A 54,011-nucleotide genomic window follows, 5' to 3' on the forward strand; every position below is an offset into this window, starting at 1 on the left:
CCGGTGTGCGCCCTGGCGCTTCGTCGGATCGAGCGGCTCGCGACACGTCAGGGACCCATGCCGCCGCCCGCTCCGTAACTGTCAGCCCGGGCTCAGTCGCCGGAGCAGGCCCTGACGAGGACCGCCTCGAAGTTGGTTGCTGCGGGGGTGGTGAATTTCCCGTTGACCAGGGCGAGGGTATCGCCGAACAGGGCCGCCGTCGTCGGGATGTCGAAGTCCTTGCTGGTGATGACCTCCTCCACCTCGCCCTTGGCCAGCGACCCGTTCAGGTCGATCCTGCTGACCTGGTTCAGGAAGTTCTGCACGGCCCAGAGGGTGTCGTCACGGATGACGATCCCGTCGGCGTTCGCCACGGTGACCGGGGCGCCGGAGGAGTCAGTGACCTTGATCAATTTGTTCGACCCGTCGTCCGGGTCCACGGTGTAAAGGGCCCCGCGTCCGGAGTGGGCGACGACCAGCGTGTCCCCGTCGTCGGCGGCGGCGATCCCGTTGAGGTTGAACCCCTCGTCCACGGTGCCGGCAGGGGCGTCGAGGGCCAGAGTCCGGGCGTCTCCGGGTTTCCCGTCGCGGCCGACCGGGATCCGGTAGAGTTCACCGGCGCGGGAGTTGGTGAACCACGCGCCGTCGCGGGTCAGGGTGACGTCGTTGATGAAGCTGGCACCGGCCGGAGCCAGCTCGTAGACCTTCACGGTTTCCTTCGTCTCCAGGTCATAGACGTAGGCCTGGCCGGTGGCCCCGCCGGCGACGAAGAGAAGGTCGTTGTCCCGGTCGACCTTCATGCCCAGGGCTGCCCGGCCTTCGGGCGCCGTGATGAACAGTCTTGCCGTGCCTTTGTCGATATCTCCCCGGAAGATGTTGCCGTTGAGCCGGTCGCCGGCGAAAAACGTACTTCCCTCCCCTGCGGCGATGCCTTCGGCACCGGTGGCGCCGGGGAGCCTGATGACCGAGGACCGGTCATCGCTGTCCGCGCCGGAGGCGGTGGCCGGCGGCGCCGGCACGAGGAACGCCGCGCCGGCGAGAATGCATACGGCGAGCCGGCGGATTGATTTTCCTGCCTGGATGTTGCGCATGATGTGCTCCGAGATCGGGCTTTCCGCGCGGGCTGACCAGTACGGGAGCTCCGCACGATGGTCCTTCCAGTTTAAGCAGGCGGGCCGGTGCGTGCCAGAGCCGGCCGGCGGCCCTCGGGCTGTCATTTGCGGGCCGGTTCCGCGGCCGGGGCGGCAGCCGGGAACGCAACGCGATACATTGGCAGGCATGAGCGAAGCCACCCCCGACGGCGCCCGCCGCGGCACCATCCTGGTCCTTAACGGACCCAACCTGAACCTGCTCGGCACCCGCGAACCCGAGAAATACGGCACCGCCACCCTGGCCGACGTCGAACAGCTCGCCAAGGACACCGGCGCGGCGCACGGACTCGACGTCGAGTGCTTCCAGTCCAACCACGAGGGGGCCCTCGTGGACGCCATCCACGCCGCCCGCGGCAAGGCCCTCGGCATCGTCATCAACGCCGGCGCGTACACGCACACCTCGGTCGCCATCCGGGACGCCATCTCCGCGGTGCAGCTGCCCGCCGTCGAGGTCCACATCACCAATGTCCATGCCCGCGAGGAGTTCCGGCACCATTCGTACCTCTCGGACATCAGCAAGGCCGTGATTGCCGGCGCGGGGATCCTGGGCTACCGGTTCGCCGTCGAGTATCTTGCCGGGCTGCAGGCCCGCCGGGACTGAGCATGTCCTCCGATGCTCCCGGCGGGGGCGGTCCCGGTGAGCCCGGTCCCGGCGGCGGCGAATCGGCCACCGCCGAGTGGTACCGGCACTTCGGCACCGTGGACGCGCCGGGAAATTCCGCGTGTTACGCGCAATGGTCGGTCGGTATCGCGGATGACCCGGAACTGATCCGGCGGATCACCGAGTGGCCGTACAACAAACGCCAGCCCCTGCTGATGCTCGCGGCCGCCCGCTTCCTTGGCGCGCGGATCAGCTCCTACCCGGCCTTCCGGGGGTTCCTGGACTCCCGCTGGGAGGACATCTCGCGGATCGTGCTCACCCGCGCCACCCAGACCAACGAAGCCGGGCGCTGCGCCACGCTGCTGCCGTCCCTGGCGCAGATCGCAGCCGCCGGCGGGCGCCCGCTGGCGCTCCTGGAGGTGGGGGCCTCAGCCGGGCTCGCCCTTTTCCCGGACCGCTACGGCTATGAGTACGGCGCCGGAGCCGGGGTCACGCGGCTGGCCCCGGCCGGCGCCGCCCCCGGCACTTACCCTGTCCTGGGCTGCACCGTCACCGGCCCGGTTCCGTTCCCGGCGGAACTCCCGCAGGTGGTGTGGCGGGCGGGGATCGACCTTAACCCGCTCGATGTCCGGAACCCCGACGACGTCGCCTGGCTCGAAGCGCTCATCTGGCCGGAGCAGGAGTTCCGCCGAGAGCGGCTGCGCCGGGCGATCGCGATTGCCCGCGACGACCCGCCGCTCCTGGTGGCCGGGGACCTCAACGACCGGCTCCCCGCCCTGGCCGCGCAGGCGCCGGCCGAGGCCACGCTGGTGGTCTTCCACAGCGCGGTCATGGCCTATCTCGATGCCGCGGCCCGGGACCGGTTCCGCGGCACCATGTCGCGGCTCGCCGCCGAACGCGGCTGCCACTGGCTTTCCAACGAAGGGCACACGGTGATCATCCAGGCGGATGGCTCCAGCGTGGTCCCCGAAATGGACGAGTCCCGGCTCCGCGGCCGTTTCCTGCTGCTGCACAATGGCCGGCCCGCCGCGATCGCCGGCCCGCACGGCCAGAGCCTGGAATGGCTCTAGCGGGCGCTTCTGCTGTGCCGGAGGGGCCGGGGCGGTTCCGCAGGCGCTGCTATTTCTGGATGCACTGGCCCGGGGAGACCGCGCTGCCGAGGCCCGGCGCCTGGGCGGCCACCGGTCCCAGATCGGTCATGGTGATGGCGTAACCCAGGGAGGATTCTTCGGTGGCCTTGGCGAAGATCACTCCGGCGACCCGGCCGTCGGTGGTCAGCAGCGGGCCGCCCGAGTTGCCCGGCTGGACGTCCCCGGCGATCCGGTACACGTCCTCCGGCTCGGGGTTGTTGCCGTAGATGTCCGGGACCAGCACCGTCGTAATGTCCTGCACGGTGGCGGGTTTGGACTGGAACGGGCCGCCGTGCGGGTAGCCGGCAAACGCGGCCGGGCTGCCGGCGGGCAGTTCGGCGCTGAGCGGCAGCGGCGCGGAGCGGAGACCGTCCACGGCCACGACGGCGAGGTCATGCTGGCTGTCGAAATACACCACGCGCCCGGGCAGGGCGCCGCCGCCGGGGATCTCCACGACCGGTTCGGGCACGCCGGCGACCACGTGGGCGTTCGTCACGACCCGGCCGGGCGAAACCACGAATCCGGTTCCGGTCTGGTTCTGTCCGCACTGGTAGGCGGTGCCGGCGATCTTCAGGACCGAAGCCGCGGCGGTGTTCAGGGCGGGGGTGTCGGTGCTGGCATCCGGGACGGTCACCGGAGGGGCCTCTCCGATTCCCTCGAACAGGGTGGGGATGCCCTCGCCGATCACGGCGGACCGCAGCTGGGCCATCGATGATTTCAGCGGTACGGGGGTCACCCCGTCGATGAAGCGGATCACCTTGGACTCGGCGAGCGGCTGGGAGACGAAGGGAACGCCGAGTGCACCGATGCTGAAGGACAGCATCGACATCACCAGGGCGGCCACGACCACGTTGACGCCCCCGCCGGCCAGGCGGTCCACGGACCGGAGCGGCCTGATCCTGACGACGCTGCGGATCCTGTGTCCGATTGCGGTGCCCAGCCCGTGCCCCAGGACCATCAGCAGCACTGCGGTGGCGATGATCGCCGTGAGGCGCCAGCCGCTGTCCTCCACCAGGCCGCTGACAATGGGGACGGACACAAAGGCGGCCACGGCGCCTGCCGCGAACCCGGCGATGCCGCCGACGGTGACCAGGAAGCCGTTGCGCAGGCCATGGAGCAGGTAGGACAGCAGGGTCAGAATCAACACAAGGTCCAAGATCGTCAAGCCGAACACCAATGCTCCTTATAGGCAGGTAAGCCCCAATTCTACCGGCGCCCGCTGACAGTTTCCCGAGCGCGGCCGGCGGCCGGAGGCAGGGCGCATCCTCGCCCGGGCACGACGTTTGGGGCGTTTCGGTGCCAAGTACGTCACAGAAGCTCCAAAATTCTGAAACAATGGCTGAAGCGCCCCAGCCGACACAGTTTAGACAGGAGATTTCATGGATATCGAGGTATTGCGCCGCGCCCCCCTTTTTGCCACGCTCGACGACGAGGCGTTCCGTCTGCTGACGGACGAACTCACCGAGGTGGACCTCTCACGCGGAGCCTCGGTATTCCGGGAAGGCGACCAGGGCGACCAGCTCTACTTCATCGTCTCCGGCAAGGTTAAGCTCGGACGCACGTCCCCGGACGGCCGGGAGTCACTGCTCGCCATCCTCGGCCCGGGCGAGCTGTTCGGCGAAATGGCGCTGTTCGATCCGAGCCCGCGTACCGCCACGGCAACGGCCGTCTCGGAAACGCGTCTGGCCGGGCTGAAGAACGAGAGCCTCAACGCCCTGCTGCGCACCCGCCCGGAGGTTTCGGCGCAGCTGCTGCAGGCCCTGGCCCGCCGCCTGCGCCGCACCAACGATTCCCTCTCCGACCTAGTCTTCTCCGATGTCCCGGGCCGAGTGGCCAAGGCGCTGCTGGACCTGGCGGACCGCTTCGGCCGTCCCGCGACCGACGGCGTCCTGGTGGCCCACGAGCTCACCCAGGAAGAACTGGCCCAGCTGGTCGGAGCATCCCGCGAAACCGTCAACAAGGCCCTCGCCGAATTCGTGCAGCGCGGCTGGCTGCGCCTGGAGGCCCGCGCCGTCGTCATCCTCGACATGCAGCGCCTCCGGCAGCGCTCGCGCTAGACCCGTCTGCCAGCAAACCGAAGGCCGGCCCGTGGAAACGGTGCCGGCCCTCGGTGTTTAAGCCTCCCGGTCTCCCCTGCCCCTGGGACATGTCCAGTCCCCGCGTCCACGGGCGGGCACAATGCCAGCATGTCCACTGGCCCGGGCCAGCACGGAACATGTCCAGCCATAAGAGCGGGGTAAGCACGGGACATGTCCGGTCCCCGCGTCCACGGGCGGGCACAATGCCAGCATGTCCACTGGCCCGGGCCAGCACGGAACATGTCCAGCCATAAGAGCGGGGTGAGCACGGGACATGTCCAGTCGTGGAGCGTGGTCCAGGCATACACGCCCCGGCGTGTCAGCGTTCGCGCTGGGGTTCACCGGCGACGGTCTTGGCCGCCTCGACCTCGAGCATCAGCTGGCCGTCTTCCTCGACAAGCGTCGGCTGGTAGACGTGGGCCTTGCGCTTGTAGCTCAGGTAGGCGATGCAGCCGTTGGCCGCGGCCATCTTCTCGAGCATGATCTCCGAACCGGGAACCAGGAGCTGGCCCAGCGTGCGCCCGAGCGTGTTTTCCTGGCCCACCTCGTCGCCGAGCGCGGTGGTGTTCCGCTCCTCGATGACCTTGCGGGCACAGACCCAGCGGCCCCATACTCCCTTGCTGGCCAGCAAGGAGGGCTGCTGGTTCATCGGCACGGTGGCCGCGAAGTAGCGGGTGTTGAAGCGGCGGTGCGCGAAGTCCGGGCTGAGCCAGTTGACCAGGGGCTTGAGCAGGTCGGTCCGCACCGAGAGCCCGCGCTTGGCGAGCACATCGGTGAAGGACTTCTCCTGCTCCGCCACGGCCACCCGGGCCCGCATCCATTCCGCCGAGGAAGTCCCCTCCACGGTGGTGGACAGGTCCGGCCCGGCCAGGAGGATGCCGGTTTCCTCGAACAGTTCACGGATGGCACCCACCACATGGCGGCGCGCCAGTCCGACGTCGGGGGTCCCCATGTGCTCGGCCCAGTACTGCGGCGAGGGGCCCAGCCAGCCGACGGCGTCGTCGTCGGACGCCTCCAGCGAGCCGCCCGGAAAGGCGAGAACGCCCAGCGGTGACGAGCCGGGCCGGTATCCCAGCCAGGTCTCCAGGCCCGTGGGCGAGTCACGCAGCAGCACCACCGAGGACGCGAAGCGGGGCGCGCGGGGCGTCCGCTCGCCGTGTTCCATCCAGCTGCGCGCCGCCCCCCCAAGATCCGGGGGAAGGGCAAACAGGCGACGGGCTAACTGAGGCAAGGAGCTGACCGGCCCTTCTAGGCGAATTCGGCGATCAGTTCGACTTCAACTGGGGAGTCGAGCGGAAGCACCGCAACGCCGACGGCGGAGCGTGCGTGCTGGCCGGCGTCGCCGAGCACCTTGCCGAGCAGTTCGGACGCGCCGTTGATGACACCGGGCTGGCCGGTGAAGGACGGGTCGGAGGAGACGAAGCCGACAACCTTGACGATCCGCGTGATGCGGTCAAGGTCACCGATAACGCTTTTCACGGCGGCCAGGGCGTTGACGGCGCAGACGGCGGCGTACTGCTTGGCCGCTTCCGGCGAGACGGTGGCCTCGTCCGAGGCGCCCTCGGTGCCGGAGGACACCTTGCCCGTCGCTTCGAGCTTGCCGTTGATGAACGGCAGCTGGCCGGAGGTGTAGACGTGGTTTCCGGAGATCACGGCAGGGACGTAGGCGGCAACCGGGATGGCAACCTCCGGCAGGGTCAGGCCAAGCTCGGCGAGGCGCTGTTCGACGGCGGACGACGCGCCCGTTCCGGCGCTGCTGTGGGCCGGCGCTCCGGACACCGCGGAGGCGCCCGGAACGGCCGATGCTGGGGTGCTCATGGCTACTGCTTCTCCCGCTTCAGGTAGGCAACCAGGCCGTTTCCTTCGGGCCCGGGGACAACCTGGACAAGCTCCCAGCCGTCGTCACCCCACTGGTCCAAAATCTGCTTTGTGGCGTGGATAATGAGCGGAATCGTGGCGTACTCCCATTTGGTCATGAGCTAAAGCCTAGTCCTTGCCGGTAAAGTGGAAAACATGGCGACTGGTAAGAACCCTTTATTTGACACGGCCACCACCCTCGGAAAGATTCTTCTTTTCCTGGGCGTGAGCGCCATTTGCGGCGTCCTGGTGGCGGGACTGCTGGTCCCTGCGGCCGCCGTCACCGGCAGCTCGGCCAGCGGCTCGATCAAGTTCTTCGAGACCCTCCCGGCTGAACTGCAGGTGGACCCGCCGAGCCAGTCGACGTCGATCCTGGCCTCCGACGGCAGTGTGATCGCCAACCTCTTCGCGGAGAACCGCACCCGGGTTCCGCTCGAACAGATGTCGCCGTTCGTCAAGGACGCCGTCATCGCCATTGAGGACAGCCGCTTCTACGAGCACGGCGGCGTGGACACCACCGGCATCATGCGTGCCCTCGTCAGCACGGCCCGCGGCAACAGGCAGGGTGCCTCGACCATCACCCAGCAGTACGTGAACAACGTCATCAACTCCTCCCTCGAGGCCGAGGGCAAGGGCGACGAGGTCCTCCTGAACGGCGTGAACAAGGGCGTCGGGGACAAGCTGCGGGAAATGAAACTCGCCATCGCCCTGGAGAAGAAATTCACCAAGGAACAGATCCTCGAGGGCTACCTCAACATCGTGTTCTTCAACCGTGACGCCTACGGCATCGAGGCCGCCTCCAAGTTCTTCTTCAGCACCACCGCCAAGGACCTGACGCTGCCGCAGGCCGCGCTGCTGGCCGGCCTGGTCAACAGCCCGTCCTACTTCGACCCGATCAACAATCCGGAGAATGCAAAGGTCCGCCGCGACCTGGTGCTCCAGTCCATGCTGACCCAGGGCAAGATCCAGCAGGCCGCCTACGACGCCGCCGTGGCCACCCCGGTGGAAACCAAGGTCACGCCGGCCCGCCAGGGATGCGCCTATTCGGCGTCGGCCCCGTACTTCTGCGACTACGTGCTGCACCTGCTGCTCAACAACCCGTCCTACGGCGCCGACGCGAAGGAACGCGAGCGCAAGGTGTTCCGCGGCGGCCTGACCATCAAGACCACGCTGGACCCGAAGGCCCAGGCCGTGGCCCAGGCCCAGGTGGAGGCCTCCGCCGGGGAGAACCCGGATAAGTGGGGCGCCTCGCTGGTCTCCGTGCAGCCGGGCTCGGGCAAGATCGTCTCGATGGCCCAGAACACCCAGTTCCTGGAGGCCGAAGGAAAGTTCAACAACGTCATCAACTTCAACGTCGACATGAAGGATTCCCAGGGCAACGACCTCGGCGGGCTCGGCGGCTTCCAGCCCGGCTCCACGATGAAGCCGTTCACCTTCGCCGCATGGCTCAACGAGGGCAAGTCCATGAACACCGTCCTCAACGGTTCCGTGCGCCGGTACCCGCTGAATTTCAAGTGGAAGAACACCTGCCCCACCCCGGTGGACGGCGCCTACAACACGGCGGAAAAGCGGCTCGGCGCGGCCGATGACCTGCAGAACGCCGAAGAGGGCTATTACAAGAACATGAGCGTCGTCGACGGCCTGGCGAACTCCATCAACACCATGACATTCGCCACGGCGGCGGGGGTGGACCTGTGCGGTATCCAGAAGATCGTCGACGCCGCGGGAATCCACGCGGGCCAGACCAACGACCCCGTTCCCATGACGCGCCTGTCCAACCTGATCGGCGCGACCCAGACCTCGCCGCTGACCACGGCCAGCGCGTTCGCCACCTTCGCGAACGACGGCAAGTACTGCGAGCCGATTGCCATTGAGTCCGTGACTGACGCGAGCGGGGCCCAGCTGCCGGCCCAGGCCACGAGCTGCCGCGATGCGATCAAACCCGAAGTTGCCCGCGGCGTGAGCTTCGCGCTGCAGGAAGTCCTCAACCGAGGCTCCGGCTCGCTGATCAAGCCGCGGATCTCCACCCGGACCAGCTTCCCGATCGCGGCCAAGACCGGCACCAACGACCCCAACAACTCCACCTGGGTGGTCGGCTACACCAGCGGCCTGGCAACGGCGTCCTGGTTTGGCGACGCGCTGGGCGGCCAGGACCGGCCGGGACGCAACCTGACGCTCAACGGCCAGTTCTACAAGGCCATTGACGGCTACATGATCGCGGGCCCGCAGTTCTCCAACTACATGACCCAGGTGGCCCCGGGCTACGGCACCAACCCGTTCACGGCCCCGCCATCGAACCTGGTGACCGGTCCGGCCCCCTCGCCGGCACCCAAGCCGTCGACGCAGTCGACGCCGGCTCCGTCCAGTCCGGCACCCATTGATCCGGCACCGGCTCCGTCGGAAACCAAGCCCGGCAACGGCGACAAGCCCAGCCCGTGACCGGGCTTGACTCGCTGGCAGGCCGCGCCCGGAGCATCGGGCGCGGCCTCGCCGTAACCGCCGCCGCCGGTGCCGTGGCGGGTGCCGCCGCCACCGGATACGGTCTGTGGGAGAAGAACCAGTTCGTCCTGCGCGAAGAGACCCTGCCGATCCTCCCGCCCGGCTTCGGCCCGATCCGGGTGCTGCACCTGAGCGACATCCACTTCGTGCCCGGCCAGCAGCGGAAGGCCGCCTGGCTGTCCTCGCTCGCGGAACTGGAACCGGACCTGGTGGTCAACACCGGCGACAACCTCAGCCACGTCAAAGCCGTGGAACCCCTGCTGGAGTCGCTGCGCCCGCTGATGAAGTTCCCCGGCGTCTTCGTCCCCGGCTCGAACGACTACTTCGCCCCGCGGCTGAAGAATCCGGCGTCGTACTTCCTGGGGCCGTCCGGCAAGCCCAAGGACCCTGCCCCGCTGGACTGGCCGCGACTCCGCGCCGCCTTCGGCATGGGCGGCTGGGTGGACCTGACCAACCGCTGCCAGTCGCTGATCATCAGGGGCCTGCGCGTGGACTTCTCCGGCGTCGACGATCCGCACCTGGGCCTCGAACGGTACGCCGGCTGGCCCCGGGGCACCAAGGGCCAGGACAGCAGGCCGCACCTCCGCGTCGCCGTTATCCATGCCCCGTACCAGCGCGTCCTGGACCATTTCACCGAGGACGACGCCGACCTGCTGCTCGCCGGGCACACCCACGGCGGCCAGATCTGCGTCCCGGGCTTCGGTGCCCTGGTGGCCAACTGCGACCTGCCGACCTGGCGCGCCAAGGGCCTGCACGACTGGGACAGCAAGGGACACACGACGCCGGTCAACGTCTCCGGGGGCATTGGCACCTCGCGCTTCGCCCCGGTCCGGATCGCCTGCAAGCCCGAGGCCGTGCTGCTCACGCTCACTGCGCGTTCCTGATCCCGCTGCCCGCCCCGCTGGACATGCCCTCCCCCGGGCTCCGCGGGTGGGCATATCGGGCTTATGTCCGCTCGCCGCGCCCGGGAATGGGCATGTCCCGCGCGCCGGCGATGGCCTAGGGTAGTTGCTACAGGAAACTACATCCAGTTGCGTTAGATATTCGCACGTGCCTTTGAAGAAGCAGACATGGCCCAGCAGACCTCATTTTTTTCCTCCATCAGCCGTCTCTATCCCCACATCAAGCCGATCATTCCGCGGCTTGTCCTGGGCCTGCTCTGCGCCCTGTTCGCCAGCGTCGTGGCCCTGGCCATCCCCCAGGTGCTGCGGGTGCTGGTGAACGAGTCACTCCAGCCCGGCGGCAGCACGGACGCGGTCTGGATCGCCTCCCTGCTCATCCTGGGCCTCGGCATCACCGAAGCCGGCCTCGTGGCGCTGCGCCGGCAGTTCGTGATCAACCCCGCCACCACGGTCGAGACCCGGATGCGGGTTTCCCTGTACGGCCATCTGCAGGATCTGACGGTCTCCTTCCACGACCGCTGGGGCTCCGGGCAGCTGCTCTCCCGCGCCATGACGGATCTGAACTTCCTGCGCCGCTGGATGGCCTTCGGCGCCATCATGCTCGTGGTCACCACCCTGACCGTGGTGATCGGCGTCGTGGTCATGTTCTCCATGAGCTGGCAGCTGGCGCTGATCTTCCTGGCCGCCGCGGTGCCCATCATGATCTATGGCTTCCGCTTCCGCACCCGCTTCAGCAAGGTGGCCCGCCGCAGCCAGGACCAGGCCGGTGACCTTGCCACCACGGTCGAGGAATCCGTGCACGGGATCCGGGTGCTCAAGGCGTTCGGCCGCAGCCGCGAGGCGCTGGAGAACTTCAATGAACAGGCCGAGGAGCTCCGCCGGACGGAGATCGCCAAGGCCAAGCACCTGGCCACCTTCAGCCTGGTTGTTACCCTGCTGCCCGAGCTGGCCCTCGGTGCCGGACTTGTCGTCGGCATCCTGCTGGCCTCCGCCGGCGAGCTGAGCATCGGCGCCCTCGTGGCCTTCTTCGCCACCGCCGCCGTGATCGCCACCCCGGTCGAGTTCTCCGGCATGCTCCTGGCCATGGCCCTCACCGCGAAGTCCGCTGTCGACCGGCACTTCGAGGTGATGGACTCGGCGAACACCATCACCAGCCCGGAGCATCCCCGCCGCCCTGCCGAACTGAAAGGCGCCCTCAGCTTCAAGGACGCCACGTTCGCCTACGAGGACGCCCCGGACAACCCGATCCTCAAGGACATCAGCCTGGACATCAGACCCGGCGAGACCATGGCCCTGGTGGGAATCACCGGCAGCGGCAAGAGCGCGCTGCTGCAGCTGGTTCCCAGGCTCTACGAGGTCACCGGCGGTGCCATCACCATCGACGGGGTGGACCTGCGCGAGTTCAGCGTTGAGGAGCTCCGCACGGTCGTCGCCGTCGCGTTTGAGGACACCACCTTGTTCTCCAGCTCGGTCCGCGACAACGTCATGCTCGGCGCCCCTTCCAGCCTGCCGGCCGGGCGCTTCGAGGAGGCGCTGGAGGAGGCGCTCGACGTCGCCCAGGCCCACTTCGCCTACTCCCTGCCGGAGGGCCTGGACACCCTGATCGGAGACGAGGGGCTCAGCCTTTCCGGCGGCCAGCGGCAGCGCATCGCCCTGGCCCGCGCCATCGCCGCCCGGCCCAGGGTCCTGGTCCTGGACGATCCGCTTTCCGCCCTTGACGTCCACACCGAGGAACTGGTCGAGACCCGGCTGCGGGAGGTGCTCTCCGACACCACGACGCTGATTGTGGCCCACCGGCCGTCCACCGTGGCGATGGCGGACCGGGTGGCCCTGCTGGAGGACGGCCGGATCACCGCCGTCGGGACGCACACCGAACTGCTCGCGGAGAACCGCCATTACCGCCACGTGATCGCCAGCCTCGACCCGGAACCGCGGGACCTGGACTCCGATCTGCTCGACTCCGAACTGTCCGGCCTCGGCGCCGAGGAGATTTCCCGATGAGCAGCGCAACCTTCGGCACCGCGAACGAGGACAACGCGCACCTGTCCAAGAGCGAGAGCAAGACCGTCAGGCGCCGCTCGCTGTCCCTGCTCGGTTCGCTCATCCGCCCGGTCCGCCGGCGGTTCTGGCTGACCATCGCCGCGGTCGTGCTGTCCCAGGCGGCACGCGTCGCCGGGCCCGCGCTGATCGCGTTCGGCATCGACCGGGCCCTGCCGGCCCTGCGCGCGGGCGACAACCTCCCGCTGCTGCTCACCGGCGCCGCCTACCTCGCCGCGGCCGTCGCGACGGCCTGCCTGACCGCCCTGTACGTGACCTCGACGGCGAGGCTGAGCCAGGCGATGCTGCTGGACCTGCGCGTCCGGGTCTTCCGGCACACCCAGCGGCTCAGCCTGGAATTCCACGAAAAGTACACCTCGGGGCGCATCATTGCCCGGCAGACCTCGGACCTGGAGGCGCTGCGCGAACTCCTGGACTCAGGGATCAGCTCGCTGGCCTCGGGGATGCTGTTTATGGTGTTCACGGCCGCGACGGTGTTTGCCCTGGACTGGCGCAGCGGGCTCCTGGTGCTGGCCGCCGGCGTGCCGATGTTCTTCCTGGCCCGCTGGTACCAGAAGCACTCCCAGATCGCGTTCCGCGAATCGCGCGTCGTCTCGGCCCGGCTGATCGTGCACTTTGTGGAAACCATGACCGGCATCCGCGCGGTCAAGGCGTTCCGGAAGGAACGCGAAAACGCCGCACGCTACGCCGAACTCTCCGAGGACTACCGCAAGGTCACGGTCCGCTCCATCAACCTCAACGGCATCTTCCAGCCCGGGCTGGTGCTGATCGGCAACGTCTGCGTCGCCGTCGTCCTGCTCTTCGGCGGCTTCCGGGTGCTCGACGGCGAGCTCGCCGTCGGTGTGCTGCTGGCCCTGATCCTGTCCACCAAGCGTTTCTTCCAGCCGGTGGACCAGATGGCCATGTTCTACAACTCCTTCCAAAGCGCCCAGGCGGCGCTGGAGAAGGTTTCCGGCCTGCTGGAGGAGGTCCCCACCGTCCGGCCGCCCAAGAACCCGGTGGCCCTGCTCGATGCCAGGGGGACCATCGACTTCAAGGGAGTGGAATTCCGCTACGGCGACGGCCCCGTCATCATCCCCACGATGGACCTGCACATCCCCGCCGGCCAGACCGTGGCGCTGGTGGGCCAGACCGGCGCCGGCAAATCCACCTTCGCCAAGCTGATCGCCCGCTTCTACGACGTTTCCGCCGGCTCCCTGACGCTCGACGGCGTGGACCTGCGGGAGCTTGCGACGGCGGATCTGCGCCGGAACGTCGTGATGGTCACCCAGGAGGCCTTCCTGTTCAGCGGCTCCGTGGCGGACAACATCGCCCTGGGTCGGCCCGAGGCGCCCCGGGAGGAGATCGAGGCGGCCGCCAGGGCCGTGGGCGCGGACGATTTCATCCGGCAGCTCCCGGAAGGCTACGACACCGACGTCAACAAACGCGGCGGCCGCGTCTCCGCGGGGCAGCGCCAGCTGATCAGCTTCGCCCGGGCCTTCCTGGCCCGGCCCGCCGTGCTGATCCTGGACGAGGCCACGTCCTCGCTGGACATCCCGTCCGAGCGGCTCGTGCAGGCCGGCCTCGCCGGGCTGCTGCAGGGGACCGGCACCGCCACCGGCCGGACCGCCCTCATCATCGCGCACCGCCTTTCAACGGTGGAGACTGCCGACCGGGTCCTCGTGATCCTCGACGGGCGGGTCGTCGAGGACGGCACCCCGGAGCAGCTGATCGGCGGCGGCGGCCGCTTCGCGCAGCTGCACGGGGCCTGGCAGGATTCGCTGGTCTGAGCCCTCGTTGGGCCGTGCGGTTCGGTGCCGGAGGCTCCCCGGGGTCCGGTGAGGGTTTGTGTTGCGGGGACTCCGTCAGCCCGATTTCGCATCCGGGCCCCCGATCGGATACTCTTGTGAAGTTGCTTTTGAAGCAACGGATCGGGATGTGGCGCAGCTTGGTAGCGCGCGTCGTTCGGGACGACGAGGTCGCAGGTTCAAATCCTGTCATCCCGACCAACCAAGAAGAGGGTCTTCCATCTGGAAGGCCCTCTTCTTTGCGTGACGGGACTTTTCCGCGTTCGGGCCGATGACCCGGTCATCCGGGCGGCCTTCGCCGCGGTCAACAAAAAACAGCCCCGGGACACGGTTCGAACCGTGTCCCGAGGCTGTGAAGCCAGGCTTCTCTTCGTTACATCGGATCGGGCCAGTTGCCGACATTGGTTGAGTAAGTCATCGGGTCGGGCCAGTTACCCACGGCCTGAGGCGCATTCATGGGATCCGGCCAGTTGCCAACAGCGGTGAATCCGGCCTCGTTAACGATGGAACTAGCGGACAGAACGGCCGGGGCCGCAGCTGCAAATGCGAGTGCGCCCGCCAGGACGGCGCCGGCTGCAATCTTCTTCAACATAGAGTTCCTCAATATGAGTCGGGGTCCTTACCAAGTCAGCACTACCCTTGTTGACACACATTGTAAAATGTTTTCCACAGGTACTGTCAAGCATTTAGTATAAATAATGTCCGGAATTAGGAGGCATCCGTGGGGAACGGATTCGGGGAAAAACTCCGAGCGGAACGGCTGGAACGCGGCCTGACGCAGGCGGAGCTGGGCCGGGATCTGTACTCCCCCAGCTACATCTCCCTGCTGGAGACCGGACGCCGGGAACCGACCGCGGATGTGATCGAAGAGCTGGCCCGGCGGCTGGAACTGGCCCCCAAGGCGCTGGAAGCCTGGAGCCAGCCGGTGTCGGTCAGCGACGCCGAATACGTCCTTGCCGGCCTGTACGCCCGCCAGGCCTGGGACCTGCGCGACTACCCGCTGGCCGCGACGCACGCCGCGGCGGCTGCGCAAATCGCCCTCGAGGCCAAAAACACCAGCGCCTGGTGGAACATGAGCTACATGCAGGCAGAATGCCTGATCAAACAGGGCCTGTGGCAGGAGTGCAAGGACATCGTCCAGCGTCTCCTGGACCACCCGATGGCCGCCGAGTCGGCCGGCCTTGGGGTCAGGGCGCGGCAGATGCTCGCCGCAGCCTCACAGGGACAAGGGCAGCTGACCGCCGCCGTCGAACACGCGCAGGAAGCGGTGCGGCTCTGCGCCGAGCTGCCCAAGGGCTCCACCCTGATTATTGGCGCGCTGCGCGCCCTGATCGGCGCGCTGGCCGAAAGCGGCCGGCTGGATGAGGCCTGGGAGTACTGCCAGGCCATGAACGAGCACATGGATGACCATTCCATGACCCAGCTCGCCGGCGAGGTCGCCTGGGTGATCGGCAACGTGGCTTTCATGCGCCATGACTACCAGGAGGGCATCAAGTACCACGAGCGGGCGTCGCAACTGCTCTCCCCCGCGAACGACATTGACCTCTGGGCGCGGTTCAACAAAGCCTCCGCCGCCGTCCGCCTGTCTTCCGGGATCGTCGAGCCGGAGACACTTACCTCGATCGAACGCGCCGAACTGGCGCTCTCCATCGTCGGCGGCAACAAGACGGATCAGCTCGAAGTGGCGTTCATCCGAGCCCGCTGGCTCTACCTCACCGGGGACATTGTGGCCGCGGTCCAGAAGCTGCGCGAGATCCACGCCGACAAGGACGTACTGGCCAAGCACACTGCCGGAGAGGTTTCGCTGCTGCTCGGCAAGGCGCTCAAGGCCGCCGGCGAATCCGACGAGGCCCTCGTCTACCTCGAGGAGGCCCAGAAGGAATTCAGCGCGGCCGGCGCCTCGGACCGGGTCCAGCAAGCGATGGACGCCGTGCTGGAAATCCGGCTGGCGCAGCGCCGCGCCCAGGCCGCGGCCTCATCCGGGACCTAGGCGGGCTGCCTGCGAAAGCCTAGGCGAACGTGCGGCCGGTGAGCTTTTCGTAGGCCTCGACGTAGCGGCTGCGGGTGCGGGCGACGACGTCGGCCGGCAGCGCCGGCGGCGGCACGTCCGCGGCCTTGTCCCAGCCGGATTCGGCCGAGGTCAGCCAGTCACGGACGTACTGCTTGTCATAGGAGGGCTGTGCCCTGCCCGGCTCGTACTGGGCCGCATCCCAGAACCGTGAGGAGTCCGGGGTGAGCACCTCGTCGCCGAGCGTGATGATGCCGGTGGCGGCGTCGAAGCCGAACTCCACCTTGGTGTCAGCGAGGATGATGCCGCGGCCCCGGGCGATCTCCTCGGCCCTGGTGTAGATCTCCAGGGTGAGCTCGCGCAGCCGGGCGGCGATGTCCTCGCCGACCATCTCCACGACGGCGTCGTAGGTGATGTTCTCGTCATGCTCTCCCACCTCGGCCTTTGCGGAGGGGGTGAAGATGGCCTGGTCCAGCCGGGACCCGTCCACCAGGCCCTCCGGCAGGGGGATGCTGCACACGGTGCCGGACTGCCGGTACTCCAGGAGTCCGGAGCCGGTGAGGTAGCCGCGGGCGATGCATTCGACCGGGAACATGTCCAGTTTCTTGCAGATCATGGCGCGGCCTTCCACGGCGGCGGGCACACCGGCTTCGACCGTGGACGCCAGCACGTGGTGCTCCACGCCGAGCTGTTCGAACCACCACAGGCTCAGCTGGGTCAGGATGCGGCCCTTGTCCGGGATCTCAGTGGCGAGGACGTGGTCGTAGGCGCTGATCCGGTCGCTGGCGACGACGAGGACGCACTCCTGGCCGATGCGCTCCGTGATGGATGCATCCGCCGGAATGTAGAGATCGCGCACCTTGCCGGAGTAAATGTGCTTCCAGCCGGGCAGATCCAGCGTCTCGGTCTCCAGACCGCCCTTCGGCGCAGACGGGGCGGGTGCGGTGGGCGCCGGGGCTTCGGGCACGGCGGAGTCGGGATCGGTCATGCTCAGGCCTTCGCTTTCGATGCAGCGGGGGCGCCGGGCGTCTGCACTTTGATCTCGCCGCGGGCCGCTTTGCCGCCAATGTCGGTGCGGAACTGGCCGCCGTCCAGCTGGACCAGTTCGACGCCGTCGTAGGCACGTTCCCGGGCCTCGACGAGGTCGGCGCCCAGCGCCACCACGGCGAGGACCCGGCCGCCGGCCGAGACAACCTTGCCCTCGTCGTCGAGCTTGGTGCCGGCGTGGATCACATGCACGCCCTCGATCGACTCGACTTTCTTGAGCCCGCGGATCCGGTCGCCGGTTCGCGGGGTGTCCGGGTAGTTTTCGGCGGCGACGACGACGGCGACGGCGGTTTCCTTGGACCAGCGCAGCGGCTGGACCTTGTCCAGCTCGCCCTTGGCGGCCGCCATCAGCAGGCCGCCGAGGGGGGTCTTGAGGCGGGCGAGCACGGCCTGGGTTTCCGGGTCGCCGAAGCGGACATTGAATTCGATCACGCGGGTGCCGCGGGAGGTCAGGGCCAGGCCGACGAAGAGCACGCCGACGAACGGGGTGCCGCGGTGGGCCATCTGGTTGACCGTGGGCTGGGCGACGCGGTCGATGACTTCCTGGACGAGGCCTTCGGGGGCCCATTCCAGCGGGGTGTAGGCGCCCATGCCGCCGGTGTTGGGGCCCTCGTCGTTGTCGAAGATCCGCTTGAAGTCCTGGGCCGGGGAAAGTGCCACGGTGTTGAGCCCGTCGCAGAGAACGAAGACGGAGACCTCGGGGCCGTCCAGGAATTCCTCGATCACCACGGTGCCGCCGGCGTCGAAGCAGGTCTGGGCGTGCGCCAGTGCCTCGTCCCGGTTGTTGGTGACGACAACGCCCTTGCCTGCGGCGAGCCCGTCGTCCTTGACGACGTAGGGGGCGCCGAAGGTGTCGAGCGCGTCGGCGGCTTCCTCGGCGTTGCTGGCCACCCGGGCCATGGCGGTGGGAACGCCGGCCTCGGCCATGACTTCCTTCGCGAAGGCTTTGGAGGCTTCGAGCTGGGCCGCGGCCTTGCTCGGGCCGAAGACGGGAATCCCGGCGGCGCGGACGGCGTCGGACACTCCGGCGGCAAGCGGCGCCTCGGGGCCGACCACCACAAGGTCAACGGTGAGCTTGGTGGCCAGGGCCGCGACCGCGTCGGGATCGTTCGCATCGATGGGGTGTGTGGGAACCAGTTTGCTGATGCCGGCGTTGCCCGGGGCCGCATGGACCTCGGACACATTCGGGTCAGCAAGCAAGGACCGGACAATGGCGTGTTCGCGGCCGCCGGGGCCGATTACTAGTACCTTCACAGTTCCCAAGGGTACTTTGTGGACCCGGCAGGCTCCTAAGCTGTGACCCGGACCGGACATGCCCAGTGCTGGCCGCGCCCACTGCCGAACCACCGCGACCGGACATGCCCAGCGCCTGCCGCGACCACTGGACATAGTGCCACCATGCCCATCCCTGCACCCCAGGGGAGGGCATGTCCCGCCGCCGCGGCGGCAATCCGCGGCCCCGGCGGCTCCGAAGACAAGATATGGAGAAGCCCAGCACACCAACGCCCCGCGCGGAAGAACTCAGCATCGGGAACCCCGACCGGACGCAGCCCGGCAAGCACCGGGGCGGGACGCGGCTGTCCGGACCCACCGCCCTTGCCGCGCTGGCCGGGGTGGCCGCGGCCGCCGTCGTCCTGTCCGTCGCCGAACTGATCGGCGCGTTCTTCACCGCGCGGGCGACACCGGTGATCGCCCTCGGCTCGACCTTCATCGACTTCACACCGTCGTGGATGAAGGATTTCGCGATCGCCACCTTCGGCACCAATGACAAGCTCGCCCTGTTCGTCGGCATGGCGGTGACCATCCTGGCCCTCGCCGGCGTCCTGGGCATCGTGGCGTACCGGAAGTGGGCCCTGGGCGTTGCCGGGGTGCTGCTGATGGGGGCCGTAATCGTCACGAGCGTGGTGACCCGGGCCGGCGTGCAGCCGCTGGACGCGATCCCCTCGCTGATCGGAACCGCGGCCGGGCTCATGGCGCTCCGCGTCCTGATCACGATGCTGAGGCGGACCCAGCAGCGGCCGGATCCCGAGCCGGACCACGGGGTTGACCCGGACCTGGCCGCACAGGATCCGCACCGTCCCGCCACCAGCCGCCGCGCGTTCTTCGCCGCGACCGGGATCACCGCCGCGGCCTCAGCCGTCGCCGCGACCGGCGGACGCCTGCTCAGCGCGGCCCGCAGCAACGTGGCGCAGGCCCGGGACTCCCTCCAGCTTCCCGCTCCGGCGAAGCCGGCCCCCGCGGTGCCCGCCGGAGTGCAGTCCTCGGCGCCCGGGGTCACGCCGTGGCTGACGCCCAACAACGACTTCTACCGCATTGACACCGCCCTGAGCGTGCCCGAAATCAACGTCCAGGACTGGGAACTGCGCATCCACGGCCTGGTGGACCGGGAGGTCCGGCTCACCTTCCAGGACCTGCTCGATGCGAAGCTGATCGAATCCCACGTCTCGCTGACCTGCGTGTCCAACCCGGTCGGCGGGAACCTGGCCGGCAACGCCAAATGGCTGGGCATGCCCATCCGTGAGGTGCTCAAAATGGCCGGTCCCAGGGACGGCGCGGACATGGTGCTCTCCACCTCGATCGACGGATTCAGCGCCTCGACCCCGCTGGAGGTCCTCCAGGACGACCGCGACGCCATGCTGGCGATCGGCATGAACGGTGAAGCCCTCCCGCTGGAGCACGGGTATCCGGTGCGCATGGTCGTCCCGGGCCTGTACGGCTTCGTCTCCGCCACCAAATGGGTGGTGGACCTGGAAGTCACCCGTTTCGCGGACAGCAAGGCCTACTGGACGCAGCGCGGCTGGTCCGAGCGCGGACCCATCAAGACCATGGCCCGGGTGGAAGTGCCGAAGTCCTTCGCCAAGGTCCCGGCCGGGCGGGTCGCGATCGGCGGCACCGCGTGGGCACAGACGCGGGGCATCACCAAGGTCGAGGTGCAGATCGACAACGGGCCCTGGACCGAGGCGGTGCTCTCCGCGGAGGCTACCGTCATCACCTGGCGGCAGTGGTCCTTTGACTGGGAAGCCACCCCGGGCCCGCACTACATCAAGGCCCGCGCCACCGACGGAACCGGCGAGGTCCAGACGGACCAGCGGGCGGATCCGGTCCCCGACGGCGCATCCGGCTGGCAGTCGCTAATGGTGACCGTGGAATAACCGGGGTATCCCCGGCAGGCACCATAGACTTGCTGCATGCCCCTGAATTCACACGCCACCTTCACCGTCGAATCCGCCGTCGAACTGGCCGTCGTTGAACGCAGCGGCTTTGTGGAGTCCCGGCACATCGGCTCCGCCGTCCTCATCGCCGGGGACGGCAGCGTCGTCACCGAACTGGGCGACATCACCACCCCGATTTACGCCAGGTCCACGCTGAAGCCGCTGCAGGCCCTCGCCTCCATGCAGGCCGGCGTCCCCCTCCGCGGCGCGCAGGCGGCGATCGCCTGCGGCAGCCACGTCGGCTCGCTGGACCACATGGACGTCGTCGAGGGCATGCTCAAGGCCGCAGGGGTCAAGGCGGAGCAGCTCCAGTGCCCGGCGGCCTGGCCCGAGGATGAGACCGCCCGGAACTGGCTGGTCCGTTCCGAGCGGGGCAAGTCCAAGCTCGCCTTCAACTGCTCCGGAAAGCATGCCGCGTTCCTCTGGGCCTGCACCGAGAACGGCTGGGACACCAACAGCTACCTCGAGCCCAACCACCCGCTGCAGCAGCGCATCCGCTCCGTGATCGAGGAGTACTGCGGCGAAAGCATCGCCCACCTGGGCATCGACGGCTGCGGCGCCCCCGTCGCCGCCGTCTCGCTGACCGGGCTGGCCCGGGCGTTCTCCAAACTGGCCAAGGCACCCGGGGACAAACGCTCCAACGCCCGCGCCGCCACGATCGCCACCGCGATGCTGGACTACCCGTGGGCGGTGCAGGGCAAGGGCGAGTGCAACACGGTCGTCATGGACGACCTGGGCATCCTCGCCAAGGTCGGCGCCGAGGGCGTGCTCGTGATGGCCACCCCCACCGGGGCCTCCGTCGCCATCAAGATCCTCGACGGCAACATCCGGGCCACCACACTCGTCGGGCTGACCCTGCTGGCGGCCGCCGGCGCCGTCGATGTCCCGGAAGTGGCCAGTGTCCTGGACAAGGTCGTCACCCCGGTGCTTGGCGGCGGCCGGCCGGTCGGCAAAATCCGTCTGGGCCACGCCGTCTCGGCACTGCTCGACTGACCATGGCCGTAGCCCGACGCCGGATAGCCATCGATGAGGGCCGCGCCGCCCTCGCCGCGTGGCAGGCATCCCACGCCCTTACCCCGGATGGCGCCGGTCCGGCCGGCCCGGAAGCCGGCAGCCCCGTCCCCCGCAGCACGCTGGCGACCGCGGTGCGCTATTCCCTGGAGGAGGTCACCGCCCGGGCCCCCGGAAACTCGGTGGAGGTCCGGGTCCCGCCGTTCGGCGTCACGCAGTGCGTGGAAGGCCCGCGGCATACCCGCGGCACTCCCCCGAACGTCATCGAGTGCGACGCCGCGACCTGGCTGGCGATGGTCAGCGGGCAGCTGAGCTGGGCGGACGCCGTCGACGCCGGCCGGGTGGCCGCCTCCGGGCTGCGCGCAGACCTGTCCGGGCTGCTGCCGCTGTAGGCGGCCTGCTGCCGCCTGAGCCGGGCCTGCGCCCGTTTCCCCTGCGCCCGTTCCCCCTGCGCTGCTCTACCCGCGCCCGATGAACGGCATCCCGGCGGCGGTGATCACGAGGGACCCGACGCTGGCCGACGGCGGCATCCCGGCCATCAGCAACACCGCACGGGCCGCGTCCTCGACCGGGAAGGTCGGCTCCACGCGGCTGCTGCCGTCGGCCTGGAGGGCCCCGGAGCCGACGCCGATCTTGTCCATCAGTTCCGTGGCCGTGTTTCCGATATCAATCTGGCCGCACGTGATGCCGAAGCCGCGGCCGTCGAGTTCGATGCTCTTGGTCAGCCCGGTCATGGCGTGCTTGGTGACGGTATACGCCACGGTCCGGGGCCGGGGTGAATGCGCCGCGATGGAGCCGTTGTTGATGATCCGTCCGCCCTGCGGCGACTGCGCCTTCATGGCCCGGACGGCAGCCGCGGCGCACAGCATCGAGCCGGTCAGGTTCACCGCCACCGTGGCGTCCCAGTCGGCCAGGCTGATCTCGTCCACGGAGCCGGCAGGGCCGAACACGCCGGCGTTGTTGAACAGCACGTCCACGCGCCCCCAGCGCTGGAGGGCTGCGGCGAAAAGCCGCTCGACGTCGTCGGGCGCGGTGACATCGCAGGGAACGGCGAGCGCCTGGGCATGTCCTGCCCCGGTCTCCAGCAGCTGCGCCTCGCGCCGGCCGGCCAGCACCACCCGGTACCCGTCGGCGAGCATAAGGCGGGCAACTGCCCTTCCGATCCCCGATCCGGCGCCGGTGACTACGGCTACTCGGCCGGGCAGGTGCTGTCGTGTCATCCGCCCAGCGTATGCCGAGATTCCACGCCATGACAGTTTTCCGCCAACATTGCGGCCAGGGGTCATCCCCCGAGCGGCCGGCCGTCCCCGCTCCGGCCTGCGCGCCCGCCGGGGTGCCGGCCGGCGCGGTAGCCTGACCAGAACGCGAGCGTCAGCAGGCCGAGGCCGACCAGCGCGACGCCCGCCCATTTCCCCGCATCCATGATCACCAGGCCCTGGCCGGTGAAGACCTGCTGGGACAGCGGGGCATAGGCAAACCAGCCGAAATCCTCCTGGCGCACGGGCTGCAAGAGGCAAACCGTACCCGCCGCCAGCAGGGCTGCGGCCAGCAGCGGCACCGCCAGCCGGGCCAGCCGCCGCTGCCGGGGCGGCCCGGCGTCCTTGTCCCCCGTTGACTTCGTGGACACACTGTAACCGCTGGTCAGGGACGCGGGTGCGTGTCCGGGAGGACTTGCGCCGGGAAGTCCGGTGAAGCACAGTGAAGCATGGCAACCACCGCCGGAGACGCCCTGCTGGCCTATCTCACTGAACAGTTCGCTGACCTGCGGCAGCAGGGCCCGGGGGTCCGCGAGAACCAGGCCGAATCGATCCACAGGATGCGTGTGGCCGCCCGCCGGCTGCGCTCCCTGCTGGCCTCCGGACGGAGGCTGTTCGAGGACGGCGCCGCGGAGGACCTCAGGTCCGAACTGCGCTGGCTCTCAGGGGCGCTGGGCGCGGCCCGGGACCCCGGCGTGGTGCAGGCACGGCTCCGGGAACTCCTGGCTGCGGAACCCGAAGAGCTGGTTCTCGGCCCGGCACCCGCGCGGATCGATGAGGAGCTCGACGCCGCCGCCGCTGCCGGCCTGGAGGGTGCCATTGCGGCCCTGGACAGCGAGCGTTATGCGCAGCTGTTGCGCGGCTTTGAAGCCTGGCTCAACGCCGGCAGCCTGTCGGAGCGGGCGTCCCGGCCGCCGCGGAAGACCATCCGGAAGCTTGTTGCCAGGGACGAGAAGCGCCTGCGCCGCGCGGTGGAGGGCCTCCCCGCGGAGGAGGACCGCACCGCCCGGGATGCGGGGCTGCACGAGGTCCGGAAGGCGGCGAAACGGCTGCGCTATTCCGCCGAGCTGGCCGCCTCGCTCGGCGGAGCCCGCGGCGCAAGGAAGGCCCGGCGGACGGCCAGGGCGGCGCGCAACATCCAGACATCCCTTGGCCTGCATCAGGACAGCGTGGTGGCCAGGGCGCTGCTGGTGGAGCTCGGCACACGCTCGCTGCGCAGCGGCGAAAACGGTTTCAGCTACGGCCGGCTGCATGCCAGGGAGGAACAGCTGGCCAGCGATGCGGAGGCCGATTTCCTCAGGCAGTGGCGGAAGTCCCCCGCCTGACGGCTAAGGACCGCTAGCTGCGGCGGACGCGTGCGGCAAGCTCTCCGATGGCGCTGTCCGCGAGGTTGTCCAGGAGCGCCCGCGGGCTCGCGTAAATCTCAACGGCGCCCGCGTCCCGGAGTTCCGCTTCGCTGGTGCCACCGCATGTCAGCCCGATGGCGGGGATGTCGAGGTTCCCGGCGGCATAGATGTCCCAGACCGCGTCGCCCACGTAGACCGCGTCCGAAGCGCGCACACCCAGGGCCTTGAGGGCGGCCACGAGAATGTCCGGCGCCGGTTTGCTCTCCTTGGCGTCAGCCGAGCTCGTGGCCGCGTCAATGACGGCATCGCCGCCGACCACGGCCCGCAGCACGTCGAGGTCCCGTTCCCGGGCCGAGGACGCCAGTGCCACCGCGAGCCCGCCGTCGTGGCACCGTTCCAGCAGCTCGCGGGCGCCATCGAGCGGTCTCAGGGAGGGCCAGAAAGTGGAGAACACGGCCGCGTGTGAGGTCATGATCTCGCTGTCGCGGTCCGTGTCCCGGTCCGCCGGCAACAGCCTGGCGAGGATCCTGTCCCCGCCCATACCGACCGAGCGGTGGATGTCCGCCATCGGCACGTCGTATCCGGCCTGCCGGAAGGCCTGCCACCAGGCCAGGGTGTGGACGTAGACGGAATCCACGAGGGTGCCGTCGACGTCGAACAGCACCGCAGCCCTGCGCCGGCCGCGGGGCGGGCCGGCGGTCACCGGGGCTGCTGTTTCCTCGGCCGGGGTTCCCGGAGCCGGAAGGCTGTCACTCCCCGACTCAGTGATGGGCCCGCGCTCGCTTTCCGGCTGCCAGCGATCCGCCGGACGGGGAGGCTCCGCGGCTGGCGCCGCGGCCGGTCCTTCGGTTCACTCCGGCGAGCGGCCCCATCGGCGCGGACTGCCCGCCGGCGCTGCGGTCCCGGATCAGCCCCGTGCCGGCGATTTCCCGGGCCTGCGCCACCCCGGCCACGGCGGCCCTTTTGGTCGGAAACGTGACGGACACCGCCATCAGGCTGCCGGCACCGTCCAGCATCCGGATCCGGTAGCCGCCGTCGGGCGCGTCCACGAGCTCGAAATATCCAGCCATCGCAGTCTCCTCACTCCTGTACCCCCGCGTTGGGATATTAGTAAGTATACTTATCTAAAGTGTGGAGGAAAACCCCAACCCTGGCCGGCGGACCGCGCGACCGCGCAGGTTCCGGCCGGGCCCGGGCCGCCGGCGCCCCGGAACCGCCGTCGGGCCACGCCTCCCCCGTCGGCGCCGCGTCCTCTTCAACGCCCCGGGAACGGGCTGTCGCTGCGGCGCACGTGGTCTTCGTGCAGCTCCAGCGCGCTCATCACCAGGGCGAAATGGCTGAAGGCCTGCGGCGTATTTCCCAGCTGGCGCCCGTCCTCGATGTTCCATTCCTCGCTGAGGAGTCCGACGTCGTTGCGCAGCGCCAGCAGCCGCTCGAACAGTTCCCGCGCCTCGTGGTGCCGGCCCGCCCCCAGGAGCGCTTCCACCAGCCAGAACGAACAGGCGATGAACACCCCTTCCCCGCCCGGCAGCCCGTCGTCGCACTCCTCCGGCTTGTAGCGGCGCAGGAAACCGTTGTGGGTCAGTTCACGCTGGACAGCATCAATCGTTCCGATGACGCGCGGGTCATCCGGGGGCAGGAACCCGACGCGCGGGATGAGCAGCAGGCTGGCGTCGAGCTCGGGCCGCCCGTAGGACTGCACGAAGGTGTTGCGTTCGGCGTCGAAACCCTTGGACAGGACATCGGCATGGATGGTGTCCCGGAGTTCCTCCCAGCGGTCCGCGGGGCCGGTCAGGCCGAACTCGCGGACGCCCTTGACCATCCGGTCGGCAGCCACCCACGCCATCACCTTGGAGTGGGTGAAATGCCTCCGCGGTCCGCGCATTTCCCAGAGCCCGTTGTCGGGCCGGTCCCAGGCCGTCTCCAGGTGGTCCATCAGGGCGAGCTGCACGTCCCAGGATTCGTCGGTGCTGGTCAGCAGCGAATTCCGGGTCAGCGACAGGCAGTCCAGCACCTCGCCCCAGACATCCAGCTGAAGCTGGCCGGCCGCGCCGTTCCCGGTCCGGACCGGCGGGGAATTCTCATAGCCCCGCAGCCAGGGAAGTTCCACCTCGGGCAGGCGGCGCTCGCCGTGGATGCCATACATGATCTGCAGGTCCTTGGGGTCCCCCGCCACTGCCCGCAACAGCCAGTCGCGCCAGGAAGCGGCCTCGTCGGTGTAACCTGCCGCGAGCAGTGCCTGAAGCGTCAGGGTGGCGTCGCGGAGCCAGCAGAAGCGGTAGTCCCAGTTCCGTCCGCCGCCGAGTTCCTCCGGCAGGGAGGTCGTCACGGCGGCCACGATTCCGCCGGTCGGGGCAAAGGTCAGTGCCTTGAGCGTGATCAGCGAGCGCTGCACGGCCGCCCGGTAGGGGCCGGTCACGGTGCACTTGGCGGACCAGCGCCGCCAGAATTCCTCTGTCGATGCCAGGACCAGCTCCGGGTCCACCCTGCGGGGAGGGCACAGGTGGCTCGGCGCCCAGGCCAGCACGAACGGCACCCGGTCCCCCGCTTTGACGGTGAACTCGCTGATCGTACGCAGCCGTTCACCCCGCAGCGGCGCGTCGGTCACGAGGTACGCGGCATCGGGACCGGCGATCGCGTGGATCCCGTGCTCGTCGTGGCGGACCCAGGGGACGATGTGGCCGTAGTCGAAGCGAAGGACGAGCTCACCGCGCATCCTGACCGTGCCGCGGACGCCCACCACAATCCGCACGATGTCCGCCACCTCGTCCCGGGGCGGCATAAAGTCGATGACCTTGACCTTTCCGGCGGGCGTCTCCCACTCGGTTTCCAGGATGAGGGTGTCCTTGCGGTAATGCCTGCGCGTGCATTCGCCGCCGCCCTCGGGCGCCAGCAGCCAGCGCCCGGCCCTGGGTGCATCCAGCAGCGCGCTGAAGCAGGCCGGCGAGTCGAAGCGCGGCAGGCAAAGCCAGTCGATCGAACCTTCCGTGCTGATCAGGGCCGCCGTGTGGAGATCGCCGACCAGTGCGTAGTCTTCAATGCGAGCCATGGCACTTACAGTGCCACACCCGCTTGCCCGGGGATAGGATCCGAAGATCCGGAAACGGAACTCCGGAAGTCCGTCCCCACAGGCCAGCCGGTGGGCGGGCCGGGGAAGGTCCGGCGGGCACGGCCGGACGCGAAAGGGGGAGCCGGATGAACAGCGGAACCGTGCATATCGGAACCAGCGGCTGGAGCTACGACCACTGGGAGAACGTGCTCTACCCTCCCGGACTGCCCGCCCGGGACCGGCTGGCGTACTACGCGGCCCGTTTCACCACGGCGGAGCTCAATGCCAGTTTTTACCGCTGGCCCAGGGACACCTCCTTCGCCAGCTGGCGGCGGCGGCTTCCGCCCGGGTTCCTGCTCTCCGTCAAGGCCCCGCGGGGACTGACGCACGGGAAGAAGCTCTACGCACCGGAGGTGTGGATCGAGCGGATTGCCCGGTGCTGGCACGAGCTCGGTGAGAAGCGCGCGGTGCTGCTGGTCCAGCTCCCGCCGGCGTTCGCCCGGGACGACGCACGGCTGGAGTACTTCCTGACGGCGCTGCCCGGCTGGATCCGGGTCAGCGTGGAGTTCCGCCATGAAAGCTGGGACCGGCCCGAGGTCTACGCGCTGCTGGAACGCCACGGAGCCGCGTACTGCATCATGAGCGGCGCCGGACTCCCGTGCGTCCTGCGCGCCACCGCGCCGTTCGTGTATGTCCGGCTGCACGGGCCGGACCGGGACCACCTCTATGGCGGCTCGTACCCGGACAACGACCTGCGCTGGTGGGCGGACCGGATCCGCGAATGGCAGGCGGCCGGCCGGGAGGTCTTCGTGTATTTCAACAACGACGGCGGGGGAAACGCCGTGCGCAACGCCGACGCCCTGCGGCACCTGCTGGGCGCCGCCTGAGCCGCGGGCATTTTCGGACGCAGTCCCCGGCGGGAGGGGCCCTTGTGGCAGAGTGGAGGCATGGAACTGGCGTCACAGCAATCACCCCGGCAGCAGCCGGTCACCGGCAACCGGGCTTTCCGCCTGGCGCATCTGGTCTCGGATACCGTCAACCGGGGCCGCCTGCAGGCGGCCAAACGCTGGCGGTTCATCCCGCAGACCATCGCCTACCAGGGGTACGGCTCCACGGACTGGGTCCGGGTGCTCGGCCGCGTCGTCCTCACCAGCAGGCCGAACCCTGGCAGCCGGGAGGAACATGCCGCCAAGAACGGCAACCAGAACATCCGGGGCTGGCGCGCCTTCACTTCCGTCCCGATCCAGTTCACCGAGGTGGAGATTGAAATCGGCGGGGTGACCGCCCGCGTGCATGCGGACCGCGGCGGACTGGTGGACACGATCGTCAAGGTGTCCCTGACCCCGGGGTGGCACACCGCAGTGCTGCGCGCCGAGGGCACCGAGCCCGCGGAGGCGCGGATTTACGTCATCTCCCCGGACACCAAGCTGGGCATTGTCTCGGACATTGACGACACGATCATGGTCACGGCCGTGCCCCGGCCGTTCCTCGCGCTCTGGAACACCTTTGTCCTGAACGAGCGCGCCCGGATGGCCACACCCGGCATGGCCGTGCTGATGGACCGCCTGATGGTCGAATACCCGGAGGCGCCGGTGATCTACCTCTCGACGGGTCCGTGGAACGCCGCGCCCACGCTGGCACGGTTCCTGAGCCGGAACCTGTACCCCTCCGGCGCCCTGCTGCTCACCGATTGGGGCCTGACCCAGGACCGCTGGTTCCGCAGCGGGCAGGAGCACAAGCGCCGCAACCTGGAACTGCTTGCCGAGGAGTTCCCGAACATGCGCTGGCTGCTCTTCGGCGACAACGGCCAGCATGACGAATCCATCTACTCGGACTTTGCCCGGCAGCACCCCGACAGCGTCGCCGCCGTCGGCATCCGCCAGCTCTCCGCCGGGGAGGCTGTGCTGGCCGGCGGCCACTCGGACACCGGCGACCATACCGGCACGCCCGTCCCGTGGCTCTACTCCCCCGACGGCGCCGGACTGGCCAAGGGCCTGCTCGACCTGGACCTTCTCTAGCCTGGACCTCCTGTAGCCTGGCTGTCGCCAGCTGTACTCAGCCGACCGGGTGGGGGCGTTCGACGTCGGACGCCTGCACCGCGGCGCCGACAGCCATGACCTCGGACACCTGCGTTGCGGGAGCATCCTCAACGGCGTCCCGGTGCCGGGCGGAGAGCACTTCCTGGAGCCAGTAGTACGAGGCCTTCTTCGTGCGGGTCTGGTTCTTGCGGTCCACGTGCAGCAGCCCGAACTGCTGCTTATAGCCGCCGGACCACTCGAAGTTGTCCATCAGTGACCACACGTAGTAACCGCGCAGGTCGACCGACTCCGCCGCGCCCCCCGGTTCCGTCGCTTCGATCGCGGTGGCAATGTGGTCCGCCAGGTAGCGCACCCGGCGTTCGTCCGGGATGATGAGCCGGCCTTCCGGGTCCCGGATTTCGAGGTCCTCGAAGCTCGCCCCGCCCTCGGTGATGTAGACCGGGGGAAGGTCGGGGTAGCGCTCAGCCATTTCTGCGAGCGCGACGGCCATGTACTCCGGCTTGATCGGCCAGCCGTACGCGGTGGTCTCGGTATCCGGGAACGAGGCGATGTGGAACGGGGCGCCCGGAGCGGTGCCGCTCAGGTCATCGCCCATGGCCTCGGCCATGCCCTTGGGCACGGCGCCCTCGCCCGGACCGGAGGCCACGCGCGTTGGCATGTAGTAGTTGAGCCCGTAGAAGTCCAGCGGCTGCGAGATCAGCTCCATGTCCTCGCTGGACGGGCTGAACGAGGAGAAGAACGTGGCGGCCCGGATGGCGTCGGGGTACTTCCCGAGCAGGACAGGGTCCGCGTAGAGCCGGTTCTGTGCCATGTCCATCAGACCGGCGCTGAGCTTGTCCAGCGGGTTGATCGAGGCGGGCACCATCGGCGAATACACGTTCGTGATCCCGATGCCGCCCGGCACGTTGGCGGCCCGCAGCGCCTGCAGCGACAGGCCGTGGCCCAGGAGCTGATGGTGGACGCTCGGCAGGGCCTTGAGCATCAGGGCTTCGCCCGGCGCGTGCATCCCCAGCATGTAGCCGTTGGTGCTGACCGTGGCGGGTTCGTTGACGGTAACCCAGCGGGCCACCCGGTCCCCGTAGGCGGCCGCGGCGATGGCCGCGAACTCCCCCAGCCGGTAGGCCGTGTCCCGGTTCATCCAGCCGCCGGCCTCGTCCAGCTCCAGCGGTGTATCCCAGTGGTACAGCGTGGCCATCGGTGCGATCCCGTTGGCCAGCAGCAGATCGATCAGCCGGTCATAGAAGTCCAGGCCTGCCGGATTGACCGGTCCGCTGCCGCCGGGCTGGATGCGTGACCAGGACAGGGAAAAACGGTACGAATCGACCCCGAGTTACTTCATCAGGGCCACGTCTTCGGGCATCCGGTGGTAGTGGTCGCAGGCAACCGCCGGGCTGTGTTCCTGCACGATCGATCCGGGCCTGGCGGCAAAGACGTCCCAGCCCGAGGGACCGCGGCCGTCCTCATCCAGGGCGCCTTCGATCTGGAACGCCGCCGTCGCCACGCCCAGGGTGAAGCGCGGTGACAGGAGGGCGGCCAGGTCCTTGGCGGAAGCTTTCATCAGTGGATTCCCCTACGTAGTTTCAGGCAGTTGACTGATTTTAGGCCGCAGCGCTTCCCCGCGCCACGACCGGCCGCCGCGTGCCGGGCGGCCACCGGTCCGGAGGGCTCCCGCAGACTCAGTACACCGAGGTCTCAGGTCCGAAGAGGAAATCCTTGGCGTGCGCCACGGCCTTCTTGAACGCGTCATTGCGCAGCGCCTGGAGCTGCTCGGTTTCATCCGCCGATGGTTCCAGATAACTCGTGTACCCCGGCCTCAGCACCCAGATGTCACCGGCCGGCGGCAGGTAGAAGACCCCGAACGAGCGGTGCTGGCTGTCATCGGCGGTCCAGATGGGAACAACCGCGAGCGCGGCGCCGGTGTCGATGTTGATCCACTGGGCCCGCGGAAGCGGCGCTTCGTGGGCCTCCGGGTCAAGGAACGGGGCTGTCCCCTGGCCCCACCGGGCCTCGAAGCGCTCGTGGAAGACCGGCATGAGGTGTGAATCGTAGCGGCGCCATGCGCTCATGGCCGCCCTCCTTGTCTTGTGCTTGTCTGCTGCGTTCTGGCGCCGGAATGGTGGCGGGCGCCGGCGCCTGGATCACCATGGCCCGCGTTCCCAGTGCACCGGCGTGACCCGAAACACCGGCTGGTCCGTCCGGTGGCGCCGGACCGGGACCTCCCGGCCTTCGGCATTTCCGATATTTCGGGTGCTGCCGGCATTTCCGGCTCTTCCGGTCGCTGCGCCGGCCGGGCCGGCGGCGCTCCTGCCCGGGTCATACTCCGCCCGGGTTTGGGGATTCCGCAGGACCGCGAATGACTCCAGGATCCGACGTACGTCGTCCCCAGCGCCGGGCTCGGTGTCAGCCCCGGCGGAGGTGCCGACGTCGGGATGGCGGAGGCGCATCAGCGCCCGGAAGGCGCGCTGGATCTCAGCCGGCGTCGCATCCGGGGTCACGTGCAGTGCCGCGTAGTAACCCCGGGGGTCGCGGTTCATCCCTGTCACCTCCGTCCGGCAGGCCAGGCGGGGACCAGCCGGCGCCGTCCGCGAAGGGGTGCCGCCTGGTCCCCGCATTCATCCCCGGGATGGACGGAATCCGCCCGCCCGGCTACTTGTTAATCTCCTGCATCTGGTCCTGCGTGTGGCTGATTTCGATCTTCCGCGGTTTGGCCTTCTCCAGCACCGGAATGCGCAGAGTCAGGACACCGTCGGAGTAGTGCGCCTTAACCTTTTCGGTGTCCAGCGTGTCGCCGAGGATGAGCTGGCGGCTGAAGACGCCGCGCGGCCGTTCCGCAGCGATCAGCTCAACGTTGGGCTGCGTCGGATCCCGCCGTTCAGCCTTGACCGTCAGCACGTTGCGCTCGATGTCGAGGTCCACCGAGTCAACGTTGACACCGGGAAGATCGAACGCGACGACGAATTCGCCGTCCTCCTGCCATGCGTCCATCGGCATTGCAGCGGGCCTTGCCGCCGTTCCGAAGACCTGCTGGGTAAGCCGGTCCAGTTCGCGGAACGGGTCCGTGCGCAGCACTGGTGCGACACTGATGCAAGAGGAAATCCGCCGGCCGGTTAGGCCGGCCCATCGAACTTAGGAGAACCGTGACGGAACGTGGTCAGGAGCTGGGTCTCTACGCGATCTCCGTGGTGGCCCAGCTCGTCGGGACCGGGCAGCAGAACATCAGGCTCTACGAACGCAAGGGCCTGCTGAGGCCGGACCGCACCGCAGGGGGAACGCGGCAGTACAGCGACTCGGACCTCGCGGTGCTGCGGCGGATCGGCGAACTGCTGGAGGAGGGACTCAACCTTGCCGGTGTGGCCAAGGTGCTGGAGTTGGAAGCGCTCAATGCCCGGCTGCAGAGCGAGCTGGACCGCCTCCGCTCACGCCGGGGCTAACGCCTCCGGCCCGCCGCGATGCGGTGGGATTCCGTGCGGAGCTCGCCCAGTTCCTGCAGATCAATCCGGTCCAGCCGCACAAGCACCAGCACCAGTGAACGCTCGTGATGCGGGGTCCAAAAATAAGTGTCAGGCTCCATTCCGGCGAGCGCTTCGCGTTCCTCGGTCTTGACCGTGAGCACACCCGCCTCCCAGATCCGGGCCACCAGCGTGGTTGCGAACCAGGCCGGCTGGCCCCAGCTGGTCCGTTCCACCACACCGGGGAGGGCCAGCGCGGCACGGCGGACATCTTCTTCGGTGGCCATTGCCCCACTGTGGCACCGGCCCCCGGGCGGGGCAAGGCCCCGCACGGGGGAACTGAGGCTTGCAGGGCAGCTGCTGCCGCCTCGGAATCAGTCCTGGCTGGTATCGGCCTTGGAGAGTTCGCCGGTGATCTGCTCGCCGCGGATGCGGGCTGTCCGCCAGGTGTCCAGGGCGATCACCCCGCCGAGGATCATGAACGAAATGGACAGCGAGGCGAGGGCATCCGTCAGCCAGTGGTAGCCCAGGTAGAGCCGGCTCACCGCGGCGAAGAAAATCCCGACGCCGGCCAGCAGAAAGCCGGCGACCGCGGCCGTGCGGTTGCCGCGGCGGGAGAAGATCAGGAACGCGCCGACCAGCAGGAAGTCACAGGCTCCCAGGACGTGCCCGGACGGGAAGGAAAAAGTGTAGTCGGCGCCGAACAGCATTAGGTCCACCGGCGGGCGCTGGCGCCCGATGGTGCGGCCGATGATCTGCGCGAGGATGACGCCGGTCAGCATGGCGCCGGCCAGGAGCATCGGCCGCCAGGCGTGCTTGGCCAGCAGCCCCCAGGCCACGGTGACCACGAGAATGATGATCGGCAGGGCGACGGGGCCGAAGACGATCGCGAGGAAGATCATGACCGCAGTGAGCGGTTCGGAGCGAAGGGTCAGGAGCCACGAGCGGACGGGTTCGTCGCCCGCCGTGAGGCCGCCCTGCTGGAGGACTCCGGCAAGGACCGTGAAGAACAGCACGGCGCCAACAACCGTGAGGCCGATCGCTATCCGGTACAGGTTCGTCCGGTCCTGCTCGCCCATGTAGCGTTCCTCCACCACGAACTTGTCGTGGAAGACCCGCCACCGGCCCGGTGAGCTCTCTGATTTTTCCTGCGCCATTCCAGCATCCGCCTCTGCACCGTGTGATGACATTTCTTTCGTGAAGAATATCCCGCTTCCGGCGCTGGAGGCGCTGGCGGTTTCACGGCGGGCCCGCGGCCCGCTCCCCGGTAGCCTGAAGCAATGGGTGTCATGAATGAACTGATCAACCCGCGCGTCGTCCGCTCGCTGGAGCGGATCCTGGCCGCGGCCTCACCCGGCTCCAGCTTCCCCCACCTGGCCGCCACGGCCGGACAACTCGAGGAACTGAGCCTGCGGGAACGGACCGACCTCCTGAGCCGCGCCCTGCTGGCTGATCTGCCTGGGAACTACGCCGGGACCGCGGCCGTCTTCCGCCGGGCGCTGGAGGATCCCGACTTCACCGGATGGATGATCTGGCCCGTGACCGAGACGGCGGCCACGCTCGCCCTCGCCTCAACGGAGCCTTACGACGTCGAGGACTGCCTGACGCTGCTCGCTGAGCTGACGCCGCGGCTCACCAGCGAGTTCGCGATCCGGCGGCTCCTCGCCGCAGACCTGGACCGGGCCCTGGCCGTCATCCAGGGCTGGGCCGCAGACCCTGACTGGCATGTCCGCAGGCTCGCCAGCGAGGGCACCCGGGCCTACCTGCCGTGGGCGATCCGCGTTCCCGAGATCACCGACCGGCCCGCAGCCACCCTGCCGATCCTGGACGCCCTGTACCGGGACCCGGTGGAAGACGTCCGGCGCTCCGTGGCCAATCACCTCAACGATCTGGCCCGCCATGCCCCCGACGAGGTCGTCGCCACGGCTGCCAGATGGATGGCCGCCCCGGACGGGAACACGGCCTGGGTGGTCCGGCACGGGTTGCGGACCCTGGTCAAGAAGGCCCACCCCGGCGCCTTGGAGCTGCTGGGGTTCCCGCCGGCGTCGCTGGCCGTGACGCCTCCCCGGCTGGACCGCGCCGTCGTCGAGCTCCCCGGCGAACTCGCCTTCGATTTCGAGGTTTCCAACATCGGGCCGGCAGAGGCGCGGCTCGCCGTCGACTACGTGGTGCACTACGCGAAGGCCAACGGCACCCTTGCGGAGAAGGTCTTCAAGATCGGAACGTCCGTCCTTGGGCCGGGCGAGGCCAGGACATTTTCGAAGCGCCATGCCTTCCGCCAGATGACCACGCGGCGCCATCATCCGGGCGCGCATGTACTGGAACTGCAGGTCAACGGCGTGCGGTATGTCCCGACCGAATTCCTGGTCCGGACGGACACGGTTTAGGCCCTGCGCGGTGATTTGACGGGCCCATAAATATGACGTTATTGTCGCTTCAATCATTGGGGCCGACGAATAACCCAAGAAAGAACAGTGCGATGACGACAACAACCGAGCACATCGAGATCCAGGTCGACAGCCGCGAGGTCCTGGACGAGCGGCTCGAGGACGCCGTGCGCGGACTCCAGCAGATCGCCATGGCAACGGGCACGCAGGGCATCCTGCTCACCCGGCACAAGCCGGGCCACTACACGGCGGCGCTGTCCGACCAGGTCCCCTTCGGCATGACGCGGGAACTCATTAACTAATCTCGACGCGGGGTCACCAACTAATCCCGACGCGGGGTCACTTAGCGCCCATCCGGGGCACCAGAATGGGCGCTAAGTGACCCCGCGTTGGTGTTGGGGCGGGGAGCTTCGGCTCCCTCCCGGGACCTTCTTTGGATCCGGCCCTGTCAGGCGGGACCCGTCACCAGTCGTGGACCGTTCCGTCGACGAGGCGGTTGTAGGGCAGGTAGGCCTGCTGGTAGGGGTAGGCCGCGGCCGCTTCCTCGTTGAATTCGACGCCGATGCCGGGCTTGTCGCCGGGGTGCAGGTAGCCGTCCACGAACGTCATCGACTGCTCGAAGACCGTGTTGGTCGCGTCGGAGTGCTGCATGTATTCCTGGATCCCGTAGTTGTGGATCGCCAGGCCCACGTGCAGCTGCGCGGCGAACCCGACCGGGGAAATGTCGGTGGGGCCGTGGAAGCCGGACTTGATCTGGTACTGCGCGGCGAAATCCATCACCTTCTTCAGCGGGGAGATCCCGCCGAAGTGCGTGGACGCGGCCCGGACATAGTCGATCAGCTGTTCCTTGATGATGGTCTGGTAGTCGTAGACGGTGTTGAAGATCTCCCCGATCGCCAGCGGGGTGGTGGTGTGCTGCCGGACCAGGCGCAGCGCCTCCTGGTTCTCCGCCGGCGTGCAGTCCTCCAGCCAGAACAGGTCGTACGGCTCCAGCGCCTTGCCCAGCTTCGCGGCCTGGATCGGGGTCATCCGGTGGTGCCCGTCGTGCAGCAGCGGCAGCTCCGGGCCGAACTCGTTCCGCACCGCTTCGAACACCGAGGGCAGGTGCCGCAGGTACGCCCGGGTGTCCCAGTCCTCCTCGGCCGGGAACGCGCCCCGCCCGGCCGGCTCATAGTCATACCGCTCCCCCGAGGCCTGCGCCTGCGCCGCGACCCCGTACACGGCCTTGATCCCCGGCACCGCAGTCTGGATCCGCACCGACTTGTAGCCGAGCTCCAGGTGCTCCCGGACCGAATCAAACAACGACTCCAGGTCCGCGCCCGAGGCGTGCCCGTACGCGCGCAGCCCGTTCCGCGACGCCCCGCCCAACAGCTGGTACACCGGCATGTTCGCGATCTTGCCCTTGATGTCCCACAGCGCCATGTCCACCGCGGCGATCGCGGCCATCGTCACCGGACCCCGCCGCCAGTACGAGGACCGGTACAGGAACTGCCAGGTGTCCTCGATCCGGTGCGGGTCCTTCCCGATCAGCAGCTGCGCCACGTGCTCCTTCAAATACGCGGCCACCGCGAGCTCACGCCCGTTCAGGGTCGCATCCCCGATCCCGGTCACCCCGTCCTCCGTGGTAATCCGGAGGGTCACGAAGTTACGGGACGGACTGGTCACGAAGACTTCCGCGGCAATGATTTTCACAGCTGGTCCAGGCTTTCTGTGGTGGTTTTGGTTCGGTGGTTGGCGGGTGCTTGCCGGCGCCGGGCGGGGCCCTAGCGTTGGGTGGTCCCGCTGGGGGTGTCCCCCAGCAGCGCCAGCTCGCCGCGGCGGGGCAGTCCTTCCCAGTCGCCGGCGGTACTGACGGCGAAGGCTCCGGCGAGGGCGCCGCGCTGCAGGCGGCCGGCCACGTCCTCGCCGTCGAGCAGGGCGGAGAGGTAACCGGCGGTGAAGGCATCGCCGGCGCCCACGGTGTCGATGCTGGTGACCGGCACGGCGGGCCTTTCCCACCGCCCCGCCGTGGTGTGGACCCCGGCGCCGGCCGCGCCCCGCTTGACCACCACTTCCCGGACGCCGCGGTGCAGCAGTTCGGCGGCCATGGCCGGTTCGGCGTCGCCGGACGTGCCGGCGCTCCCGGGCTCCGCGGCGACCAGCCCGAGTTCGTCCTCGGAGGCGATCAGGATGCTGGCGTGCCGGGCCAGCGGGGTGAGGACGGCCCGCGCCTCGTCCCGGGACCAGAGCTTGCTGCGGTAGTTGACGTCGAGGGAAACGTCCAGGCCTTCGCCGGCGGCGCGGGCGGCCGCATACTCCACGGCCCGCCGCGCCTCCCGGCTAAGGGCTGCGGTGATTCCGGTGAGGTGCAGGACCCTGGCGCCGCTGCGGAAGACCCGGTCGACGTCGTCCCGGTCCAGGGTGGATCCGGCGGAACCGGCGCGGTAGTAGAAGGCCCGGGTGATGTCGGCGGTGCGCTGCTCGAGGAACATCACTCCGGTGCTGCGGCCGGCATCCTCGCGGTGCTGCACGCCGATGCCTTCGCCCCGGAGCTGCCGGAGGATGAACTCGCCGTGCGGGTCCGCGCCGACGACGCCGGCCCAGGCCACCCGGTGGCCGAGCCGCGCGACGCCGACGGCCACGTTCGATTCCGCCCCGGCCACGTGCATGCCCAGTGCGCCGCCGGCGGACAGCGGCCCGGCGGAGCGCAGCGAGACCATGGATTCGCCGAGGGTCAGGAGTTCCGGGGTCCAGTGGTCGGCAATCACGGCAGGGTCGCCGCGGCGGTCCGGCGCTCGAATTCGGCTGCGAGCGCCAGGAAACCGCGGGCGCGTTCACGGACCGGGGACAGGTCGCCGCCCGAGCCGGCGTCCCCGAAGAGCGGCCCGCCGAGGCCGACGGCGACGGCCCCGGCCTGCCAGTAGCCCGTCGCCTCGTTGAGCCCCACGCCGCCGACGGCGATGAAGGGGATCCCGGGGAACGGGTCGCGCAGCGCCTTGAGATAGCCCGGTCCGCCGATGGAAGCGGGGAAGAGCTTGACCGCGGTGGCTCCGCGGGTCATCGCCTCGTAGGCCTCGGTGGGGGTCAGCGCCCCGGCCAGTACCGGGATTCCGCGGGCGGCGGAGGCCTCGATCGACTCGGCCAGCGCCGGGGTCACGATGAACTGGCCGCCGGCCCCGGCCACCTGCTCGACGTCCTGCGCGGTCAGCACGGTGCCGGCCCCGACGAAGCAGCCGGCCGGCGCGGCCGCGCGGACCTCGCGGATCGCCGCGAGGGCATCCGGGGTGGTCAGCGCTATTTCGACGTAACGGAAGCCCTCCTCCATAGCCGCGAGGGCGGCCTTCGCGGCGGCGCCGCCGTCCGTGCCGCGCACGATGGCGACCAGCCGGGTCTGCCGGATTCCGGCCAGCAGGGCTTCAGGGGTCAGGTTCTCGCTCAGCTCGTCGGTCATGTGGTTCACCATTCTGCGAAGGATCCGTCGGGGTGCCGCCAGACGGGCCCGCGCCAGGCGTGGCCGCGCTTGTCCGCGGCGCGGACCACGGCCTCGTCGATTTCGATGCCCAGGCCCGGGCCGGTCAGGCGTTCGATGTGGCCGTCCACGAACTGCAGCGGGGACTTGTCCACCACGTAGTCCAGGACTTCGGCGCCCTGGTTGTAGTGGATGCCGATGCTTTGCTCCTGGATCAGGAAGTTCGGCGTCGCGAAGCCGACCTGCAGGCAGGCGGCGAGGGCCAGCGGGCCCAGCGGGCAGTGCGGGGCGAGCTGGACCTCGTAGATTTCGGCGAGCGAGGCGATCTTGCGGACCTCGGTGATGCCGCCGGCGTGGGAGAGGTCCGGCTGGGCCACGGCGATGCCGGCCTGCAACGCGGGCAGGAATTCCTGCCGGCTGTAGAGCCGTTCCCCGGTGGAGACCGGCGTGGTGGTGGAGGAGGTGAACTCGCGCAGCAGGTGGGTGTTTTCCGGGACCACGGGTTCTTCAAGGAAGAATGGCCGGTAGGGTTCCAGCAGCGGCGCCACCCGCCGGGCGTTGGCGAGGCTGAAGCGGCCGTGGAAGTCGACGGCGACGTCGCGGTGGTCCCCGAGGACCTCGCGGGCGGCGGCGACGCGGCGGACGACGCCGTCGAGCTCCGCCACGGAGGCGATGGGGCTCATCCTTCCGCTGGCGTTCATTTTCACGGCGGTGAGTCCGACCTCCAGCTGGGCGCTGATCTGGTCGGCCACCTCGTTGGGCTCGTCCCCGCCCACCCAGCCGTACATCCGGATCCGGTCCCGGACGTGGCCTCCCAGCAGCTGGTGCACGGGGGTGTTGAAGTGCTTGCCCGCGATGTCCCACAGGGCCTGGTCCAGGCCCGAGACGGCGCTGGCCAGGATGGGGCCGCCGCGGTAAAAGGAGCCCTTGGTCATCACCTGCCAGTGGTCCTCGATCCGGAGCGCATCCTTGCCGATCAGCAGCTCGGAGAGCTGGTCGACGGCGGTGCGGACCGTTTCGCTGCGGCCCTCGCAGCTGGCCTCGCCCCAGCCGACGATCCCGCTGTGGGTCTCGATCCGGGCGAAGAGCCAGCGCGGGGCGACGAGGAAGGTTTCAATCCTGCTGATCAGTGTCATTGGTGGCCTAGCCCTTGGTCGCGCCGGCGGTCATGCCGGAGACGATGTACTTCTGCGTGAAGAGCGCAATGATCATGATCGGGATGGTGACGACGGTGGCGGCCGCCATCAGTCCGCCCCAGTCGATGCTGGCGTAGGAGACGAAGTCGAAGATCGCCACCGGCAGGGTCTTGGTCTTCGAGCCGGAGAGCACCAGGGCGAACATGAAGTTGTTCCACGAGAAGATGAAGGACAGGATGGCGGCGGTGGCGATGCCGCCGACGGAGAGCGGGAGCGTGATGCGGCGGAAGGCTCCGATCGGGGTGAGCCCGTCCACCTGGGCGGATTCCTCAAGCTCCAGCGGCATCGAATCGAAGTAGCTCATCATGATGTAGACGATCAGCGGGAGCGCAACGAACATGTGGCTGAGGATCAGCACCTCGAAGCCGCCGACCATGCGCAGGTTGGAGAACACGTAGTACCAGGGCACCAGCAGGGAGACGCCGGGGATGACGCGGGCCATCAGGACCACGAGGGCCGAGCGGTGCATGGTGAACCGGCTCATCGCGTAGGCCGCCGGGACGCCCAGGACCAGGGACAGCACCGTGGAGACAAAGGCCACCCAGAAGCTGTTGAAGATGAAGATGAAGTAGTTGTTGCGCTGCAGCACATTGGCGTAGTTCTCGGCGGTGGGCGTGAAGAGCAGCGCCTTGCCGGTGTCGTAGATGTCCACGTTCGTCTTGAAGGATGCCAGCAGCATCCAGAACAGCGGGGCGACCAGGAACAGCACCACGGCGATCAGGGCCACGACGCGGAAGACCTTGTAGGCGCGGGTGGCCAGTGGCTTCCGGCGGCGCGGTGCCGGCGCGGGCCGGGCGGCGACGGTTTGGGGGGTGGTCTGGACGGTCATTTGCTTACCGCTTTCTTGCGCATGGTCAGCAGCCACATGGAGCCGATGATGATCATAAAGAACAGGATCAGCACCGCGGAGGACAGCCCGTACTGGTTGTAGTCGAAGCTCAGCCCGTAGGCGTAGACGTTGAGGGTCTCGACCTCGTGGAAGGAACCGCCGCCCTTGCCCTTGGTGGCATAGAGGATGTCAAAGGTCTTCAGGGCGTCGATGCCCCGGAGCAGGATGGCGACGATCACGGTCGGCATCATCAGCGGCAGGGTGATGTAGAAGAAGCGCTGGAGGGAGTTGGCGCCATCCATGCGGGCCGCCTCATCGGGTTCCTCGGAGAGGGAGGTCAGGCCGGCGAGCAGGATCAGCACCACCATCGGGGTCCACTGCCACACGTCCATGAAGATGGTGGTGCCCAGCGCCGTGTCCTGGCCGGAGAGCCACGGCTGGGGCGGGATGCCGATCATGCCCAGCAGCTGGTTGGCAAAGCCGATGTTGGGATCGAAGATCAGCCGCCACATCATGCCGACGGCCACGGGGGTGGCCACGAGCGGCAGGAGGATGGCCACCCGGACCCACTTTTCGCCGCGGAACGGGCGCCACAGCAGCAGTGCGATGCCCATGCCCAGCACGACCTCGCAGACCAGCGCGACGCCGGTGAAGGTCAGCGTGCGGCCGACGGCGGGCCAGAAGCGCTCCACGTCGGACAGGACCGTGATGTAGTTCTCCAGGCCGATGAACTCGGAGGCGGCGCGGACGGAGCCCTGCGAGTCGGTCAGGCTCAGGAAGAGAGTCCAGGCCAGCGGGAAGACGATCAGGACGCCGACGAAGATCATCGCGGGGGCGGCGAAGAGCCACTTGCGGTGCCGGTTGGCCCACGCGGAGAAGTTCTCACGCGCACCGGGAGGGCGGCCGGCGCTGCGGGCAGGCGCGCTGCGGGGAGGGTTCAGTACAGACATGGTTCACCTAAGGAGTTGGGGGTGAAGTGAAGAGCGGGCCGCGGCGGGACGGCAGCAGGGCTGCCGTCCCGCCGGGCTGGAGTGCACTCCGGCGCGTGGCGCGGGGGGCGTTATTTCTTTTCGGAATCCAGGAACTTCTGGAAGTCCTCGTGGGCCGTGTCGGCAGCGGCGGACGCGTCGGCGCCGGTGATGGTGGCAACGATCGGGCCGCCCACGATCTCTCGGGCCTTGCCGACGGTGACAACCTCGGGACGGTCGTGGCCGACGCCGTTCTTTGCGCTGGCGGCGATGGCCTCGGCCAGATCCTTCGGGTAGGTGGAGGTGCCTGCGGGATCGGACCAGACGGAGGCGCGGGGTCCGGGGACACCGGCCTTCTGGGCTTCCAGGGTGCGTTCCTTGCTGGTGGCCCACTGGATGAACTTCCAGGCGTTGTCCTGGTTGCCCGAAGCCTGGTTAACGGCCAGGCCCCACGACGGGATGTTATACGGCTTGGAACCTGCCGGGCCGGCGGGCAGTGCCGCGAAGCCAACAGTGTCCGCGACCTTGGACTTGGCCGGGTCGGTGGCGTTCTTGTAGAGCGAGTCCGCCTCGGTGTAGAAGGCGGCCTTGCCCTGGGTGAAGATGGCCATCGCCTCGGGCCAGCTCATGTCGGTGCTGACATTGGCGGGGCCGTAGTTGCGGATCAGGCCACCGTAGTACGCGTAGGCCTGCTTGGCGGCGTCGGAGTTGACGGCGGACTTGCCGCTGGCATCGGTGAAGTCGCCGCCGAAGCTGTACAGGAAGCTGGAGAACTGGGTGACCGCGGCGGACTTGCCCGTGCGGGCCACGAAGCCCGCGGTGTCCGGGTTGGACGCCTTGATGGCCTTGGCGGCTGCTTCGAGCTCTTCCATGGTCTTGGGAACCTCAAGGCCGGCGGCCTGCAGCAGGTCCTTGCGGTAGTAGAGCACTTCGCGTTCGGTGATGATCGGGACGCCGACCACCTTGCCGTCAACGGTGGTGGCCTTGACCGGGCCCTCCTGGTAGTCCTTCCAGTCCCAGGTGGCGTCCGAGGACACGTTCGAGGTCAGGTCGGCGAGGTAGCCGTTCTTCGCGAACGCCTTGCCCTCCTGCAGCGGGCGGTACATCATGACGTCGATCTCGTCGCTGCCGGCGTTGAGCTTGACGTTGTACTGGTCAGAGAGCTGGTCTTCGCCAAGCTGGGTCAGCTCCACCTTGAGGCCGCTGGACTTCTCGAATTCCGGAATGGCGGCCTTAATGCCTTCGGTCCAGACGTGGTTGGCCAGCGTGACCCGCACGGTGCCGGCGGCTTTGGCATCGCTGCTGCCGCTGCCGCCGCTGCAGGCGGTGAGCCCCAGCGACAGGGCCGCGGCGACAGCCGCGTACTGCATGATCGAACGTCGCTTCATTACGACTCCCTTGATTCCTTTAAGGGCTGGGGTGTCACTGTCCAGCCGGCTGCAAATGCATCTTTACATCTGCTCTGGAAGCGATCTTAGAGAAATAAAGCAGACTTAAACAACCCCTTGCGCCTCACCCGTATGATTTATTTATGAAAACCCCAAAGGCGGAGTCCTCAGCTGACCTGCATTCGGTGCTGGTCCACAAGCTGGGACTCGCTATTGCCGAGGGGACGCTGGCGCCGCATTCGATTTTGCGCCTGGACGAGCTGGAGGCGCAGCACAAGGTGTCACGCTCGGTGGTCCGGGAGGCCACGCGGGTGCTCTCTTCCAAGGGCATGCTGGAATCCCGACGGCGGCTGGGCACAGTGGTGCAGCCGGAAGACACCTGGAACGCCTACGACCCGCAGGTGATCCGCTGGCGGCTCGCCTCCTCCAGACGGCTGGAACAGCTGCAGGCGCTGAACGAACTCCGCGGCGCGATCGAACCCCAGGCTGCCCGCCTTGCCGCCGAGCGCGCCTCCTGGGACGCCGGCAGCGACCTGGTCTCCCAGGCAGCCCGGCTCTGGGCGGCGGGCCAGCGCGGGGACCACGACGAATTCCTGCGGCTTGACATCGAGTTCCACGCCGCAGTGCTCAAAGCGTCCGGCAACCCCATGTTTTCCCAGCTGCACAACCTCGTCACCGAGGTCCTGACCGGGCGCACCGAGCACGGCCTGATGCCGCACCTGCCGCAGCACGAGGCGCTGCAGCTGCACGTGGACGTCGCCAGCGCCATCCAGCGCGGCGAGGCGAGTGCGGCGCACGCCGCGATGAGCCGGATCGTGGAGCAATCCTCCGAGGAGATGGGCGACATCTGGTCCAGGCACCAACGGCCCGCCGCGCCCGAGCCCGCCGCCACCCCCTAATCCACCCAAGGATCCACCCAACGCGGGGTCACCTAACGCCCATCCGGGGCGTCTGGATGGGCGCCAGGTGACTGTGAGGATGGTGGCCGCTGGTTTGCTCAGTCTTCGGTGGGCGTGGTGCGCAGCGGGTGGTAGTTCCGCCAGCTGTGCTCCGGCGCGTAGCCGAGCAGGCGTTTGGCCTTGTCGATCGAGAGCAGGGTCTCGTGCTCTCCGAGTTCCTTGACCACGGCCACGTTCGGGAACACCTCCGCGGCGAGGCCGGCGCTGGAGCGGCTCATCACGGTGTCGGCGTTGGCGATGATGAACGCCTCGAACCCGGGGGTGCCGTGCTCGAGGGCCCGGGCCACCGCCTGCGCCCCGTCCCTGCCGTCGATGTAGCCCCAAAGATTCCACTTGCGCAGCTTCGCGTCGGCGTCGAAGCCGGGGAACTCCTCGTAATCCTCCGGGTCCATCACGTTGGAGAAGCGCAGCCCGGTGATGCTCAGCTCCGGATCCCAGCGGGTGAGCTGGACCGCCATCTGCTCCTCGAGGTGCTTCACCAGCGAGTAGGTGCTTTCCGGCCGGGCCGGGTACTCCTCGTCGACCGGGATGTAGGGAGGGTCGACGTCGAACGGCAGACCCAGCACCGTCTCGCTGGACGCGTAGACAATCTTCTTGATCCCGGCCCGGCGGGCAGCCTGGAACACGTTGTAGGTGGCCTGCATGTTGTTCTCGAAGGTCGCTGCGTCCGGGGCGTGGCCGGGAGCCGGGATGGCCGCAAGGTGCACCACCGCGTCGAACCCTGCATGCCGGTCCTCAAGGCCCAGGAACACGTCCACCACCTGGCCGTAGTTGCGCAGGTCCACCTCGGTATACGCGTGTCCGCGCGCGCCGGTGCGGTCCAGATTGGTGACCTCGTGGCCGTCCTCGCCCAGCCGCCGGACGACACTGCGGCCCAGCTTTCCGCTTCCACCAGTAACAGCAACTCTCATCGGTACTCCTCGGGTCGTGGGGTTTGTTCCACCCTAGAGGGGGCCGGGGACCGTGCACAGCCCTGGGGACCTCCGCGGGCCGGGCCGGGCGTGGGTGCCGTGCCGTCCCGGCGCGGTTCCCCGGGTGACTTTTGGCCCTAGGCGCTGCCGGGCGGACCGGGCAGGCTGGGGGCCATGAACGCTGATCAGCGGATAGTCGTGGGCGTGGATGGATCGGAATTCTCGACGACGGCGCTCCGGCTCGCCGGGCGGATGGCCACGTGTTTGGGGGCGCCCCTGGAGGTCGTCACCTGTCTGGGCACCTCGGATCTTTTCCTCGCCTCCCACCTGCCCGAAGAGAGCTCCCCCACCACGACCCAGCTGGAAGAATCAGCCAAGCGGCTCGTTGACCAGTCCCTGGAGCGCGCCTTCGGCGGGACCCTCCCGGAGGGCCTGACCCGGACCGTGAAGTTCGGACCCCCGGCCAAAGTCCTTGTGGAGGAGAGCCGAAACGCCCAGCTCCTGGTGGTGGGCAGACGCGGCCGCGGCGGCTTCCTCGCGCAGGTCATGGGATCGGTCAGCGGCGCCTGCGCGGCCCACGCCCACTGCCCGGTGCTGGTGGTCGGCGAGGACGCGGGAGAGCGCCAGGCGGGCGAATGACCCGCAGCCGGTGGCCGGTCCGGGCACTCTGGCTGCTCACCGGTGCACTGACCCTCCCTGCAGCGGTGACGGGGCTGCTGTTCCCGGAGATCTACCGGGGCGTCGTGCCGGCGGAGCTGCTGCCCGGTGCGGTATCGCAGGACCTGATGTCCGCCGTCGCGGGCATCACCCTCCCGGTACTCGCGTTCGCCGCGCGGCGCGGGCGGACCAAAGTGCAGCTCGCCGCGCTGGGAGTCCTGGGCTACCTGTTCTATGCCTACGGCATCTACTCCATCGAGCGGACCTACAACGGCTTCTACCTCGTCTATCTGGCCGTCTTTGCCTTGTCCTTCTGGGGGATGGTCTTCACAGCGATGGAGCTGCGGGCGGATGGGCCGGTGCGTGCTCGGATACCCAAGGGCATCCGCGTCCTGTCGGCGTCGGGGGCGCTGCTGCAGCCGCTGATCTTCTATCCGCTCTGGGTTGCCATGCTGCTGCCACTGATGCGGACCGGCGAACAGATCGATTCGCTCTATTCGGTGTTCGTCCTTGACCTGTGCTTCATCATGCCGGCATTCCTGATTCTGGCGGTCCAGACGTTCCGCGGACGCTGGCCGGGGCTGGTATATTTGCCGGCCCTGTACCTGCTCGGGTTCACCCTGATCTTCTCCCTTGCGCTGGGCGAGCTGTTCAAGCCGCTGTTCAACGTCCCCGTGTCGGTGGTGTCCCTGTGGTCCTCGGTGCTGCTGTCCGCACTCTTCCTGCTGCTGGGAGGGCTGCACCTCTGGAAACTCGAGCTGAATCCCGCCGGCCGCGGGGCCCGGCTCCACGGGACGCACCAACCGGACACCGCGGACGCCGGCGCCGTTCCCGGTCCGGAACGGTAGCAGCCATGGCACAGCTGCACGCTTCGGAGCGGACCCGGAGGGCGGAGCAGACCGGACGGCCCGGAAAAATCACGGGCTGCTTCTTCTTGTTCACCGGCGGCATCCATTTCGGAATCGTCGCCGCCGGCACCGAGTTCTACCGGCATTTCGCCGACGAAGCCCTGCTGCCTTTCATCACCGTTGCCTGGCACGAGGTCTTCATGGCCAATCCTGCCGCCTGGGGCATGGCCCTGTCCTTTGGCGAAGTTGCCTTGGGCCTGTTGCTGCTCCGCGGCGGCGGGTGGGCCACTGCTGGCTGGGTCGGCGTGATCGCGTTCCATCTGGGGCTCTTGCTGTTCGGCTGGGGATTCTGGCTGTGGAGTGTTCCGGCGCTGGCTTTCCTTGTCCCGTCCGCACTCGCGCACCGGCGCCGTCAGCACCCGCAAGAGAAAGGCCGCTTCCCATGAGCCGGTCCCCCGCGTCCACCCGGCTCCGCGGACCGCTGGCTGCCCTCGCCGCGGCGGCCGCCGCCGCCGGATACGTCCTCGCCCTCCGGCCCCGGCTGCTGACCTGGGGTGCGACCGCCCAGGAATCAGCCGGCCCGCTGCCCGGCGACGAACTCGTCCGCACGGCGCGGATGCAGAGCACACGCGCCGTCACCATCAACGCGCCGGCCGCGGGCGTCTGGCCCTGGCTCGTCCAGCTGGGTGCCGGACGAGGCGGAATGTACAGCTACGACCTGCTGGAAAACGCCGCGGGCCTCGGCATGCACAGCGCGGACCGGATCCTTCCCGAATACCAGCAGCTCGGCGTCGGCGATGTCATCCCGCTGGGTCCCGACGCGGGTATTCCGGTCCGGCGCCTGGAGAGCGGATCGGTGCTGGCTCTCGGCGGCAGCATGGATCCGCGCACCGGGAGGATCACCGCTTCCGGCGGGGCACCCGCGGGCCCCCGGCTGGAGCTCGGCTGGACATTTGTGCTGCAGCCCGTCGACGAGCGGACCACGCGGCTGCTGTCCCGCACGCGGTACGACTATTCCCCGCTGGCCGTGGGGCTGATCCTCCGGCCCGCGCTGGAGCCCCTGCAGTTCATCATGGAACGGCGCATGCTGCTGGGCATCAAGTCCCGGGCCGAGGGCCGCGGCCGATAACCGGCCGGGCCGCGGCGACCATGACCTTGTGCCCTACGCCTGCGGCCCCTGCGGGCATAGCTTTAATGTTCAGGGGCGGTGCGCAGCCGCCCGCCGACCTCCGGGAGGTAAACGGTGAAATCGGCAAAAACAAGCATCATCGCCGGCATCGCGCTGATGGCGGCCGGCATCCTGCTGCTGCTGGATCTGCTCGGAATCCTCGACAGCGCGGCTCTCGTGTGGCCGCTGATCTTCGCTGCGGCCGGGACGGTTTTCCTGACCCTGTTCCTCCGCAGCCGGGACAACTGGTGGGCCGCCATCCCCGGCTCGGTGTTCCTGGGCCTGGCGGCGGTCATCCTCATCACGCTGCTCGGGCCGAGCTCCGCTGCGGACTGGGGCGGCGCGGTCCTGTTCCTGTTCATGGGCGCAGGCTTCGGCGCGGTGTACGTGCGCGAACGCTCCAACTGGTGGGCGCTGATCCCCTGCGGGGTGATGCTGACGCTTGCCCTCGTGGTGGCCCTCCCGCAGGACTGGGAAGGAATGCCGGTTGCCGCCGTCCTGTTCCTGGGCATGGCTGCCACCTTCGCTGCGCTGTCCCTGGTTCCCGTCCAGCCGGGACCGGGCCCCCTCCCGGGCCAGCCGGCTGCCCTGCCCGGTGAGCCCGGCGCCGGGGAACCATCACGGATGAAGTGGCCGCTGATTCCGGCAGCCGTTTTGGCCGTGCTGGGGCTCATCTTCGCCCTGCAGGCCACAGTGCTGCTCGCCGCGAGCGAATTCTTCGTCCCGGCGCTCCTGGTGATTGCCGGGCTGGCGCTGCTGGTCTACGCCTACCGCCACCGGGCCGGCGGCCACCACAAGGTGCACGGCGCCTGACGGATCAGGCGCCGCCGGCCAGTTCAGCCATGGCCGCGCGCAGGCGGGTGCCGGCGTCCTCCGCCACCTCGCGGACCGCGGGGGCGTCGCTGAGCTGCACCATGGTCTGCGGGTCGATCGCATGGACCGTGGTCTCGGCGGCCCCGGTTCCGCGGCGCACCACGACGTTGCAGGGCAGGAGCGCCCCCATTTCCGGTTCGGCGGCCAGCGCCCGGCTGGCGAGCATCGGGTTGCAGGCACCGAGGATGACGTAGTCCCCCAGCGCTTCCGCGGCGTCCTCGCCGAGTTTGGCGGCAAAGGTGGCACGCACATCGATTTCCGAGAGTATCCCGAAGCCCTGGGCGGCGAGCGCCGTCCGCGTCTTTTCGACGGCGTCCTTCCAGCTCAGCGGGACGACGGCGGTGTAGGTGTAGCTCATGCAGTTGCTCCTGGTGATTGGTCTTTGGTCTGCAGCAGGTAGTCGACGAACCAGTCCCTGGCGAGGATGGCAGCCGCCGCCAGCGTACCGGGTTCTTCGAAAAGATGGGTGGCGCCCTGGACCACGGCCAGCTGGTTGGGGCAGCGCATCATCGCCTTTGCCTTGCGGTTGAGCTCCAGCACCTCGTGGTCGTAGCTGCCCACGATAAGGAGCGTAGGCGCCCGGACGGCGGACAGTCTTGGCCCGGCCAGGTCGGGTCGGCCGCCGCGGGAGACGACGGCGTTTACCCTGGCGGTTGGTTCGGAGGCGGCCCAGAGCGCGGCCCCGGCGCCGGTGCTGGCCCCGAAATAGCCAATGGTGCAGGAGGCCGTATCCGGCCGGCTGGCGAGCCAGTCCGTGGCTGAGGACAGGCGGCGGGCCAGCAGTTCGATGTCGAAGACGTTGGCGCGGTTTCGTTCCTCCGCCGGGGTCAGCAGGTCCAGCAGCAGGGTGCCGAGTCCGGCCTGCTGGAGCACCCCGGCCACATACCGGTTCCGCGGGCTGTGCCTGCTGCTGCCGCTGCCGTGCGCGAACAGCACCATGCCCCGGGCCGGGACCGGCAGGTGCAGCTGGCCCTGGAGACGAACCCCGCGCGAGGGGATCTCGACTTCCTCATCGACCTCCGCGGAGTCCTGCATGCCGGTTGTGGCCGGCTTCCGGGACTCCGGCGGCGAGTTCTCCAGGCGTTTGGCCGCGGCGTCGAGCAGTTGTATCACCTCGTCGTCCTCGGTGGGCGAGAAATCCCGGTAGTGGTAGCCGACCGCGGAGAACTGGTGTGGCGTGGCGAGGCAGACCACCTCGTCGGGCTCGGTGAGGCTCCTGAGGGTGTCGGCGGGGGCGACCGGAACTGCCAGGATGACCCTTGCGGCCCCGAGCTGCCGCGCGATCCGGCAGGCGACCCGGGCGGTGGACCCGGTGGCGATCCCGTCGTCGACGATCACTGCAATTCGTCCGGTCAGGTCCTGGCGCGTCCGGCCCTTCCGGAACCGGGCTACCCGGTTCTCCAGCACGGTCCGTTCATGGTTCTCGACGGCCTGCAACTCGGCTTCGCTGACCCGGGCGTGGGCCAGCACGTGTTGTTCCAGAACCCGCGCCCCGCCCTCACCGATCGCGCCCATGGCAAGCTCCGGCTGGTAGGGAAGTCCCAGCTTCCGGACCACGATGACGTCCAGCGGGGCGTTGAGGGCGGCGGCGACTTCGAAGGCGACCGGGACGCCGCCGCGGGGCAGGCCCAGGACCACGATGTCCTGGCCCCGCAGGTCCGCGAGCCGCCTTCCCAGTTGCCGGCCGGCGTCGACCCTGTCTTCGAAAATGCTCATCGGTTTGGCTTTCCAGTCGAGATGTCGGCCGCGGTCTTATCCAGGCGTGCGCTCCGCAGGCTGGGGAATTGACCAGTTGACCGCTCCTTCCCACTATCAGTCAGGAACGCGCCGGAGGTGAGGGCCATTGTGCCCGGTTTGGCGGGCGCCCCGTCCGGCGCCCGGTGATGCAGCATCTGGCCGGGCGTCGCAGGGTCCGGTCCTCCTCGAGGAGCAGGCGGGCGCGGTTCCCCTTGCCCAGGGTTCCAGGCCTGCGTACACATGGTTGACGCAGGAAACGAGGGCCCCTTGGGCGTCGGGATGAGTGTGGTCACCCAAATCGATACCGGAGGCCCTCGCCTGCACCTCACCGCACGCTATTCACAACGTCGGTGGGAATTGCACCCGGGCTACGTCCGCAAAGCTGAGTCCTTACCGTGGTCGGGGCTGGATCGTGGCGTTGCGGGCTGCCGGACGTCAGCCGGCGCAGTAGACGTCAACGAAGTACGTCCGGTCGCCCAGATTGTGATCGGCAACTTCGACCGAAACGGTTACTTTTCCGCCGGTGGCTTTGACGGACGATCCATCGGGGCCAGTGACGTGGTCGATGGCGCAGTTGGCCTGATCGGTGAGACGGATCAGGTGACGGCCCTGCTCTGCCGCTTCCACGTGTGCCTCGTGGAACGCCAGGATGGCTGGGTTGTATTCGGAGTATTTGGCGTTGGTGGCACCGTTGGTATCAGTCCACATGGCCAGCATGCCATCGACAGGCTCTGAAACGCCTGGCTTCCAGAACCGGGTGTCGATTTCCACGATCCGGGTATCACGGACCTTGAAGTTGTCGGTCTTGCTGTAGCGCGGCACAAAGCAGTACTTGTTGCCGGCGGTATTGCAGTTCAACTGTGACGTCGGAGTAACCCAGACCTTGTAGACGCCCCCGTTGTTTGGGGTGTCGAGGTAGGGGAACAGTTGGACGGTGGCGCCGCCGTCCTCGCCGTCGGAACCGGTTGCGTGGGCGCAGGCACCGGAGGGTGCAACGCCCTGGATGACACCCGAAGCGTCGACCGTGAACTGCCGGCAGGTCACTGCGTCGGTGGAAAGCAGGGTCTTGCCGGAGGGATCCGTGACCATAAATGAGTAGGTGCCTTCCGGAAGCCCGGCGGCGTCGTCGGGTGCATTAATTCCCGGTCCGCCGTTCAGATAGACGTCCTCCTTGGCCTGGTAGATATTCAAATTCACCGGAACACCTGAGCTGTCGGTGGTGAATATGGCTCCTGAGAGGGAGGCCGGTGCGGCGGAGGCCGGCAGCGATGGCAACATCAGCGCCGCTGCTGATATGACCGCCAGGAACGTGAGTTTACGAAGCATTGTCTTTCCCCTATCGGTATCGGTCCGATTGTCCAGATGCCGGTGGGGTAGAACCGGAAAAGACAGAGCGGATCCGGCCTTAGGGTAGGACCGGCCAGGGCGGGTTTCACGAGTATCCGATACTTGCTACCGGCAACAAAGTACTCGAGTCCCCACTGCCTCTATGCATCCGGCGGGGGGCGTGGAGTCGCCCGGCCAAGGGCCAGACCGCACGCGCTTCGAGGTCACGCAGTTTAAGGTCTACGCTGTGGGCGCGGCCGGGGACCCGGCAGGCGGCTCGGCGGCCGGCACCGCCGGGGTCCCGGCGGTGGCATCCAGGATGGTGCGGATCGTGTCCTCGTGAGCCAGGATCCGGAAATGGCCGGCGGTGTCCAGCTGGACATTCCGGGCGCCCGGCAGCACGCTGCCCTCGGGGATATGCGGATCAAAGAGCCCGTAGACCGAGGTGATGCGCTCGTTGACGCGTTCCTCCCGGGAGAGCTGCCTTGTCACGGAACTCCGCGGCGAAAACGCGCGCAGGCTCGGCAGCAGCATAAACGAGGCATAGCGCGAGCCGGAGAACGGCGAGCAGACAGCCACCATGCCCGCGATCCGGCGTTCCCGGTCCAGCTGCATCATCACAAGTTTGCCGATCAGTCCGCCTTTGCTGTGGGCGACGATCATCGTGTCCGAAAGGTCCTGCTCCCGGATGTATCCGGCAATCAGATCCGCAGCCTTGGGTACAGCAAGCCGGTTCCGGCGCAGCAGAGTGAGCACGTGCACCGGATGGCCCGCCTCATGGAGCCGCTGGACCAGCGGCAGCATGAAGCGCCAATCCTCGTAGACTCCCGGAATCACGACCACGGGCCGGCCGGTGCCGCCGAGGAAATCGTCCGGGCTGGTCCGGGAAACGGCGCTAAGGAGCTGCCGGCCCGCGGCATAGAGGTAATCCTGGACCCACCAAGCGACGGATTGCAGGACCCTGCTCATGCCGGGCGCTCCTGGGGAGTCTCCCTTGCCGCCGGGTGGATCGCGGCGAAGTCCAGGATGGCTCCTGCCACTTCCACGGAGCGGTTGTGCTGCACCACGTGCCCGGTGCCTTCGATTTCGAGCAGTTGGCCCCGGGCCGCGTGTGCGGCCAATCGGCCACACCAGTCAGCGGAGGCGACCGGGTCGTCGGCGCCGCGCACGACGAGGACGGGCGCGGAGACCCCGGTGATCCGCTCTTCCGTCGGGTAGTCCATCATGACGCGCAGGGTTTTCAGGTACCAGCTCGGGCCGCAGCGGAAATAGTCCGTGAAGACGATGGCATTCGAGGAGGGGCTTTCGAAGAACAGGCTGTCCCGGCCCAGGGCCAGGGCCTGCTGCACCACGGTGCGGCGCAGTGGATCGACCACCGGCCCCATCAGGACAAGCCGGGAAATCCGGCCCGGCTGCTGCAGCGCGGCTTCGATCGCGAACTGGCTCCCCATCGAGTGCCCGACGAGCACGAACTCAAGGACGCCCAGCTGCTCCAGGGCACCGAGGATGTAGGTGGCGTGGTCCGCGACGGGGAGGGTTGTCTCGGGGTGGGGCGTGGAACCGAAACCCGGCAGGTCGATCGAGTACGTGTCAACAGATTCCGCCAGCAGCCCGTGAAGTCTGCTGAGGTAGCGGTGCGAGACGCCGATTCCATGGATCAGGACGACGGCGGTCCGCGCCGGAGCGGGTCCGGCGGGAGCCTTGGATACGAACACATGGCCGAGCTGGCCTGCGGCCTCAATCTCGAAGCGTTCGGGCCTGCTCATGGTGGGCTCTTTTCTGTTCAGCGCTTTCTTCCTGCGCCGCGGTCGGCGTTCAGTAAGCATACTGACAAAATGCGGCCGATCAGCGTTCGCGCCTGTCCCGCTCGCTGAACTCCTCGTCAAGGTCGTAGTGCCTGAACTCGGTTTCCGGGTTCGGCTCGCCGTCCGCGACATATTCGTAATCCAGCTGCCGCTGAACCTGGCTGTCCAGAACCTGCAACTCTTTGTTTCCCACCTCGCTCAGATCCTCCGGGAACTCATCCTCCGGGGTGAGGTGCAGCTTCTCGGTCATGGCACGCCTCTCCGGCCGGAGGTGGACTCGAAAAGCTGTGACCCGGCCGTCTCTAGGATAGCCGCGGCCGGAGAGGGTGGGAATACAGGCGTCGGACACGCGCCAGGGGCTGCCATGGCTCGGCCGCGGCCGCCGCTGTATCTTGGGCAGGTCAGGACCGTGCGGGCCCGGCAGCGCAGGTGGGCCCGGCCCGCCGATAACCGCCGACGAAAAGGGAGGAACGGATGAGCACCGAATCCAAGGAACCAGAGGACATCGTCAAGGACGGCGTCGAGGACGCAGACCAGCCGGGGAAGGCGCCGGTAGCCCGCGAGGAGGGCGCCGAGGCGGCCACTGAGGGCACTGGTGACACCGAGGCGCGGGCCGCTGCGGGGGCCGAAACCGCCAACGAGGCGACGGGGCCGGCCGAGGAGCAGGATGAAGAGTCAGGTGACGACCGCGGCCTCACCACGGATTCCAGTCCGGACTAACAAGCCGTGACCGACAGCGGCTGCGGGGACTTCGGGCAAGGTCCGGACCCCGGTGGGTCTGGACCTTGCCCGGGATCAACACAACCCGGCCGGGTTGCGCGCTAAGCCTGGCCCGGCTCTGGGCCGACGTTGACGAGCCAGTCGGTCCCGAATTTGTCGGTGCACATGCCAAAGATGTCACCCCAGGGGGCCTTCTCCATGGGCACGGTCACCTTTCCGCCGTCGGCGAGCTTGTCGAAATAGCCGCGCAGCTCGGCCTCGTCGGAACCGCTGAGGGACACGGAGATGCTGCTGCCGGGCGTGTACTCCATCCCGTTGGGCGTGTCGGCGCC

General features: G+C 68.5%; 58 protein-coding genes, 1 tRNA gene and 1 pseudogene (2 of these 60 cut by a window edge). 26 read left to right on the plus strand and 34 right to left on the minus strand.

Features of this window, described 5'->3' with window-relative positions; translation table 11 throughout:
• Positions 1-78: the 3' end of an SRPBCC family protein gene (locus ASPU41_RS02695; RefSeq protein WP_069949612.1), read on the plus strand. Its footprint begins 339 nt before the window's first position; only the last 78 of its 417 coding nucleotides appear in the window; the start codon falls outside the window, past its left edge; the stop codon is at positions 76-78.
• A 14-nt stretch (positions 79-92) separates the two neighbouring features.
• Here the strand turns inward: ASPU41_RS02695 and ASPU41_RS02700 are convergent, their stop codons facing one another.
• A complete protein-coding gene (locus ASPU41_RS02700) occupies positions 93-1,070 on the minus strand; it encodes an SMP-30/gluconolactonase/LRE family protein (RefSeq protein WP_069949613.1) in 978 nt (325 codons plus the stop codon).
• A gap of 187 nt (positions 1,071-1,257) precedes the next feature.
• Between ASPU41_RS02700 and aroQ the strand changes: the two genes are divergently transcribed.
• Positions 1,258-1,731: a type II 3-dehydroquinate dehydratase gene (gene aroQ, locus ASPU41_RS02705; RefSeq protein ID WP_069949614.1), complete on the plus strand. Its 474-nt coding sequence runs from the start codon at positions 1,258-1,260 to the stop codon at positions 1,729-1,731.
• A 2-nt stretch (positions 1,732-1,733) separates the two neighbouring features.
• On the plus strand, positions 1,734-2,801 hold the full coding sequence (locus tag ASPU41_RS02710) for a DUF2332 domain-containing protein (protein WP_069949615.1): 1,068 nt from the start codon (positions 1,734-1,736) through the stop codon (positions 2,799-2,801).
• 49 nt (positions 2,802-2,850) lie between these two features.
• Here the strand turns inward: ASPU41_RS02710 and ASPU41_RS02715 are convergent, their stop codons facing one another.
• Positions 2,851-4,035, minus strand: a complete 1,185-nt coding sequence (locus ASPU41_RS02715; protein ID WP_069949616.1) for a MarP family serine protease — start codon at positions 4,033-4,035, stop codon at positions 2,851-2,853.
• 205 nt (positions 4,036-4,240) lie between these two features.
• Between ASPU41_RS02715 and ASPU41_RS02720 the strand changes: the two genes are divergently transcribed.
• Positions 4,241-4,918: a Crp/Fnr family transcriptional regulator gene (locus tag ASPU41_RS02720; protein WP_011693220.1), complete on the plus strand. Its 678-nt coding sequence runs from the start codon at positions 4,241-4,243 to the stop codon at positions 4,916-4,918.
• Between the two features lie 340 nt (positions 4,919-5,258).
• Here the strand turns inward: ASPU41_RS02720 and ASPU41_RS02725 are convergent, their stop codons facing one another.
• The 3 genes from ASPU41_RS02725 to ASPU41_RS22485 are packed head-to-tail and all read right to left on the minus strand — an operon-like array spanning position 5,259 to position 6,915.
• Entirely contained in the window at positions 5,259-6,170 is a 912-nt protein-coding gene (locus tag ASPU41_RS02725; protein ID WP_069949617.1) for an NUDIX hydrolase, read from the minus strand.
• A 17-nt stretch (positions 6,171-6,187) separates the two neighbouring features.
• On the minus strand, positions 6,188-6,757 hold the full coding sequence (locus ASPU41_RS02730) for a RidA family protein (RefSeq protein ID WP_069949618.1): 570 nt from the start codon (positions 6,755-6,757) through the stop codon (positions 6,188-6,190).
• Between the two features lie 2 nt (positions 6,758-6,759).
• Positions 6,760-6,915 carry a DUF4177 domain-containing protein gene (locus tag ASPU41_RS22485; RefSeq protein WP_144671455.1) on the minus strand — a complete coding sequence of 52 codons (156 nt, stop codon included), beginning with the start codon at positions 6,913-6,915 and terminating at the stop codon, positions 6,760-6,762.
• A 37-nt stretch (positions 6,916-6,952) separates the two neighbouring features.
• Here ASPU41_RS22485 and ASPU41_RS02735 point away from each other — a divergent pair, with 37 nt between their 5' ends.
• The 5 genes from ASPU41_RS02735 to ASPU41_RS02755 all read left to right on the plus strand — a co-directional run bounded on the left by ASPU41_RS02735 (position 6,953) and on the right by ASPU41_RS02755 (position 14,243).
• The gene (locus ASPU41_RS02735) at positions 6,953-9,235 is read left to right on the plus strand and encodes a transglycosylase domain-containing protein (RefSeq protein ID WP_069949619.1); all 2,283 of its coding nucleotides are present in this window, start codon (positions 6,953-6,955) and stop codon (positions 9,233-9,235) included.
• Positions 9,232-10,179 carry a metallophosphoesterase gene (locus ASPU41_RS02740; protein ID WP_069949620.1) on the plus strand — a complete coding sequence of 316 codons (948 nt, stop codon included), beginning with the start codon at positions 9,232-9,234 and terminating at the stop codon, positions 10,177-10,179. The genes ASPU41_RS02735 and ASPU41_RS02740 overlap by 4 nt, the downstream gene beginning before the upstream one ends.
• A 186-nt stretch (positions 10,180-10,365) precedes the next feature.
• Complete coding sequence (locus tag ASPU41_RS02745) at positions 10,366-12,198, plus strand: ABC transporter ATP-binding protein (protein WP_069949621.1); 1,833 nt, start codon at positions 10,366-10,368, stop codon at positions 12,196-12,198.
• Positions 12,195-14,024 carry an ABC transporter ATP-binding protein gene (locus ASPU41_RS02750; RefSeq protein ID WP_069949622.1) on the plus strand — a complete coding sequence of 610 codons (1,830 nt, stop codon included), beginning with the start codon at positions 12,195-12,197 and terminating at the stop codon, positions 14,022-14,024. Before ASPU41_RS02745 ends, ASPU41_RS02750 begins: the two co-directional genes overlap by 4 nt.
• A gap of 142 nt (positions 14,025-14,166) precedes the next feature.
• Positions 14,167-14,243 (plus strand) — tRNA-Pro (locus ASPU41_RS02755).
• A 172-nt stretch (positions 14,244-14,415) separates the two neighbouring features.
• On the opposite strand, the gene ASPU41_RS02760 is transcribed toward ASPU41_RS02755, so the two are convergent.
• Positions 14,416-14,634, minus strand: coding sequence for a hypothetical protein (locus tag ASPU41_RS02760; protein ID WP_069949623.1), 219 nt, complete (start codon positions 14,632-14,634; stop codon positions 14,416-14,418).
• Between the two features lie 129 nt (positions 14,635-14,763).
• Here ASPU41_RS02760 and ASPU41_RS02765 point away from each other — a divergent pair, with 129 nt between their 5' ends.
• Entirely contained in the window at positions 14,764-16,032 is a 1,269-nt protein-coding gene (locus tag ASPU41_RS02765; RefSeq protein ID WP_069949624.1) for a helix-turn-helix domain-containing protein, read from the plus strand.
• 19 nt (positions 16,033-16,051) lie between these two features.
• On the opposite strand, the gene ASPU41_RS02770 is transcribed toward ASPU41_RS02765, so the two are convergent.
• Positions 16,052-17,038 carry a phosphoribosylaminoimidazolesuccinocarboxamide synthase gene (locus ASPU41_RS02770; protein ID WP_069949625.1) on the minus strand — a complete coding sequence of 329 codons (987 nt, stop codon included), beginning with the start codon at positions 17,036-17,038 and terminating at the stop codon, positions 16,052-16,054.
• A gap of 2 nt (positions 17,039-17,040) precedes the next feature.
• On the minus strand, positions 17,041-18,351 hold the full coding sequence (purD, locus tag ASPU41_RS02775) for a phosphoribosylamine--glycine ligase (RefSeq protein WP_069949626.1): 1,311 nt from the start codon (positions 18,349-18,351) through the stop codon (positions 17,041-17,043).
• A gap of 227 nt (positions 18,352-18,578) precedes the next feature.
• Here purD and ASPU41_RS02780 point away from each other — a divergent pair, with 227 nt between their 5' ends.
• From ASPU41_RS02780 to ASPU41_RS02790, 3 genes are read left to right on the plus strand one after another with little or no spacing between them, the layout of a single operon-like run.
• Entirely contained in the window at positions 18,579-20,249 is a 1,671-nt protein-coding gene (locus ASPU41_RS02780) for a molybdopterin-dependent oxidoreductase (protein ID WP_083266320.1), read from the plus strand.
• Positions 20,250-20,285: 36 nt separating this feature from the next.
• Positions 20,286-21,302, plus strand: a complete 1,017-nt coding sequence (locus ASPU41_RS02785) for an asparaginase (RefSeq protein ID WP_069949627.1) — start codon at positions 20,286-20,288, stop codon at positions 21,300-21,302.
• Positions 21,303-21,304: 2 nt separating this feature from the next.
• Positions 21,305-21,712 (plus strand): sterol carrier family protein, encoded by a 408-nt coding sequence (locus tag ASPU41_RS02790; protein ID WP_069949628.1) that lies wholly within the window; start codon positions 21,305-21,307, stop codon positions 21,710-21,712.
• Between the two features lie 66 nt (positions 21,713-21,778).
• On the opposite strand, the gene ASPU41_RS02795 is transcribed toward ASPU41_RS02790, so the two are convergent.
• Complete coding sequence (locus ASPU41_RS02795; protein WP_069949629.1) at positions 21,779-22,540, minus strand: SDR family oxidoreductase; 762 nt, start codon at positions 22,538-22,540, stop codon at positions 21,779-21,781.
• Between the two features lie 62 nt (positions 22,541-22,602).
• Entirely contained in the window at positions 22,603-22,947 is a 345-nt protein-coding gene (locus ASPU41_RS02800) for a hypothetical protein (RefSeq protein ID WP_069949630.1), read from the minus strand.
• Positions 22,948-23,025: 78 nt separating this feature from the next.
• Between ASPU41_RS02800 and ASPU41_RS02805 the strand changes: the two genes are divergently transcribed.
• Complete coding sequence (locus tag ASPU41_RS02805) at positions 23,026-23,901, plus strand: CHAD domain-containing protein (protein ID WP_069949631.1); 876 nt, start codon at positions 23,026-23,028, stop codon at positions 23,899-23,901.
• Positions 23,902-23,914: 13 nt separating this feature from the next.
• On the opposite strand, the gene ASPU41_RS02810 is transcribed toward ASPU41_RS02805, so the two are convergent.
• The 3 genes from ASPU41_RS02810 to ASPU41_RS02820 form a co-directional block, all read right to left on the minus strand.
• On the minus strand, positions 23,915-24,625 hold the full coding sequence (locus ASPU41_RS02810; protein ID WP_069949632.1) for an HAD family hydrolase: 711 nt from the start codon (positions 24,623-24,625) through the stop codon (positions 23,915-23,917).
• Between the two features lie 58 nt (positions 24,626-24,683).
• The gene (locus ASPU41_RS02815) at positions 24,684-24,992 is read right to left on the minus strand and encodes a hypothetical protein (RefSeq protein ID WP_069949633.1); all 309 of its coding nucleotides are present in this window, start codon (positions 24,990-24,992) and stop codon (positions 24,684-24,686) included.
• A gap of 185 nt (positions 24,993-25,177) precedes the next feature.
• Positions 25,178-26,971 carry a glycoside hydrolase family 15 protein gene (locus ASPU41_RS02820; protein ID WP_069949634.1) on the minus strand — a complete coding sequence of 598 codons (1,794 nt, stop codon included), beginning with the start codon at positions 26,969-26,971 and terminating at the stop codon, positions 25,178-25,180.
• Between the two features lie 146 nt (positions 26,972-27,117).
• On the opposite strand from ASPU41_RS02820, the gene ASPU41_RS02825 reads away from it, so the two are divergent.
• Both ASPU41_RS02825 and ASPU41_RS02830 read left to right on the plus strand, forming a co-directional pair.
• The gene (locus ASPU41_RS02825) at positions 27,118-27,858 is read left to right on the plus strand and encodes a DUF72 domain-containing protein (RefSeq protein ID WP_069949635.1); all 741 of its coding nucleotides are present in this window, start codon (positions 27,118-27,120) and stop codon (positions 27,856-27,858) included.
• A 60-nt stretch (positions 27,859-27,918) separates the two neighbouring features.
• Positions 27,919-28,989 (plus strand): App1 family protein, encoded by a 1,071-nt coding sequence (locus ASPU41_RS02830; protein WP_069949636.1) that lies wholly within the window; start codon positions 27,919-27,921, stop codon positions 28,987-28,989.
• Between the two features lie 37 nt (positions 28,990-29,026).
• Here the strand turns inward: ASPU41_RS02830 and ASPU41_RS02835 are convergent.
• The 4 genes and pseudogenes from ASPU41_RS02835 to ASPU41_RS02850 form a co-directional block, all read right to left on the minus strand.
• Positions 29,027-30,568: pseudogene (locus tag ASPU41_RS02835) on the minus strand (glycoside hydrolase family 1 protein).
• Between the two features lie 118 nt (positions 30,569-30,686).
• Positions 30,687-31,076 carry a hypothetical protein gene (locus ASPU41_RS02840; RefSeq protein ID WP_069949637.1) on the minus strand — a complete coding sequence of 130 codons (390 nt, stop codon included), beginning with the start codon at positions 31,074-31,076 and terminating at the stop codon, positions 30,687-30,689.
• A gap of 72 nt (positions 31,077-31,148) precedes the next feature.
• Positions 31,149-31,544 (minus strand): J domain-containing protein, encoded by a 396-nt coding sequence (locus tag ASPU41_RS02845; RefSeq protein ID WP_069949638.1) that lies wholly within the window; start codon positions 31,542-31,544, stop codon positions 31,149-31,151.
• 112 nt (positions 31,545-31,656) lie between these two features.
• Complete coding sequence (locus ASPU41_RS02850) at positions 31,657-32,079, minus strand: Hsp20/alpha crystallin family protein (RefSeq protein WP_069949639.1); 423 nt, start codon at positions 32,077-32,079, stop codon at positions 31,657-31,659.
• Positions 32,080-32,147: 68 nt separating this feature from the next.
• On the opposite strand from ASPU41_RS02850, the gene ASPU41_RS02855 reads away from it, so the two are divergent.
• Positions 32,148-32,441 carry a MerR family transcriptional regulator gene (locus tag ASPU41_RS02855; RefSeq protein WP_069949640.1) on the plus strand — a complete coding sequence of 98 codons (294 nt, stop codon included), beginning with the start codon at positions 32,148-32,150 and terminating at the stop codon, positions 32,439-32,441.
• Here the strand turns inward: ASPU41_RS02855 and ASPU41_RS02860 are convergent.
• Both ASPU41_RS02860 and ASPU41_RS02865 read right to left on the minus strand, forming a co-directional pair.
• Positions 32,438-32,746 carry an MmcQ/YjbR family DNA-binding protein gene (locus ASPU41_RS02860; RefSeq protein WP_069949641.1) on the minus strand — a complete coding sequence of 103 codons (309 nt, stop codon included), beginning with the start codon at positions 32,744-32,746 and terminating at the stop codon, positions 32,438-32,440. The genes ASPU41_RS02855 and ASPU41_RS02860 overlap by 4 nt on opposite strands.
• A gap of 87 nt (positions 32,747-32,833) precedes the next feature.
• Complete coding sequence (locus ASPU41_RS02865; protein WP_069949642.1) at positions 32,834-33,616, minus strand: phosphatase PAP2 family protein; 783 nt, start codon at positions 33,614-33,616, stop codon at positions 32,834-32,836.
• A 132-nt stretch (positions 33,617-33,748) separates the two neighbouring features.
• On the opposite strand from ASPU41_RS02865, the gene ASPU41_RS02870 reads away from it, so the two are divergent.
• The gene (locus ASPU41_RS02870) at positions 33,749-34,846 is read left to right on the plus strand and encodes a DNA alkylation repair protein (protein WP_231941147.1); all 1,098 of its coding nucleotides are present in this window, start codon (positions 33,749-33,751) and stop codon (positions 34,844-34,846) included.
• Between the two features lie 92 nt (positions 34,847-34,938).
• The gene (locus ASPU41_RS02875; RefSeq protein ID WP_069949644.1) at positions 34,939-35,148 is read left to right on the plus strand and encodes a hypothetical protein; all 210 of its coding nucleotides are present in this window, start codon (positions 34,939-34,941) and stop codon (positions 35,146-35,148) included.
• 160 nt (positions 35,149-35,308) lie between these two features.
• Here ASPU41_RS02875 and manD read toward each other — a convergent pair whose 3' ends face one another.
• The 7 genes from manD to ASPU41_RS02910 all read right to left on the minus strand — a co-directional run bounded on the left by manD (position 35,309) and on the right by ASPU41_RS02910 (position 42,675).
• Positions 35,309-36,538, minus strand: coding sequence for a D-mannonate dehydratase ManD (manD, locus tag ASPU41_RS02880; protein ID WP_069949645.1), 1,230 nt, complete (start codon positions 36,536-36,538; stop codon positions 35,309-35,311).
• Positions 36,539-36,609: 71 nt separating this feature from the next.
• Positions 36,610-37,593 carry a sugar kinase gene (locus tag ASPU41_RS02885; RefSeq protein ID WP_231941148.1) on the minus strand — a complete coding sequence of 328 codons (984 nt, stop codon included), beginning with the start codon at positions 37,591-37,593 and terminating at the stop codon, positions 36,610-36,612.
• Positions 37,590-38,276, minus strand: a complete 687-nt coding sequence (locus ASPU41_RS02890; RefSeq protein ID WP_069952432.1) for a bifunctional 4-hydroxy-2-oxoglutarate aldolase/2-dehydro-3-deoxy-phosphogluconate aldolase — start codon at positions 38,274-38,276, stop codon at positions 37,590-37,592. Before ASPU41_RS02890 ends, ASPU41_RS02885 begins: the two co-directional genes overlap by 4 nt.
• Before the next feature lie 5 nt (positions 38,277-38,281).
• Complete coding sequence (dgoD, locus tag ASPU41_RS02895) at positions 38,282-39,430, minus strand: galactonate dehydratase (protein WP_069949646.1); 1,149 nt, start codon at positions 39,428-39,430, stop codon at positions 38,282-38,284.
• A gap of 7 nt (positions 39,431-39,437) precedes the next feature.
• Positions 39,438-40,319, minus strand: coding sequence for a carbohydrate ABC transporter permease (locus ASPU41_RS02900; RefSeq protein WP_069949647.1), 882 nt, complete (start codon positions 40,317-40,319; stop codon positions 39,438-39,440).
• The gene (locus tag ASPU41_RS02905) at positions 40,316-41,269 is read right to left on the minus strand and encodes a carbohydrate ABC transporter permease (RefSeq protein ID WP_069949648.1); all 954 of its coding nucleotides are present in this window, start codon (positions 41,267-41,269) and stop codon (positions 40,316-40,318) included. The genes ASPU41_RS02900 and ASPU41_RS02905 overlap by 4 nt, the downstream gene beginning before the upstream one ends.
• 110 nt (positions 41,270-41,379) lie before the next feature.
• Positions 41,380-42,675 (minus strand): ABC transporter substrate-binding protein, encoded by a 1,296-nt coding sequence (locus tag ASPU41_RS02910; RefSeq protein WP_069949649.1) that lies wholly within the window; start codon positions 42,673-42,675, stop codon positions 41,380-41,382.
• Positions 42,676-42,818: 143 nt separating this feature from the next.
• On the opposite strand from ASPU41_RS02910, the gene ASPU41_RS02915 reads away from it, so the two are divergent.
• A complete protein-coding gene (locus ASPU41_RS02915; RefSeq protein ID WP_069949650.1) occupies positions 42,819-43,574 on the plus strand; it encodes a FadR/GntR family transcriptional regulator in 756 nt (251 codons plus the stop codon).
• Positions 43,575-43,672: 98 nt separating this feature from the next.
• On the opposite strand, the gene ASPU41_RS02920 is transcribed toward ASPU41_RS02915, so the two are convergent.
• Positions 43,673-44,545, minus strand: a complete 873-nt coding sequence (locus tag ASPU41_RS02920; protein ID WP_069949651.1) for an NAD-dependent epimerase/dehydratase family protein — start codon at positions 44,543-44,545, stop codon at positions 43,673-43,675.
• 174 nt (positions 44,546-44,719) lie between these two features.
• Here ASPU41_RS02920 and ASPU41_RS02925 point away from each other — a divergent pair, with 174 nt between their 5' ends.
• From ASPU41_RS02925 to ASPU41_RS02945, 5 genes are all read left to right on the plus strand, one after another.
• Positions 44,720-45,184: a universal stress protein gene (locus ASPU41_RS02925; RefSeq protein ID WP_069949652.1), complete on the plus strand. Its 465-nt coding sequence runs from the start codon at positions 44,720-44,722 to the stop codon at positions 45,182-45,184.
• The gene (locus tag ASPU41_RS02930) at positions 45,181-46,050 is read left to right on the plus strand and encodes a hypothetical protein (RefSeq protein ID WP_069949653.1); all 870 of its coding nucleotides are present in this window, start codon (positions 45,181-45,183) and stop codon (positions 46,048-46,050) included. The genes ASPU41_RS02925 and ASPU41_RS02930 overlap by 4 nt, the downstream gene beginning before the upstream one ends.
• Positions 46,051-46,055: 5 nt before the next feature.
• Positions 46,056-46,496, plus strand: coding sequence for a hypothetical protein (locus tag ASPU41_RS02935; RefSeq protein WP_069949654.1), 441 nt, complete (start codon positions 46,056-46,058; stop codon positions 46,494-46,496).
• Positions 46,493-47,179, plus strand: coding sequence for a hypothetical protein (locus ASPU41_RS02940; protein ID WP_069949655.1), 687 nt, complete (start codon positions 46,493-46,495; stop codon positions 47,177-47,179). The genes ASPU41_RS02935 and ASPU41_RS02940 overlap by 4 nt, the downstream gene beginning before the upstream one ends.
• A 114-nt stretch (positions 47,180-47,293) precedes the next feature.
• Positions 47,294-48,031: a hypothetical protein gene (locus ASPU41_RS02945; RefSeq protein WP_069949656.1), complete on the plus strand. Its 738-nt coding sequence runs from the start codon at positions 47,294-47,296 to the stop codon at positions 48,029-48,031.
• 4 nt (positions 48,032-48,035) lie between these two features.
• On the opposite strand, the gene ASPU41_RS02950 is transcribed toward ASPU41_RS02945, so the two are convergent.
• From ASPU41_RS02950 to ASPU41_RS02975, 6 genes are all read right to left on the minus strand, one after another.
• A complete protein-coding gene (locus ASPU41_RS02950; protein ID WP_069949657.1) occupies positions 48,036-48,449 on the minus strand; it encodes a DUF302 domain-containing protein in 414 nt (137 codons plus the stop codon).
• A complete protein-coding gene (locus ASPU41_RS02955; protein WP_069949658.1) occupies positions 48,446-49,807 on the minus strand; it encodes a phosphoribosyltransferase in 1,362 nt (453 codons plus the stop codon). The genes ASPU41_RS02950 and ASPU41_RS02955 overlap by 4 nt, the downstream gene beginning before the upstream one ends.
• Positions 49,808-50,263: 456 nt before the next feature.
• On the minus strand, positions 50,264-51,154 hold the full coding sequence (locus ASPU41_RS02960; protein WP_069949659.1) for a hypothetical protein: 891 nt from the start codon (positions 51,152-51,154) through the stop codon (positions 50,264-50,266).
• Between the two features lie 240 nt (positions 51,155-51,394).
• Positions 51,395-52,123: an esterase/lipase family protein gene (locus tag ASPU41_RS02965; RefSeq protein ID WP_069949660.1), complete on the minus strand. Its 729-nt coding sequence runs from the start codon at positions 52,121-52,123 to the stop codon at positions 51,395-51,397.
• Positions 52,120-52,920, minus strand: a complete 801-nt coding sequence (locus ASPU41_RS02970) for an alpha/beta fold hydrolase (protein ID WP_069949661.1) — start codon at positions 52,918-52,920, stop codon at positions 52,120-52,122. The genes ASPU41_RS02965 and ASPU41_RS02970 overlap by 4 nt, the downstream gene beginning before the upstream one ends.
• 79 nt (positions 52,921-52,999) lie before the next feature.
• The gene (locus tag ASPU41_RS02975) at positions 53,000-53,209 is read right to left on the minus strand and encodes a hypothetical protein (protein ID WP_069949662.1); all 210 of its coding nucleotides are present in this window, start codon (positions 53,207-53,209) and stop codon (positions 53,000-53,002) included.
• 224 nt (positions 53,210-53,433) lie between these two features.
• Here ASPU41_RS02975 and ASPU41_RS02980 point away from each other — a divergent pair, with 224 nt between their 5' ends.
• Entirely contained in the window at positions 53,434-53,679 is a 246-nt protein-coding gene (locus tag ASPU41_RS02980) for a hypothetical protein (RefSeq protein WP_069949663.1), read from the plus strand.
• A gap of 101 nt (positions 53,680-53,780) precedes the next feature.
• On the opposite strand, the gene ASPU41_RS02985 is transcribed toward ASPU41_RS02980, so the two are convergent.
• On the minus strand, positions 53,781-54,011 hold the 3' portion of the coding sequence (locus ASPU41_RS02985; protein WP_069949664.1) for a VOC family protein. 189 nt of this gene lie beyond the right edge of the window; only the last 231 of its 420 coding nucleotides appear in the window; its start codon lies beyond the right edge, outside the window — the gene reads right to left on this strand; its stop codon occupies positions 53,781-53,783.

The sequence above is a fragment of the Arthrobacter sp. U41 genome (genome assembly GCF_001750145.1).
Taxonomy (GTDB): domain Bacteria; phylum Actinomycetota; class Actinomycetes; order Actinomycetales; family Micrococcaceae; genus Arthrobacter.

Coding starts and splice junctions, on each gene's coding strand:
- ASPU41_RS02700 (WP_069949613.1), bottom strand. CDS start 1,070: ATGCGCAACATCCAGGCAGGAAAATCAATCCGCCGGCTCGCCGTATGC.
- aroQ (WP_069949614.1), top strand. CDS start 1,258: ATGAGCGAAGCCACCCCCGACGGCGCCCGCCGCGGCACCATCCTGGTC.
- ASPU41_RS02710 (WP_069949615.1), top strand. CDS start 1,734: ATGTCCTCCGATGCTCCCGGCGGGGGCGGTCCCGGTGAGCCCGGTCCC.
- ASPU41_RS02720 (WP_011693220.1), top strand. CDS start 4,241: ATGGATATCGAGGTATTGCGCCGCGCCCCCCTTTTTGCCACGCTCGAC.
- ASPU41_RS02730 (WP_069949618.1), bottom strand. CDS start 6,757: ATGAGCACCCCAGCATCGGCCGTTCCGGGCGCCTCCGCGGTGTCCGGA.
- ASPU41_RS22485 (WP_144671455.1), bottom strand. CDS start 6,915: ATGACCAAATGGGAGTACGCCACGATTCCGCTCATTATCCACGCCACA.
- ASPU41_RS02735 (WP_069949619.1), top strand. CDS start 6,953: ATGGCGACTGGTAAGAACCCTTTATTTGACACGGCCACCACCCTCGGA.
- ASPU41_RS02745 (WP_069949621.1), top strand. CDS start 10,366: ATGGCCCAGCAGACCTCATTTTTTTCCTCCATCAGCCGTCTCTATCCC.
- ASPU41_RS02750 (WP_069949622.1), top strand. CDS start 12,195: ATGAGCAGCGCAACCTTCGGCACCGCGAACGAGGACAACGCGCACCTG.
- ASPU41_RS02760 (WP_069949623.1), bottom strand. CDS start 14,634: ATGTTGAAGAAGATTGCAGCCGGCGCCGTCCTGGCGGGCGCACTCGCA.
- ASPU41_RS02770 (WP_069949625.1), bottom strand. CDS start 17,038: ATGACCGATCCCGACTCCGCCGTGCCCGAAGCCCCGGCGCCCACCGCA.
- ASPU41_RS02780 (WP_083266320.1), top strand. CDS start 18,579: ATGGAGAAGCCCAGCACACCAACGCCCCGCGCGGAAGAACTCAGCATC.
- ASPU41_RS02785 (WP_069949627.1), top strand. CDS start 20,286: ATGCCCCTGAATTCACACGCCACCTTCACCGTCGAATCCGCCGTCGAA.
- ASPU41_RS02790 (WP_069949628.1), top strand. CDS start 21,305: ATGGCCGTAGCCCGACGCCGGATAGCCATCGATGAGGGCCGCGCCGCC.
- ASPU41_RS02795 (WP_069949629.1), bottom strand. CDS start 22,540: ATGACACGACAGCACCTGCCCGGCCGAGTAGCCGTAGTCACCGGCGCC.
- ASPU41_RS02805 (WP_069949631.1), top strand. CDS start 23,026: ATGGCAACCACCGCCGGAGACGCCCTGCTGGCCTATCTCACTGAACAG.
- ASPU41_RS02815 (WP_069949633.1), bottom strand. CDS start 24,992: ATGGCTGGATATTTCGAGCTCGTGGACGCGCCCGACGGCGGCTACCGG.
- ASPU41_RS02820 (WP_069949634.1), bottom strand. CDS start 26,971: ATGGCTCGCATTGAAGACTACGCACTGGTCGGCGATCTCCACACGGCG.
- ASPU41_RS02825 (WP_069949635.1), top strand. CDS start 27,118: ATGAACAGCGGAACCGTGCATATCGGAACCAGCGGCTGGAGCTACGAC.
- ASPU41_RS02830 (WP_069949636.1), top strand. CDS start 27,919: ATGGAACTGGCGTCACAGCAATCACCCCGGCAGCAGCCGGTCACCGGC.
- ASPU41_RS02840 (WP_069949637.1), bottom strand. CDS start 31,076: ATGAGCGCATGGCGCCGCTACGATTCACACCTCATGCCGGTCTTCCAC.
- ASPU41_RS02845 (WP_069949638.1), bottom strand. CDS start 31,544: ATGAACCGCGACCCCCGGGGTTACTACGCGGCACTGCACGTGACCCCG.
- ASPU41_RS02860 (WP_069949641.1), bottom strand. CDS start 32,746: ATGGCCACCGAAGAAGATGTCCGCCGTGCCGCGCTGGCCCTCCCCGGT.
- ASPU41_RS02865 (WP_069949642.1), bottom strand. CDS start 33,616: ATGGCGCAGGAAAAATCAGAGAGCTCACCGGGCCGGTGGCGGGTCTTC.
- ASPU41_RS02870 (WP_231941147.1), top strand. CDS start 33,749: ATGAATGAACTGATCAACCCGCGCGTCGTCCGCTCGCTGGAGCGGATC.
- ASPU41_RS02875 (WP_069949644.1), top strand. CDS start 34,939: ATGACGACAACAACCGAGCACATCGAGATCCAGGTCGACAGCCGCGAG.
- ASPU41_RS02890 (WP_069952432.1), bottom strand. CDS start 38,276: ATGACCGACGAGCTGAGCGAGAACCTGACCCCTGAAGCCCTGCTGGCC.
- dgoD (WP_069949646.1), bottom strand. CDS start 39,430: ATGACACTGATCAGCAGGATTGAAACCTTCCTCGTCGCCCCGCGCTGG.
- ASPU41_RS02900 (WP_069949647.1), bottom strand. CDS start 40,319: ATGACCGTCCAGACCACCCCCCAAACCGTCGCCGCCCGGCCCGCGCCG.
- ASPU41_RS02905 (WP_069949648.1), bottom strand. CDS start 41,269: ATGTCTGTACTGAACCCTCCCCGCAGCGCGCCTGCCCGCAGCGCCGGC.
- ASPU41_RS02910 (WP_069949649.1), bottom strand. CDS start 42,675: ATGAAGCGACGTTCGATCATGCAGTACGCGGCTGTCGCCGCGGCCCTG.
- ASPU41_RS02915 (WP_069949650.1), top strand. CDS start 42,819: ATGAAAACCCCAAAGGCGGAGTCCTCAGCTGACCTGCATTCGGTGCTG.
- ASPU41_RS02920 (WP_069949651.1), bottom strand. CDS start 44,545: ATGAGAGTTGCTGTTACTGGTGGAAGCGGAAAGCTGGGCCGCAGTGTC.
- ASPU41_RS02925 (WP_069949652.1), top strand. CDS start 44,720: ATGAACGCTGATCAGCGGATAGTCGTGGGCGTGGATGGATCGGAATTC.
- ASPU41_RS02930 (WP_069949653.1), top strand. CDS start 45,181: ATGACCCGCAGCCGGTGGCCGGTCCGGGCACTCTGGCTGCTCACCGGT.
- ASPU41_RS02935 (WP_069949654.1), top strand. CDS start 46,056: ATGGCACAGCTGCACGCTTCGGAGCGGACCCGGAGGGCGGAGCAGACC.
- ASPU41_RS02940 (WP_069949655.1), top strand. CDS start 46,493: ATGAGCCGGTCCCCCGCGTCCACCCGGCTCCGCGGACCGCTGGCTGCC.
- ASPU41_RS02950 (WP_069949657.1), bottom strand. CDS start 48,449: ATGAGCTACACCTACACCGCCGTCGTCCCGCTGAGCTGGAAGGACGCC.
- ASPU41_RS02955 (WP_069949658.1), bottom strand. CDS start 49,807: ATGAGCATTTTCGAAGACAGGGTCGACGCCGGCCGGCAACTGGGAAGG.
- ASPU41_RS02960 (WP_069949659.1), bottom strand. CDS start 51,154: ATGCTTCGTAAACTCACGTTCCTGGCGGTCATATCAGCAGCGGCGCTG.
- ASPU41_RS02965 (WP_069949660.1), bottom strand. CDS start 52,123: ATGAGCAGGGTCCTGCAATCCGTCGCTTGGTGGGTCCAGGATTACCTC.
- ASPU41_RS02970 (WP_069949661.1), bottom strand. CDS start 52,920: ATGAGCAGGCCCGAACGCTTCGAGATTGAGGCCGCAGGCCAGCTCGGC.
- ASPU41_RS02975 (WP_069949662.1), bottom strand. CDS start 53,209: ATGACCGAGAAGCTGCACCTCACCCCGGAGGATGAGTTCCCGGAGGAT.
- ASPU41_RS02980 (WP_069949663.1), top strand. CDS start 53,434: ATGAGCACCGAATCCAAGGAACCAGAGGACATCGTCAAGGACGGCGTC.